This is a genomic window from Rhizobium sp. rho-13.1, from assembly GCF_007000305.1.
In the GTDB taxonomy this organism is placed as follows: domain Bacteria; phylum Pseudomonadota; class Alphaproteobacteria; order Rhizobiales; family Rhizobiaceae; genus Rhizobium; species Rhizobium rhododendri.
The window spans coordinates 56,282-113,952 of the sequence record NZ_SCFL01000003.1 but is presented as its reverse complement, the minus strand read 5'-3'; the positions used below and the strand labels follow the sequence as shown (position 1 = coordinate 113,952).

The window sequence follows — 57,671 nt, the reverse complement described above, 5'->3', positions numbered from 1 at the left end:
TCCCGATCTATCCGGCTGGAACGGCATGGGCTTCGTCGTCCAGGCCTATGGCAAACGCTGCCCCGCTGTGCTCGATTTCATCATCGATCTCGCAGAGCGGGCCAAGCACCGCATCATGGTTCGTCTCGTCAAGGGTGCCTACTGGGATGCCGAAATCAAGCGCGCGCAGGTCGACGGTCTTGCTGATTTCCCGGTCTATACCCGCAAGATCTACACAGACGTCTCCTATATCGCCTGCGCGAAAAAGCTGCTGGCATCGAAAGACTGCGTGTTTCCACAGTTCGCTACCCATAATGCCCAGACACTGGCAACGATCCACGCCATGGCCGGATCCGCCTTCAAGGTCGGCGACTATGAGTTCCAGTGCCTGCATGGCATGGGAGAGCCGCTCTATGACGAGGTCGTCGGCAGCAGCAATCTCGACCGGCCGTGCCGCATCTACGCTCCTGTCGGCACTCATGAAACACTGCTCGCCTACCTCGTCCGGCGGCTGCTCGAAAACGGCGCCAATTCCTCCTTCGTCAACCGAATCGCCGATCCGGCCATTTCCATCGACGAACTGACGGCCGATCCCGTCGAAATCGTCCGCGCAATGCCAACAGTCGGCGCCCGTCATGAGCAGATCAAGCGCCCTGCCGATCTCTACGGCGAACGTCGCAACTCCGCCGGGCTCGATCTCTCAGACGAAACCACGTTGTCCGAATTGTCGAGCGTGCTGCGCGAAGGCACGAAAGTCGAATGGACCGCAGTTCCGCCGCGCGACAACGGCAATCCCGCTTTGCCGGTCCGCAACCCCGCCGACATCAACGACATCGTCGGCACCGTCACAGAGGCGACCGACGCGGACGTAAAGCAGGCCGTCGCTCTCTCCACTGCCGCCACCGCATCCTGGAGCGCCACGCCAACGGCCGAACGTGCCGCGTGCCTGTTACGCGCCGCCGACCTGCTGCAGCAGCGGATGCCGGACCTTTTGGGACTGATCATGCGCGAGGCCGGCAAATCCCTGCCGAACGCCATCGGTGAAGTGCGGGAAGCGATCGATTTCCTGCGGTATTACGCCGAGCAGGCCAACCGCACCCTAGGCCTTGCGCACCACGCGCTGGGCCCCATTGTCTGCATCAGCCCGTGGAATTTTCCATTGGCGATTTTTGCCGGTCAGATTGCAGCGGCCCTGGTGGGGGGTAATCCGGTGCTGGCAAAGCCTGCCGAAGAGACGCCGCTCATTGCCGCCGAAGCGGTGCGTATCCTGCATCAGGCAGGCATTCCGGCAGATGCCCTGCAATTGCTGCCCGGCGATGGCAGGGTCGGTGCCGCATTGGTTGGAGACGACGCTATTGCCGGCGTCATGTTCACCGGCTCGACGGATGTCGCCCGGCTGATCCAGGCTGAGCTCGCAAACCGCCTCTCGGAGAATGGCAAGCCAATTCCTTTTATCGCCGAAACAGGCGGTCAGAACGCCATGATCGTCGACAGTTCGGCCCTTGCCGAACAGGTGGTCGCCGACGTCATCGCTTCAGCCTTCGACAGCGCCGGCCAGCGCTGCTCGGCGTTGCGCGTCCTCTGCCTGCAGGATGAGGTGGCTGACCGCGTGCTCGACATGCTGAAAGGCGCCCTCAACGAACTCGTCATCGGCCGCACCGACAGCCTGGCTGTCGACATCGGTCCGGTGATCACGGCCGAAGCAAAAAGCAATATCGAAAAGCATATCGACGCCATGCGCGACATCGGCGCCAACGTCGAGCAGCTCGCCCTGACAGCAGAAACCGCAAACGGCACGTTCGTTCCGCCGACGATCATCCAACTCCGCCAGTTGTCGGACCTGAAGCAGGAGGTCTTCGGCCCCGTACTGCACGTGCTGCGCTATCGGCGCGACGATCTCGACCGGCTGATCGACGATATCAACGCCACAGGCTACGGCCTGACTTTTGGCCTGCACACGCGACTGGACGAAACCATCGCCCATGTGACAAGCCGCGTCAAAGCTGGCAATCTCTATGTCAACCGCAACATCATCGGCGCTGTCGTCGGCGTGCAGCCGTTTGGCGGCAGAGGGCTATCCGGCACCGGCCCCAAGGCCGGCGGTCCGCTCTATCTCGGCCGCTTGGTCTCGACACCTCCAGTGCCCCCGCAGCACAGCTCTGTCCACACCGATCCGGCGCTGCTCGATTTCGCCAAATGGCTGGATGGAAAAGACGCCAAGGCGATCGGCAGCGCTGCCCGCGAGAGCGGCCTTTGGTCCGCGCTCGGCCTGATATCGGAACTTGCCGGCCCGGTTGGCGAGCGTAACCTCTACGCCCTGCACCCGCGCGGAACGATCCTGCTGATGCCGGAGACGGCGGATGGGCTCTATGGGCAGCTATCCGCTGTGCTCGCCACCGGTAACAACGCCATCATCGACGCATCGACCGGGTTGGAAGCAGCACTGGAGGGCTTGCCAGCCAGCGTTTCGTCCAGGTTTTCCTTCAGTCCGAACTGGACAGCATCGGGGCCGTTTGCAGGTGCGCTGATCGAAGGCGAGGCTGAGCGTATCCGGGCTACCAATACCGCGATCGCCCAGCTGCCGGGGCCGCTGATCATTGTCCAGGCCGCATCGAGCCTGGAGCTGTCAGACAAACCCGACAGCTATTGCCTGCACTGGCTGCTGGAAGAGGTCTCGACCAGCATCAACACGACAGCCGCCGGCGGCAATGCCAGCCTGATGTCGATCGGCTAACCGGCCGCACGCCGATTTGAAAAGTGGCCGCTCGAGGCGGCCACCGATGTCTGGCTTGCAGGATAGGCCGGAATTACTCCGGCGCCTTCTGGGTCTGCATGCACTCGGTCAGGCCCATGAATGCCTTCTCGACACCTTCGAGCGGAAACTCGACGCTGCTGGCATTGGCCTTGACCGCGAGCGTCTTGCCCGTCGTCAACGCCGTGACGGCCTCGGTCGTGTTCGGCACGTCAATGGTGGCGGTGGCGTCGGTATCGGCGGTCGAGGAGAAATCCGTCGGAGCCCCGCCATCCACAGACCACGTACCTTTCACCGCATCGCCTTTGGCAATGGTGAACTTGGGCGAATTGGCAAACAGCACGACCTTGTCGCCGACGGCGAGAAGCCCAACTCCGGCATCTATGTTCTGCGCCAGGCAGCCGGTGAAACTATCGCCGTCCTTCAACGGCATGACCGCAAAATCAGCGGCATCGGTAGCACCGGAAAGCAACAGGGCGGCGAGCGCCATGCTGGAGAATTTGAACCTGTTCACGGATGTTTCCTTTGTGGGAGAGGTTTGGGAGTTCGGCACGACAAGTCATCCACGAGGCAAGACAGCCTGTGCGGATGAAAATTGGACAGCGATGGCTACCCGCTGCAGGCTTAGTGATTATCCCGCGGAATTCCCTTCGTCTGGGCGATACGCTGGTAGTTGACCGCCGGCTCGAGCACCGCGCCGGTTTCCAGCTGACCGACATAGGCGCGCTGTATTTCCTGCCACGGCGTCTGGCTGTCGGGATAGGCATAGCCCCCGGCGGCCTCGAGCGCCCGGCGCCTTGATGCCAGTTCCTCATCATCGACAAGGATATTGGCCGATCCCTTGTTGAGATCGATACGCACGATGTCACCGGTGCGCAGCAGGGCCAGCGTACCGCCGGCTGCGGCTTCCGGTGAGGCATTGAGGATCGACGGCGAGCCTGACGTGCCGGACTGGCGTCCATCACCGATGCAGGGCAATGAGTTGATACCCTGCTTCAGCAGATAATCGGGCGCCCGCATGTTGACGACCTCGGCGGCGCCGGGATAGCCGATGGGACCGGCACCGCGCATGAACAGGATGCTCTTGAGGTCGATCGCGAGCGCCGGATCGTCGATCCGCGCATGATAATCCTCAGGCCCGTCGAAGACGATCGCCCGGCCGGTAAACGCATCCGGATCTTCGGGATTGGAGAGATAGTGCGCTCGGAATTCCGGCGAGATGACGCTGGTTTTCATGATCGCCGATGAGAACAGATTGCCTCGCAACACCCGGAAACCGGCTCGCTCCTTCAAGGGACGCTCGAACGGGCGGATGACCTTTTCGTCTTCTGTCCTGGAGTTCGAATAGTTCTCGCCGACAGTGCGGCCATTCACGGTCATCGCATGGGTGTCGAGCAGGCCGTGCTTGATAAGCTCGCCCATCACGGCCGGCACGCCGCCGGCGTGATAATAATCCTCGCCCAGATATTCGCCGGCCGGCTGCAGGTTGACCAGCAGGGGAACATCCTCGCCGTGGGTCTGCCAGTCGTCGATATCGAGCGCGACGCCGATATGCCGGGCGAGCGCGTTCAGATGGATCGGCGCATTGGTCGAGCCGCCGATGGCAGAATTCACCTTGATCGCATTGACGAAGGCTTCACGGGTGAGGATATCCGACGGTTTCAAGTCTTCGCGAACCATCTCAACGATCCTGAGGCCCGTCTCGTAGGAGATCTCCTGGCGATCGCGGTAGGGGGCCGGGATCGCGGCTGCAACGGGCAACTGCATGCCTAGCGCTTCGGCCAGCGAATTCATCGTCGTCGCCGTGCCCATGGTGTTGCAATAGCCGGTCGACGGCGCCGAGGAAGCAACGAGCTTCAGGAACCCCTTCTGGTCGATTTCACCCTTGGCCAGAAGCTCGCGTGCCTTCCAGATGATGGTGCCGGAGCCCGTGCGCTCGCCGCGAAACCAGCCGTTCAGCATCGGGCCGACGGAGAGCGCGATGGCCGGAATATTGACCGTGGCCGCCGCCATCAGACAGGCCGGCGTCGTCTTGTCGCAACCGATTGTCAGCACCACGCCGTCCAGCGGGTAGCCATAGAGCACTTCGACGAGCCCGAGATAGGACAGGTTGCGATCAAGTCCGGCCGTCGGCCGCTTGCCGGTCTCCTGGATCGGATGGACCGGAAATTCGATGGCGATGCCGCCGGCGTCGCGGATGCCCTCGCGGACGCGCTTGGCGAGCTCCAGATGGTGGCGGTTGCAGGGCGACAGGTCCGAGCCAGTCTGCGCGATACCGATAATCGGCCGCCCCGACTGCAGCTCGTCGAGGCTGAGGCCGAAGTTCATGTAGCGCTCGAGATAGAGGGCCGTCATGTCCGGATTTTGCGGATTGTCGAACCAGGCGCGCGAGCGCAGCGGCACGTCGTCCGGCAACGGGGTCGGAACGGAACGGGGTGTTTTCTTGTCCATTGACGGTATCCACGATTGGCGATGAATCAACCACCAGATTACTGGATCGTGGTGGATTGTATAAGCCAATTCGTATGGCTATGCGGAGTGCAGATCGCCGATTGCACCAATCTTGAGCCACCCGCTTTCGTGAACGACATCGGGGCGTTGACCGGCCGCAAACGGCACCGCCCGTCGGGCAAGCGGTGCCGTCGCCGGTCTCTCTATCAGGCCACGGGGGACGGTGCGCCCTGCAATTGGTCGACCGCTGCAATCACGCCTCGAAGCTCCGCCAGCCCCTTCAGCCGTCCGATGCAGGAATAGCCCGGATTGACGATTTTCTCCTGGTCGTCGATCAGCAGATGCCCATGGTCGGGACGCATCGGAATGACGCAGTCGCTGCGCCCGGTGGCCAGGCGCCGACGCTCCTCGCCGCGCAGCACGGAAATCAGCGACACCATGTTGACGTCGCCGCCGAGATGTTCGGATTCGACGAAGGACCCGTCTGCTTCCTTGCTGACGTTTCGCAAGTGGGCGAAATGAATATGCTCGGCGAAACGGGATGCGAGGCCGACCACATCGTTGCCGGCGCGCGAGCCGTAGGAGCCGGCGCATAGCGTGATGCCGTTGGCGGGTTCATCGACGGCATCGAGAAGGGTCTGGATATCCTCGGCCTGTGAGACAACGCGCGGCAGGCCGAACAGTGAAAACGGCGGATCGTCGGGATGGATCGCCAGCCTGACGCCATTTTCTGCCGCGACCGGCACGACCTCGCGCAGGAACTCGACCAGATTGGCGCGCATGTCATCCGAGGAAAGGTCGTCATAGGAAGCAATCTGGCCGCGAATGGTTTCGCGGGTGTGGCTGTCCTCTCCACCCGGCAGGCCGGCAATGATGTTCTTCTCGAGCGTCAGGATGTCAGTATCCGTCATCGCCTCATGACGGAGGCGGGCAGCCTCGATGATATCGACCGCATAGCTGTCTTCTGCCCCGCGCCGCTTCAGCACAAACAGGTCATAAGCGGCAAAATCCACCATGTCGAAGCGTAGCGCAAAGCCTCCCGCCTCGGTCGGAAAGAGCAGGTTCGTGCGCGTCCAGTCAACGACCGGCATGAAATTGTAGCAGACGACGGGAACGCCACCTTTGCCGAGATTGGCGAGGCTCTCTTTCCAGGCATCGACATAACGCCGCCAGTTCTGATTGCGCAGCTTGATAGCGGAGTTGACCGGAATGGATTCGCAGACCGACCAGACCATCCCGGCCTTTTTCACCAGCGCCATCCGCTCCGCGATATCGTCCGGCGTCCAGACGCGACCGTCATAGATGTGATGTAACGCCGTCACGACGCCATGTGCGCCCGCCTGCCGTGCGTGAGATAGGGTCACGGGATCTTCCGGCCCGAACCAGCGCCAACTTTCCAGCATGTCATCCTCCATGTAATGTTGGGCAATTAAAGCAAGAATATTTCAAATGACAAGTCGAGATCGCATATTGCGCCTTTAAGCCCAACATAATAATCTTGTTAACGGCGAGGAGTGAGGGACAAGGATGGAGGACGGCAGCAGGGCTTCGGCCGTCGACGACGTGGTCCGCCAGATCCGCGAGATGATCCGCGAGCGCGGCATGGGCGTCGGCGACATCTTGCCGGGAGAAGCGGAACTGGCCGTGCAGTTCGCCTCCAGCCGCAATACCGTGCGCGAAGCATTCCGGACGCTAAAAGCCTATGGCGTCGCCGAATCGCGACAAAAGATCGGCGCCGTTCTCACCGACCAGCATCAGCACGCCATGCAGCGGCTGTTCGCATTCGCGATGGATGTGTCGGTCGATGCCTTTCGCGATATCCAGGGCTATCGCCGGCTGACCGAGATGAACCTGTTCGACCCGCTCATGCAACGCCTGACGCCCGGAATGCTGGATGAAATGGACGCGCTCAACCAGACCATCCTTACATCCGAAAACGCCGAGCAGGCCTCCGAGCGCGATTTCCAGTTTCACACCCTGTTGGTCGATGCCGCCGGCAACCGCACGCTGTCGGAAACCTACGGCATGTTGCGGCCGGTCATCCAGCGCCTGATGATGGCCGGCAAATCGCAGCGGCTGACGCTGGAAGCCGTCGTCGGCGAGCATGCGGACATTGTTGCCGCCCTGCGCCATCGCAACCGTATCGCCTTTTCCTACCATATGGACCGACATCTCGACGCCGGTCTTCAATTCATTCCCGAGGCGCCGCGAGCGACGCCGCACGCCAATCGCAGCATGCCGCGTAAAGGACGCCGATAATGCCAGAGTTTAGTAACAAGGTAGCGCTCGTCACAGGAACCACCGGCATTGGCCGCGCCGTGGCCCTGCATCTCGCCCGCGAGGGGGCAGCGGTCGCAGCCGTCGGGATCGACGCGGCGGCAAATATCGAGCTGCAAGGCTTGGCAGACGCCGAACAGCTGTCGCTTATCGTCCTCACCGCAGATGCCTCTATCCCAGAGATGGTAGGCACCGCCGTGACGGAAACCGTATCCCGCTTCGGCGGCCTCGATATCATCGTCAACGCGGCAGCCGTTCACCCCTATGGCGATGCGACGGAGACATCCTTCGAGACCTTCATGCGCTGCATGGCGGTGAATGTCGGCTCGATCCACCTCACCGCGCAGTTTGGCGTGCCGGAGATGCGCAAACGCGGCGGCGGGGCGATTGTAAACCTGTCCAGCGTCCAGGGTCACGCCTGCCAGCAAGGCGTCTCCGCCTATGTGGCGTCCAAGGGTGCAATCCACGCGATGACGCGCGCCATGGCACTGGATTTTGCCGCTGACCGGATCCGCGTTGTCTCGATCAGTCCGGGGTCGGTGCGCACGCCCATCCTCGAACTCGCAGCCCGGACGTTCGGCGGGCCGGATGTCGATATAGACGATGCGTTCCGTCGCTTCGGCGAAGCCCATCCGGTCGGTCGTATCGGCGAACCGGAAGAGGTGGCGGCCTTGGCGGCCTTCCTTGCCTCCGACAAGGCGGCGTTCATCACCGGCTCCGACCACCGCATCGACGGCGGCCTGACCGCCGGCATCGGCGTCAAGTAATCATCAGGCAGGCGGAGACACACTATGACAGCATCGATGAAACGCAGCGAAATCAACAGGATCATCCGCGATGCCGAGGCGTTCATGCGCTCGTTCGGGTACATCCTGCCGCCCTTTGCAAAGTGGTCGCCAAGCGAGATGCAGGCGCGCAAGGCCGAGATCGGCAATATCGTCGATGCGAACCTCGGTTGGGATATCACCGACTTCGGGCTTGGGGATTTCTCCAGATCCGGTCTCTTCCTGTTCACCGCCCGCAATGGCAGGTTTGCGGATCTGCAGAAGGGACGCGGGATGCTCTACGCCGAGAAGGCGATGATTTCCCGCAACGGCCAGGTGACACCGAGCCACACCCATGTGCTGAAGGCCGAGGACATTATCAATCGCGGTGGCGGCACCCTGGTGATCGAACTGTTCGGCGATACCGACGGGCACTGCGACCGCACCAAGGGCACGCAGGTTTTCTGCGATGGCCTGTTACGGACGCTTGCCGCCGGCGAAAAGCTAAGGCTTGCGCCCGGCGAGAGCGTGACGCTGATGCCTGGTGACTGGCATGCCTTCTGGGCTGAAGACGGTGATGTCTTCTTCGCCGAAGTCTCGACTGTCAACGACGATGCCACGGATAACATCTTCGATGATCCCGCCGTGTCGCGCTTTTCCGGCATAGAAGAGGACGAGGCGCCGCTGCATCTGCTCGTTTCCGACTATGCGACATGGCTACGCTAACGGCGAAATTGATTTGTAGGATGGCAAAGGCTATCGATCGTTGAAATCGCAAGCTCAACCATGGAGGCGCTACATGTCCGAGAATTTACAAAACTGGCAGCCACGCCCGCGTCCGGAGCGCAAGATCCTCCAGGGCCGCTATGTCCGCCTGGAGCCCCTCAATGCCGCGAAGCATGGCGATGGCCTGTACGAGGCCTCAGCGGTATCAGACATCGACAGCCGGTTTGCATGGTTGCCGGATTATCCTCCGGAAAACCGGGCGGCCTTCCAGCCATGGCTCGACAATGCCGAAACAAGCAATGATCCACTCTTTTTCACATTGATCGACGAGGTAAGCGGCAAAGTCGCCGGGCGCCAGGCCTTGATGCGGATCGAACCGGCACCCGGAGTGATCGAGATCGGCAATATCTACTGGGGCCCGCTCGTCTCCCGCAAGCCGGCAGCCACCGAGGCGTTCTTCCTGTTTGCCAGCTATATCTTCGACGCGCTCGGCTACCGCCGCTACGAGTGGAAGTGCAACAACCGCAACGACCCCTCAAAGCGCGCCGCCGAGCGATTTGGCTTTCAGTTCGAGGGCATTTTTCGCCAGCATCTGGTGGTGAAGGGCGAGAACCGCGACACGGCCTGGTATTCAATCATCGATAAGGAATGGCCGGCATTGCGCAAGGCCTACATAGCCTGGCTCGACCCAGATAATTTCGACGCGGCTGGAAAACAAAAACGCCAGCTCGAGGAGTTTCGAGCCGGCTGATTATCAGCGCGGATCGCGCCTCGCTGGAAGAGCCATCGCTACAGCGGGAGTGATGCCCCGCGACCGATTCCGCTCTGCGAGACGCTTGGTCTCCAGATGGTCGGCATAATAAAACTGTACGACGATGCCGAACACGACGAACAGCGGGCCGACGACATGGTCGTTGTTGGTAACATAAAGCAGCACCTGACCAGTCATCGCCAGGATCGTGCCGGCCGCAAAGATGTTCAGCGAGTGGCGGCCAAGCACGGTCAAAGGATTGTCTGAAGACAAACGCAGCCAGCGCGAGATGGCGGGGATGTTGATCACCAGATAAGCCAAGGCCAGCACATGCAGCAGTCGCGGCAGCGACAGGAATGTCTTGTCGAAGCCGATGATGACCGGCGGCAGTCCTGTTGAGGCCAGGAACTCGCCCAAAACCCAGAGCTTGAAGGTCACCCAGACGAAGGACAGCGCGACATAGCCGGCGGCGAGGCCAAACAGCGCCGGATGCTGCGGCAGCTTTCCGCCGCGACGAACGTGCATCATGCAGACAACGCCGATGACGAACAGGAACTGCCAGGACAGCGGATTAAGGAACCAGAAGCCTGGAAGCAGGAAGTTGTGAGGCGCGATCTGGTAGACGCCGGCTGCCATCCAGACGGTTGCCGAAATCAGCAACAACAGCTTCGGGCTGAGCGCCTCGAGCCAGAGGATCGCAGGCACCATCAACAGCAATGCGCCGTACATGGGCAGGATGTTGTTATATCCGATCTGGTGACCCAGCAGCAGAAGCGATGGAATACCTGCCGTGAGGTTGGTCAGTACAGGCAGGATGTTGATCTCGCACAGAAGGCCGGGGCGGCTGAACAGCCAGGCTCCGGTGATGAACAGGCCAATGGTCATGAACGTTGTGATCATGTGGGCCATGTACAGCGTTCCAGCCCGCCTAATAGCCTTGTAGGAAGCCGCCAGCCTGTTGCCCACGACGAAGCGCCCGCCGTAGGCAAGCGCTATAGAGATACCCGAAATCAGAACAAAAGCCTCAGCCGAATCAGAGAAACCAAAATTCTTGGTCGTCAGATTTTCGAAGATCTGTCCTGGTACATGATTGATGAAGATTGCGATCAACGCCAGCGCTCGCAGCACGTCGAGTCTGGTATCGCGCCCTCCGGCACCCGCTTGTGGGCCTGTTTTTCCCGTCGACAACGGATTTGTCCTGAGATTGGGAGCCATCAGGTTCTCTCCTGTTCGGGCTTGAAACGCGAAGGCGGCCAAAGGGTTCCCCCTTTTGGCCGCCTGCGTCAATTCGAGTCGGTTCAAAAAAGAGTGACTATTGGCCGATCGCGAATCCTTCGTCGGGATTGGCGATCTCCGTGCCGTTGATAGTGACAAGGTAGCCTTCCGCATTGGACGGTTTTGAGACCGAAATGCGATATTTTGTGTCTGAAAGATCAAGTTCAGCCGTAAAGCCGTCCCATGCCGAGGGCAAGGCGGGCTTCACGTAAAGGTGACCATTGGCGACACGGATCCCCAGCAAACCTTCGATGGCGACACGGTACATCCAGCCCGCAGAGCCGGTGTACCAGCTCCAGCCGCCACGTCCGGCCAGTTGTCCTTCGCCGTAGATATCGGCAGCAACCACGTAGGGTTCGACCCGGTATTGGTCGCTCGCAGCCTTGTCCAGCGCGTGGTTGACGGGATTGAGCAGGTTGAAGCAACGCCACGCATCGTCACCACGACCCATTTCAGCCAGCGCCAGGACAACCCACGTCGCGGCATGGGTATACTGCCCGCCGTTTTCGCGAACGCCCGGCGGATAGGACCGGATGTAGCCGGGGTCGCGTGGCGACTTGGCGAATGCCGGTGTAAACAGCCGGATAATGCCCTTGTCGTCATCCACCAGCCGCTCAAGAACGGCATCCATGGCTTTTTCACCACGAGCCCGGTCGCCTTCGCCGGACAGGATGTTCCAGGATTGGGCAATCGAATCGATCTGGCATTCGAAGTTCTCGTTCGAACCGAGCGGTGTGCCGTCATCGAAATAGCCACGACGATAGTAACCGCCATCCCAGCCTGCCGTTTCCAACGCCTTCTTCAGTTCCGGCAGATGGGCCGACCAGCGTGCAACCCGCTCGCTGTCGCCACGGGCTTCGGCGTAAGGGATGAAGGATGTCAGCGTACCCGCCAGGAACCAGCCGAGCCACGTGCTTTCACCACGGCCGAGCATGCCGACGCGGTTCATGCCGTCGTTCCAGTCGCCACCGAGGATCAGCGGCAAGCCGTTTCCGCCCTTGCGACGGATAGCAAGGTCGAGGGCCAGCGCCGCATGTTCGTAGAGGCTGACCTTGTCCGAAGAAACCTCCGGCTTGTAGAAGGCATCGTGCATCCCCGATGTCAGGGAGGCGCCCTCTACGAAGGCAAGTTCTTCGTCGAGCAGTGCCCGGTCGCCGGTCACGGTGCAGTACTGGTTGATCGCGTAGGCGAGCCAGACCACGTCGTCCGAGATATGCGTCCGGACGCCGGCACCTGTTCCCGGCAGCCACCAATGCTGGACATCGCCTTCGTGGAACTGGCGCGAGGCGGCATTAAGGATCTGCTTACGGGCAAGCTCCGGCGAATGCGTCAGGAACGCCAGCGTATCCTGCAACTGGTCGCGGAAGCCGAAGGCGCCGCTCGCCTGATAGAAAGCGGTGCGTGCCATGATGCGGCAGCCGAGGCTCTGATAGGGGAGCCATGCATTGACCATGTTGTTCATCGCCTTGTCAGGCGTCGAGATCTGCAGCCGACCTGTGAAGCCGTTCCAGAAGGTCTTGCTGGCCTCGAGCAGGTCGTCGAAGCTCTCCGACCGGATTGCCGACACGAGAGTGCGAGCCTCTTCAGTGGACGCAGTATCGCCCATGTAGAAGCAGACATCCCGCTGTTCGCCAGCCTCCAGCGTCACGTCGATGGCCATCGCGGCGCACGGGTCGCCCTCGAGATCGAGTGAGCCGGATAGGACGGCACCAGAGACGACAGCCTGCGGCAGCTGGATCGAACCGGCCCGACCGATGAACTCACGGCGGCTGGAGGAGATGCTACCCACCGTTTCGCTGGCCGCCATGAAGGCAACATGACGCGAATAGTCGATGCTGTAGGGGTTGCTCGCAAACAACGCTCCGGTCTCGGAATCCTGCGACGACAGGATGAACGGCCCCGTCTTGCGCGGATTGTTGCCGAGAACCCATTCTGCATAATTGTAGAGACGCAGGCGGCGAACCGCCGTGCCCTCGTTGCGCAGCCGCAGGCGTGTCATCTTGACAGGACGCGTCCGGTCAACCGTCTGGGTGACTTCGAGCGAGATTTCGTCCTGCACGCTGGTGAAGACCGAATAGCCAAGGCCGTGACGGGCTTCGAATGCAGCGGATGGACGGCGCGACAGGGCCGCATAGGGCGTCATGACAGCACCGCTGACGAGATCGGCGACATAGAGCGCCTCGCCCGGACGGTTGATGACCATGTCGTTGGACCAGGAGGTCAGCTGGTAGTCGCGAGAGTTCGCGCTCCATGTGAAGGCAGCACCTTCGGCCGCGACATGGAAGCCGAAATTCTCGTTGGATATGACGTTGATCCACGGCTGCGGCGTCGACTGGCCACCGAACAGGCGCACGACATATTCGCGGCCGTCGCTGGAGAAGCCGCCATAGCCGTTCCAGAAGTCTAGATCGCCCTTGTCTACCATCGAAGCCGGCGCCGAAACTGGCTGCGTCGTCGTGGCAACCACGGTGGTACGCCGCATTTCGGGTTCACTTGTATGCGTCGATGTCGCAAGCGAAGGCGCACGGGTGATCTGGTCGACGATCGTCCCGTTGCGGGCATGGAAGACGACGCGCGATGCCGCCAGCACTGCCTGGTAGGTTTCAGGCTCCATCAGGTCCTTGCGCGCTGCAAAGATATGCGGGCGCAAGCCTTCGCCCTGGCTCGAATGGCGGACGGATTCGCAAAGCGCATCCAGATCGTGCTGCATGTCCTGCGCATAGGACGCAGCCCGCTCGTTCATGATCACCAGATCGGCGGTGATGCCGCGCGAACGCAGGTATTCCTGGGCACTCAGCGCTTCCTTGGCGATTTCGAGATCGATATCGTCATTGATGCGCAGCGTGAAGATCGGGTGATCGCCGGAGATCGCCAGCGGCCACAGCGCCGACTGCGGCTGCAGCCCTGCGTGGACCACGGCTGCTTCGGCCCTCAGGTGCATATCAGGATAAACCAGATAACGGGCCAGATGCTGGAATATCTTCGCATGTTGCGAAGTCACGCCGATCTGGCGCATCTGAACCTGTGTCCGGGTCCAGGCATGAACCATTTCCTGACCGAATGCATCGGGATTGCGGAAGCGCTCGACAGCCCTGTCGATATCTTCGCGGTTCGGGGCAGCGATCGTCCAGAAGATGACGCTGACCTTCTTGCCGGCCGGAACGCGGATGACACGGCGCAGCGAAAGGCAGGCGTCGAGCGTAAATCCATCGGTGCCGGAGAGGCTTATGCCAGGGTCGAAGGCGGCAGCCTCCCCAAGGCTGCGGCCGCGTCCGATGAAGCGACGGCGATCGGTTTCGAACTCGGTCGGTCGTTCGGAGCCAGCATTGTCGACGACCATGTGGGCCATCGTCATATCCGGTTCGTTAGGATCGCGCTTGTTACGCTCGACACGGATGACATCGCCAAGTTCACCGATTTCGGTCTTGACGAACATCCGGGCAAAGACCGGATGGGCTGCGTCGACATCCTCGTTAGCGATGACGGGCTCGAGATAGGACGTCACTTCGATGAAGCGATCTTCAGAGCCGGCATTGTGCAGAGTGACACGCCGACCTTCGGCATCGTGGTCGGTGGCGATGATGCACTCGACGTCGGAGGTCAGCTCCCCAACCGTCTTGCTGTACTCGGCCTTGTCGTCGCTGAAGATGACGCTGGCCTTCTCGCCCTCGATGCTGCGCGGCTCAGATGTCGCCGACCACCACTGGTGGGAGACCGTATCGCGCAGGAAGATGAAAGTGCCCCAGCGATCCTCCGTCGGATCGGGCTTCCAGCGAGAAACGGCAAGACCGTTCCAGCGCGAGTAGCCTGAACCTGTCGCGGTCAGCATGACGGAATAGTGGCCGTTCGACAGAAGGGCGATCTCGCGGTCCTGGCGCGCAGGATTGCTGATCTTGCGGACTTCCGCCTTCAGCAGGTCCTCCTGGATGTTGGCCGGAGCATCGGTCTCGTGCTTGGCGGCCATGACCGGGATATCGCGCGGTGCCTTTTCCTGAAGCAGCAGTTCGGCGGCCTCGATCACTGGATCGGCGTGGAACAGCTCGCGAAGCCTGCCGTTGAAGGCAACGTTGGCGACGGCTGCGATCGACATGCCATGATGGTGGGCATAATAATTGTAGACGATCGCGAACTTCTTGCCGTCCGGGACGCGGGTGGGCGTAAAATCGACGGCATCGTGGAAGCCGTACATGCCGAGAGCGCCGACCTTGCGCAGTCGGTTGAGGTTTTCGAGCGCTGCCTCCGGATCGTACATGGCGGCCAGCAACGAGGCATAGGGCGCGATGACGGCATTCTGTCCGAGACCACGCTTCAGGCCGAGCGAGGGCACGCCGAAGTTGGTGTACTGATAGTTCATCTGATGGTCGCGGGCGTTGAAAGCCGCCTCCGAGATACCCCACGGCACGCCGAGGCGACGGCCGTAGTTCATCTGCTCGATGACGATCAGGTTGTTCGTCTGGTTGAGAATACCCCCTTGGCGCTCCTGCATGACCAGCGGCGGCATCAGGTATTCGAACATCGAGCCCGACCACGACACCAGCGCACCACGCGAGCCGACCGGCACGACCTGACGGCCGAGACGATACCAGTGCTCCGTCGGCAGGTCGCCCTTGGCGATGGCAAAGAGGCTGGTAAGGCGGGCTTCCGAAGCCAGCAGATCGTAGCAGGCAGCATCGAGCTCACCGCTTTCGACACGGTAGCCAATCGACAGCAGGCGCCGTTCCGGGCGGAAAAGGAAGGCAAAATCCATCGAGAAGGCGATATCGCGGGTGCGATCGCGCAGGTCGATCAGCCGCTGGCGCAGTGCCTCGACATTGGAGAGGTCGAAGACGCTGTCGGCAATATGGGCTTCGCAGACCTGGATCAGCGATTCCGACCAGCGAATGACTTCGGCACTCTGCGGCGACTTGACCTCGTGATCGAGATTGGCCGCGAGCTTCTTGATGTCGCGCGCGAGCACGGCAAGGTTGATGACGCGGATCGAGGCAAACTCGTGCTCGCGCTTGACCGCAGCAAGAGCGTTCTGAAAACCGATGATGCGCTCTTCGAGACGGCGGCGCAGAGGACGCACGGTCTTGCGGTCGTCGGGAAGGTCCGCAAGGATTTCCTGGAGAACGCCGGAGACATCGCCGACGCCATCGAGATTGCCCTGCATATGCGCCGACGGTGCTTCTGCCCAAATACGGCATGCCGAGGAAACGGCGATCAGGTGTCCGGCAAGGTTACCGCTGTCCACGGCCGAGACATAGCGCGGCCCGAGCGTCTTCAACGTGTCCGTATGATACCAGTTGAGCAGGTGACCGCGGTATTTTTCCATCCGATCGACGGTGGCGATCGTCTGCTCGAGACGGGTGATTGTCTCCTCGAACGACAGCCAGCCGAAATGACGGGCTGACACGACCGACAGGAGATAGACGCCGATATTGGTCGGCGACGTCCGCGGGGCGACCACGGCGTGCGGCGTCTGCTGGATGTTGTCCGGCGGCAGGAAGTTCTGCTGCTCGACGACGAAGGCTTCGAAATAGCGCCATGTGCGGCGGGCAATCTTGCGCAACTCGGTCGACACATGCTCGGAGACATGCAGCTGGTCTTCGGTTTCCGCCGACTGGCTAACATAATAGGCAACTGCCGGCGACAGGACCCAGAGGACGACAAAGGGAATGCCGACCAGATAGGCGTTGCTGCCGCTGAGTGCGGCAAGCCCTAGGGCTAGCACCGCCAGAACCGGCGCCTGCCACATGACCTTGTAATGGCCAAGAATAGTCGTCTGGGCCGCGGCCTGGGCGCTTGCAGCCGTACGCCACTGCAGCATGAGCTTGCGGCTGACGAAGGTGCGGTAGATGGACCGGCCAATGGCGTCTGCCATGCCGCAGGCGGAATCCGCCAGGAACACGATACGCAACGCCACTTGGGCATTGGCATCGCGGATATCGGTCCAGACGGTATAGAGGTGAGCGCGGGCGACGATATCGCTGGTGCGAGGGATGATGCCGTTGATAAGGCCGAGCGTCGGGGCGACGAAGAGGCAGAAGATCAGCACGATCTGCCAGATCAGCGCCGAGAACGGCGCCATCAGATACCAGCCTAGCACGGACGCGAAGAACCACGCGATCGGCGTCAGCGAGCGGCGCAGGTTGTCGAACATCTTCCAGCGTCCGAGGCCGGTAATGCCGCGCGAGGGATTGAAGATGTACGGCAGCAGCTGCCAGTCGCCACGCGCCCAGCGGTGCTGACGCGAAACCTCGACCTCATAGCGGATCGGGAAGTCTTCGACGAGTTCGCAGTCGGTGACGAGAGCGCAGCGCGCCATCGAGCCTTCAAGCAGATCGTGGCTGAGAACGGAGTTCTCGTCGATCTTGCCGCGCAGGGCATTTTCGAAGGCGTCGACGTGATAGAGGCCCTTGCCCGTGAACGTGCCTTCGCCAGCCAGATCCTGGTAGACGTCGGAAACGGTGAAGACGTAGGGGTCGAGGCCGCGATTGATCGAAAAGACGCGCTGGAAGACGGACGCGTCCTTGCCCGTCGTCAGTGACGGCGTGACGCGCGGCTGCAGGACACCGTAGCCGCTGATGACGCGCTTGGTTTCCGGATCGACCACCGGCCGGTTGATCGGATGGTAGAGCTTGCCGACGAGCTTTGTCACGGTATCGCGCATCAGGCGCGTGTCGGAATCCAGCGTCATGACATACTGGATGTCCTTCGGGATGACATTGGCGCCAGGAAGGAATGTCGTGTCGCGGTCACCGCGCAGCAGCAGGTTCAACTCGTGCAGTTTGCCGCGCTTGCGCTCCCAGCCCATCCAGACGTCTTCGGCAGGATTGTAGAGGCGACGACGGTGCAGCAGGTAGAACCGAGTCTTGCCGTCGAAATTGTAGCGCTGTGACAGGTTGCCGATTTCGCGGCGCGCATAATCCAGTACTTCCAGATCGGCCGGCGTCTCCTCGACCTTGCTGTCCGGCCAGTCGCTGAGCAGCGCGAAGTAGATTTCGCCGCGCGGGTTGGCGAGATAGTGGACCTCGAGATTGCGCACCAGTTCGTCGACGCTGTCGCGATTGGAGATCAGCGTCGGGACGACGACCAGGGTGCGGGCGTCTTCGGGAATGCCCTCCTTGAATTCGTATCCGACAAGCCGAACTGGCGTCACGAAAAGGGTGATGAGGGTGTTGAAGAGCCCCGTGGCGCCTTCGGAGGCAGGCAGCGAGAACATCAGCAGCAGGACGATGGTCTCGGCCGCACCCATGCCGGCGCGCACCATGAAGGTGCCGACAATGGCCATGGCAAGAATGGTCAGCAGCACGACCGGGCCGGCGATCGCAAACCAGCGAAGTCTGCGGACTTGGCGGACAAAATGCTGCACCGGCAGTGGCTTGTAGTGGATAGCCTCTTCCAGCTTCATGCGCTGTGTGCCGACGAGGAAGCCGCCGACGTTCGGTTCGTGAGACTGGGGCTCGGCAGACGCCTTGGCCGCAGCCGTCATGTCGATGGCAATCTGGGCGATTTCGATTTCGGTCTTGTCAGACCGGCGCGCGAGCTTTTCGATCTGCTTGCGGTATTTGTTGCGCGACCCGGCATCGAGGGCGCCATAATCGGTCTCTGTCCAGAGCAGCTTGTCGACCTGGCTGACCTCCTCGACCCAGACAGACCATTCTGTGTCATCGATTTCGCGCAGGCTGCGGATGATATGCCCCATGGTGGCATTGCCGGCGGCAAGCCGCGTGTGCTCGGCCATCATGACTTCTTCGGAATCGGTACCGGCTGCCGCCATCCGCTGCTCGAGCCAGTCGATGGCGAGGCTCGATGTCTGCGATCCGTCGCGCAGGCGATAGAGGAACTGCGTCGCAAAGGTATTATCCTTCGTCAGCGGCTCCAGCGATTTCAGATATTCTGCGCATTTTGCAGGCTCGGCGAGCCGGATCAGTTCGTCAGCGGCCTCGTTCGCCTTGCCGCGCATGCGGCGGCTGTGCTCGACACGGATCGAGATGCGACGCAGATTGTCGACCAGCACGTAACGCACCAGCGACGGTAACGCCCAGAGCTCGCCGATCTTGAAGATCTCGTGCTCCTGGAAACCGTCGACGATGGCCATCAAGCCCTTGTAGGAGATCTGGCTGTGGGTATGAGCGACATAGAGCCAGGCCACGGCGAGCGCACGTGGCATGACCATGCCCTGAATGGTCATAGTCGGCAGCTGGCGATAGAATTTCTTCGGAAAATCCCGCCGAACTTCCTGGATTGCTTCTTCGACAATGTAGTGATTGTCCAAGAGCCATTCGGCCGCCGGCGTGATGGACTGGCCTGCCTCGACATCCGCTGCGGCCGCGCGATAGACGCGCAGGATTTCCGTTTCGTTTTCACGATGGCGGGCGAAGAATTCGAATGGCTTGAAATTCGGCAGCGTATCGGCGCCGTCACGTGCGAAGGCCTCCCCGCACTCCCTCAGCTGGTCGTTGGACAGGAAGCTTGCGCGTATCGAATCGTTGAGATCGACAAGCTTGGCTTCAGGAGCGCGCGGCGAAGGGGTCGGGGAAATTTCAGCTGACATGGGGCGGTCTGGATCCAAACGGAGTAAAGAGCATTCGCCGACAGAGCCATAAGCGCGATCACCATTCTGAGTTCAAATCCCGGAGCCCACCAGGCGCCAGGTATTTGCAAATGGCAACTTTACCGCTGCATGACCAAATTCGGCGGAGATTTTCACGGACCTCATGAGCCGACGGCATCGCGCCGTGGTTCACCCGCTCCATGAAACCTTGGAAGCACTCAATATAAATCAAGTGAGCGCGGCGGCAAGATTACATCAAGGCGATCAAATTCATCATACATTCCCCAAATTGCACCGCGAATCTCGCCGGCTGGAAGCCAGCGTGAGACGTGCCTACTCCCATAGGCCGGCAAAGATGAACTTAAACTGAACTGAGGCCAGAGATTGTGCATGACGGCAGCCGGGGCCTTATACACCGCTCCTCTCGGGATAGGAAATAATTGACAGAAAGCGGATCGGCAGGGTGATCAGAACCTCTGGACCGTGCGGCGCGTCGGCATCGAAGAACAGGCTGTCGCCCGGCAGCATCGTATAGAGCTTGTCGCCATGGCGGTACTTCACCTCACCCTCGAGCATGTAGATGAGTTCCAGGCCGTCGTGCTGGAAGGCCGGAAAGACATCTGAATCAGCGGTCAAGGTGATGAGGTACGGCTCGACCTGCAGGCCGCTGGCACTGTTGCCGATATGGCCGAGCAGGTTGTACTGGTGCCCGGCACGCGTGCCGCGCCGTTCGATCTCCAGCCCCTCCCCTGCCTTGACGAAAACCGCATTGCGCACCTCTTCAAACCGGCGGAAAAAGGCGGTGACGGGAACGCCCAATGCGGCGGCCAGCGACTGGAGTGTCGTCAGTGACGGCGAGGTGTTGCCGTTTTCGATCTTCGACAGCATGCCGAGCGAGATGCCGGTGGCGGAAGCCAGATCGGCGCCGGTAATGCCGAGGGTTTTGCGGAAAGCACGGACCTCGCGGCCGATGGCCACTTCGAGATTATTTTCCTTGGGGTCGCGCAGGGAATGCGGATCCTGCTTCAGGATCGGCTTGGCTGGGATTGTTTTACTCGACGTTACGGTCGCCTCGACGCTCTTGCGCGTCGCTTTGTTGTTTTCCATCCGAATATCCCATGCTGCTCGACATCCAAGCTTACTTGTTTCGGCAAATGCTTGCTATCGGGCATAGTCAGAATTTCTGAGTCGGCATGGACTTAACAACAAAACGGCGGCCGATGTGGCCGCCGTTTTCAATCGTATTGAATGTCGAAATCAAATCCGTCTTGCATAGACGACAGGACCGCAATCCGCGTGGAAAACGATCAGGTCCCGACGCCGCACACCATGGCAGCAACAAACGCGAACGCGGCAGCAAAAAGCACCACATGCAGGACTGTCTCCCACCGGCGCCGTTTGGAGATACCGGCCGTGACCGCAAGCCGGCGTCGCTCGGAAGACGGACCAAGCTCGTCTACAGACGCATTCGACAGGCCTATATTTGCCATATGCTGCCTCCGTTAGAAAGTTGCGCTCAAGCGCGAGCAGCTGTTATCGGGGATTGATCGTCGCATTGGGAGAGATGGATTTCCGCCCTCTGCCCCGGAGTGAAAAAATTAATCTTCACGAGGGTCAAAACAGAGAATTAGCAAAGAATGCGACGAGCCCAGAGCAGGGTCCGCTCAATGGCTCCGTCGACGACTGTCGGCGCCAACTGCTGGCGCTGTGTGACAGCGGTTTCCTCGTCAGCCACGGAAGCACCGGCTTCGATGCGCTTTGCCCGGACGGGCGGGTGAAGGTAACCAAGGGTCATGCCACCCATGAAAAACATACTGCACCTCCAGACCTTGGCGATCACGAAAGTTAACCGCCGTTAACGAGATCATGACAGAAATGCGGCAGCTGTCAATAGTCTATGGCGTTGGTCGTGTTTAAACCAATCGTTAACCATAACCTAAAAATATACACTTTAAAACAGAGACTTAAGCGCGGGCAAAACCCTTGCTGGCGACCATGAGATTGCGTGTGTACTCTTCCGAGACGCGGCCGGCAGCTAGATCGACCGAGGCAAGCCGCTCCACCACGGAGCCGTTCTGCATGACGGCAAGCCGGTCGCACATGTGGGTGACGACGCCGAGATCGTGGCTGACCATCACGAAGGTCAGATTGCGATCGCGCCGGATCTGCTCGAGAAGATTGAGCACCTCCGCCTGCACGGAAGCATCGAGTGCCGAGGTCGGCTCATCCAGCAGCAAAATCGACGGCTCGACGATCAGGGCCCTTGCAATCGCCACCCGCTGCCGTTGGCCGCCGGAAAGCTGGTGCGGATAGCGGAAGCGAAATCCGGCACCGAGACCGACTTCGTCCAGCGCCCGGGTAATGCGCCGTTCGCCATCGTCTATCCCGTGGATCAGCAGGGGCTCAAGCAGCAGCCGGTCGATCGTCTGGCGCGGATGTAGCGACCCGTATGGATCCTGAAACACCATCTGCACCTCGCGGTAGAAGCTCTTGCTGCGCTTTGCGCCCTTCAGCGTTTCGCCTTCGATGCGGATCGTGCCTTCGCTGACCGGTGCCAGACCCGCAACGGCGCGCAGAAGCGTCGATTTTCCGGAGCCGGATTCGCCCACCAGCCCGAAGGACTGGCCTTTGTCGACGGAGATGCTGACGGCGTTCAGCGCGTAGTAGCCGTCATAGATGACGCTGAGATTGTTGATCGACAGGGTGGTGTTCATAGGGCCCACTCCGGCTTGCGCTCGAGCACCGGCAACGGATGGCGATCCTCGCCGATGACGGGCATGCAGTTCAGCAGGCCACGCGTATACGGATGCTGGGCATTGCGCAGTTCGGACGCCGGCAATTCCTCGACGATCTTGCCGGCATACATGACGATGACGCGATCACAGAACGACGATACCAGCCGCAGGTCGTGCGATACGAAAATCAGCCCCATGCCGCGCTCGGATACCAGCTTGTCCATGATGCGAAGGACATCGAGTTGCACTGTGACGTCGAGCGCCGAGGTCGGTTCGTCGGCGATCAGCAATTCCGGGCCGGCAATCAGCATCATGGCGATCATCACCCGCTGCCCCATGCCGCCGGAGACCTCGTGCGGATGCAGGTCGAAGACCCGTTGCGGCTCCCGGATTTGCACTGCTTCCAGCATGGCGAGCGCCCGGTCGCGGGCCTCCGCCTTGCTGACGCGCTCATGCGTGCGCAAAGTCTCGCAAACCTGCTTGCCGATCGTCATGACGGGATCGAGCGAATATTTCGGGTCCTGCAACACCATGGCGATCCGCTTGCCGCGCAACGCACGCCGCTCCTTCGACGAGGCTTTCAACAAGTCTATACCGTTGAAATTCAAAGCATCGGCGGTGACGATCCCGTGCGACTGGGTGAGGCCCATGATGGCGCGGCCGGTCTGCGACTTGCCGGAGCCGCTTTCGCCGACAATGCCGAGCCGCTCGCGGCCGAGAGTGAAGGAAACACCGCGCACGGCCTCGATCACGCCGGTGCGCGTCGGATAGCTGACCTTCAGATTGTCGACTGTCAGCATGGTCATCGGCCACTCTCCTGCGGATCGAGGGCATCGCGCAAACCGTCGCCGAGCAGATTAAAGCCGAGACTGACGATCAAGATGGCAAAGCCCGGCATTGCCGCCACCCACCATTGGTCGAGGATGAAGCGGCGGCCGGACGCGATCATCGCGCCCCATTCAGGCAGCGGCGGCTGGGCGCCGAGACCGAGGAAGCCGAGGCCGGCTGCGGTGAGGATGATGCCAGCCATATCGAGCGTCACCCGGACGATCAGCGACGAGATGCAGAGCGGCATGACATGGCGAAAAATGATCCGCAGCGGCGAGGCGCCCATCAGCCGGACGGCTGAAATATAGTCGGAGCGCCGCACCGTCATCGTCTCGGCCCGGGCAATACGGGCATAGGGTGGCCAGGAGGTGATGGCGATGGCGATGATGGCGTTCTGGATACCGGGGCCGAGGGCCGCGACAAAGGCGAGCGCCAGCACGAGCTTCGGAAAGGCGAGGAAAATATCGGTGATGCGCATCAGCACCGCATCCAGCCAGCCGCCGACATAACCGGACACCGTGCCGATCAGCAGCCCTATCGGTGCCGAAATGATGGCGACAAGCACAATCACCAGCAATGTCAGACGCGAGCCGTGCATGATCCGCGAAAAAATATCGCGTCCCTGGTCGTCAGTGCCGAGCAGATAGCCCTGGGCACCGGGCGGCAGCAGCCGGGCATTGGCGAGATCGCCGATAACAGGCGACTTGGTGGCGATCACATCGGCAAAGACGGCAATGAACAACAGGCCAAGGATAATTATCAGGCCGAGCACCGCCAGATGGTTGGCGGAAAACTGCCGCCAGGTGATATAGGCGCGGCCAAGCCTCGCCTGCAGCCGCGATTGCGGCCGGTCGGAGAGCAGCCATTGGCGGCGGGTGAGTGGCGCTGTTGGTGAGGTTGGACCCGTCATTGGCGTCGTGTCCTTGGGTCTAGTGTTCGGTAGAGAATGTCGGACAGAAGATTGATACCGATGAACACCGTGCCGATGACGATGGTGCCGCCAAGCACGGCGTTCATGTCGGCGTTCTGCAGCGAGTTTGTGATGTAGAAGCCGATGCCCGGCCAGGAGAACACGGTTTCGGTCAGCACCGACCCCTCGAGCAGGCCGGCATAGGAGAGCGCGATGACTGTCACCAGCGGGACGGCCGCGTTGCGCAGCGCATGCGCCCAGATGACCCGGGTTTCGGAGAGGCCCTTGGCCCGCACTGCGACGATATATTCCTGGCCGAGCTCGTTCAGCATGAAGCTGCGCGTCATGCGGCTGATATAGGCCAGCGAGAAATAGCCGAGCAGGGATGCCGGCAGGATGATGTGGCGGAAGACATCAGCGAAGACGTCCCATTCGCCCTGCAAGGCGGAATCGAGCAGGAACAGGCCTGTGATCGGCGTGAACGTATATTCGTAGGTGATATCGATACGGCCGGGAAAGGCTACCCATTTCAGCTTAGCGTAGAAGATCACCAGCGAAATCAGCGCCATCCAGAAGATCGGCACGGAATAACCGATGAGCCCGATGACGCGCACCAGCTGGTCGATCAGGCTACCACGACGCACGGCGGCCAGCACGCCGAGCGGCACGCCGATCACCGAACCGATGATCGTCCCGAGCGTCGCCAATTCGAGCGTGGCCGGAAAGGCGCGACGGATATCGGTCATGACGGGGTTCGTCGTCAGCACCGAGGTGCCGAAATCGCCAGAAAGCACACCCTTCAGATAAATGTAGAACTGCTCGTAGAGCGGCAAATCGAGGCCAAGCTCACGCCGTACCCGCTCGATCACATGCGCCGGCGCCCGGTCGCCGAGGATAGCGAGAACCGGGTCGATCGGCACCACGCGGCCGATGAAGAAGGTGACGGCCAGAAGACCGAGATAGGTGGTGATGGCGATGCCGACGAAGCGTAGCACGGCCTTGACGATGGGCATGGTGCGGCCAGTCGCGGGCCGCACCTCCATCCTGCGTTCAACTGTACTCAAGCGACCGATCCTTCCGGACTACTCCTTCGATATCGGCCAGACGAAGTTGGTGTCGAAGCTCGGACCGAGCGCAAAGCCCTTCAGGTCCTTCTTGTAAGCGGCGACTTCAATCTGCTGGAAGAGGATCGCAAACGGGCTGTTGTGCAGGAATTTCTTCTGAACGTCCTGGTACATCGCAGCGCGCTTGGTGGCATCCGGCTCGAACAGGGCAGCCCGGGTGATCTTGTCGAGCTCGGGAGTAACGAACGTGTTGCGCCAGGCCAGCGTCTTGGTCTTGCCGTCGTCGGAATTGTCCGGATTGGTGGTGAAGGTTTCCGCGTTGGAATTCGGATCCCAGTAATCCATGCCCCAGTTGCCGATATAGATATCGTGGTTGCGGGCACGATATTTGGTCAGGGTCTGCTTGCCGTCGCCGGGAATGATCTCGAGCTTGATGCCGGCCTGTCCCAGCGTCTGCTGGATCGACTGGGCAACGCCGGTGATCGGCTCGATGTTGCGCACGTCCATGGTAACCGTGAAGCCATCCTTGAGGCCTGCCTTGGCCAGCAGTTCCTTGGCCTTGGCAACATCCAGCGTGAACGGCTTTTCCTCGAGCGCGCCGAGCACGCCCTTCGGCTCGAACGTCTGGCGGATTTCGCCAACACCCTTGATCAGGGTCTTGCCGATGGCATCATAGTCGATCAGGTAGCGGAAGGCTTCCTGGACTTCTGGCTTGGCAAGGTTCGGGTTCTTCTGGTTGAGGCTGATGTAATAGACCGTGCCCTTCGGAGCATTGGTCACGGATACCTTGCCTTCCTTGGTCAGTTGATCGAGATCGCCCGGCTCGAGGTTGCGGGCAACATCGATGTCGCCGTTCTCGAGTGCCAGCCGCTGGCCGGAGCTTTCCTTCATGAAGCGATAGATGACGCGGGCAAGCTTCGGCTTTTCACCGTAGTAATTATCGTTGCGTTCCAGCACGATCGCTTCGTTGGCGCGCCATTCACGCAGCTTGAAGGGGCCGGAGCCCGCATAGCCGGTCTTCAGCCACTCGTTGCCGAAATCATTGTCGTACTTGTAGTCGGCCGACGGGGTGACGGCCTTGACGTGGTCGAGCACGAGCTTCTTGTCGACGACATTGGCGACGGTAGACGTCAGGCAATTGAGAACGAAGGACGGCGCATAGGCCTTGTCGACAGTGAAGGTAAACGTGGTCGCGTCTACAGCCTTCGCCTTGGTAGCGACGTTATCGCCGGTCAGGCCGAACTGTGTGAGGATGAAGGCGGGGCTCTTATCGAGCTTAACTGCGCGCTCGAACGACCATGCGACGTCGTCGGCAGTGATCGGATTGCCTGAGGCGAATTTCAGGCCCGGTTTCAGCTTGAATGTGTAGGTCAGGTGGTCGTCGGACACTGTCCAGCTCTCGGCCAGGTCACCCTTGACCTTGGTGGTGTCGGCTGTGTCGAGCCGGACCAGAAGGCTATAGGTATTCCCGGTGATTTCGGCGGTCGAAAGCTCGTAAGCTTCGCCCGGGTCCATCGAGATGATATCGTCGAAAGCGAAGCCTTCGACCAGCGTATCCTTCGGTGTTGCCGCAAAGGAAGCGACCGGCGCCGATGCCATAACGAGTGAAAACGCAGCGCTTGCCGCAAGGAGGCGGAAGTTGCGGTGGATAGTGCTGATGGTCATTTTCTATTCCCCTGTTTTTTAAAGTCTTATTTCTGCGAAACCTCAGTGACCGCTCGTCTCCCCCCAGGCGGACGCCAGGACCCGAAGCCAGTTTTCCCGGCATAATTTCACCAGATCGTCCTCACCATAACCAACGTTCCGGAGCGCAGCAATCAGCTTCTGGTTGCCGGCGGCATCGCCTATCTCGTCGGGAATGGTTGCCCCATCGAAGTCCGAGCCGAGGCCGACACAGTCGATCCCCATGCGCTGCACGAGATGATCGATATGGCGCACCATATCCTCGAGCGGCGTATCCGCGTCGGAGCGTCCGTCGGCGCGCAGCATGGCAGTTGCGTAGTTCAATCCGACGATGCCGCGGCTTTCCTTGATGGCGTCGAGTTGACGGTCGGTGAGGTTGCGCGCTACCGGCGTCAGTGCGTGTGAATTGGAATGGCTGGCGACCAGCGGCTGGTCGGTGGTCTTTGCCACATCCCAGAAGCCCTTCTCGGTAATGTGCGCGAGATCGATCAAAATTCCGAGCTCGTTGCAGCGCCGGACCAGAGCGAAACCTGCCTGCGTCAGGCCGGGCCCGGTATCCGGCGACATGGGGAAGGCGAAAGGAACGCCGTGGGCAAAGACATTGTTGCGGCTCCAGACCGGACCGAGAGAGCGCAGGCCGGCGGCATGGAATGTTTCCAGCGCGACCAGATCCGCATCGATCGCCTCGCAGCCCTCCATGTGCAGCACCGCGGCAAAGACGCCTTTCGCCATGCACTCGCGGATATCGCTGATCGACCTGCAAAGCTTCCACGCGCCATCACGATCTAGGCGCAGCGCGATCGCAGCCATCTCATGGGCGATGTCCAGCGACGGAGAGCGCTCAAGCGGAGCTGCCATCGGCGTCACGTAATGACCGTTGCGGTCGGGTTCGGCAAAGACGAGATCGCCGGAGGGAATGTAGATGGCGCAAAGTCCACCGGCGAGGCCACCAGCTTTTGCGCGCGCTGCATCGATATGGCCGCTCGTCGTTCCGTCACGGAATTCGGCGACCGGATCGCTCCCCTTTTTCTGGTGCGACCATAGTCGCAGGAGAACATCGTTATGGCCGTCGAACACGAGTTGCATATGCTATCCTGGGCAGGCTGCCGATCCATCGGAAGTGGCCAGCATAAAAAGGCTGACAGGATTCGCCATCCCCCGGAGAAAATAAAAATAGCGGTGGCATCCTGCGTCGAACGCACCACCTAAGGGCGGCAATGACGGCGACCCATCGCCCGCTGCATTACAAGGGAGATTTCCATGGCGCTTTCGATGTACCGCATGAGCATTCCGGTGTTTCAGCGTGGCTTGGCCACACTCACGACCTATCTCGACAAAGCAGATTCCTACGCGACGGAAACGGGCAAGGATCCCGCGACATTGGTCGAGGCCCGCCTGGCACCCGACATGCTGCCGCTGTCAGGCCAGATCCAGCGCGCTTCCGACACGGCCAAGCTGACCGTGTCGCGCCTCTCCGGCATCGAGGCGCCACGCTTCGAAGACACCGAAACGACCATCGCCGAACTGCGCGCCCGCGTGGAAAAGACGACAGCATTCCTGTCCTCGGTTGCTGCCGACGCGCTCGAAGGCAGCGAGACCCGCGAGGTGACGATATCGCCCGGAGGAGTCGCCACGACGTTCCGGGGTGACGACTATCTCGCAAGCTTCGCGTTGCCGAATTTCTATTTCCACGTCGCCATGGCTCACGCCATCCTGCGAAACCAGGGCCTCATCATCGGCAAGAGGGACTATCTCGGCCCGCAAGGCTGACGTCCCGATCTCGCCGATTGCGGATCAGGGCCGGTATGTCACCGGCCCGTCTTCCGTCAACTCCGTATAAGCCAGCGTCTGGTCGAGATGCCGGGCCCGGACAGATAGAAGCCGCTCGGCATAGCGCAGCCGGGTAGCAAGGTAGGCAGGCTCTTCCGCCAGATTGTAGAGCTCAGCCGGATCGGCCTGCAGGTCGAACAGCAGCGGCGGCAGGCCGGCGAAATGGACATATTTGAAGGCCGCATCGCGGATGACCGACAGATTGCATTCGTTGGGCCGCAGACCGAAATGCTGCTCCGGCAGAGAGTGGCGAATATCGCGGAAATCAAACTCCCAGAATGCCGCATCCCTCCAGCCGGCGGGTGCCGCGCCGTTCAGGAACGGCACTAGCGTCTCGCCATCGAGGTGATTGTCCGCATCGAGGCCCAGCCTGTCGCAGAGCGTCGGAAAGATATCCACCGAGCTGGTGAACTGCTCGACGACGGTGCCGTTGCGGGTGGCTTTGGGATCGCGGACCACCAGCGGGATATGATAGCTGCCGTCGAAGAAGCCACCCTTGCCCAGCGTCCAGTGGTCTCCGGCCATTTCCGCATGGTCGGAGGTGAAAATGATGACAGTCTTGTCCCAGACGCCGGCATCCTTCAGCGCCTGACAAGCCTGTCCGATCTGCGCGTCAACCTCGGCAATCATGCCGTAATAGATGGCCCGGATGGCGCGAAAATCCTCTGACGACCAGTCGCTGAGCGGACCGTCGCCACCATGGATATAGTAGCCCTGATTGTTCTGCGGCATCGCATAGGCGAGATAGGGATGCAAAGCATGCTCGGCTGCGACCGTTTCCGCACGCGCAAACTCGGGGCCGTCCTCGGGCGCAAACATCGTGTTGTAGGGCGCAGGCACGGAAAACGGCGGATGTGGCCGCAGCAGCGACACATGCGCAAACCACGGCGCCTCCTGTTCGCCGAGCCAGCGCTCGAACTCGCCGATCAGAAAGGCCGTCTGGGTCTCGTCCTTGGAATAGGACGGCGCACCGTTCGTGATTTCGCCGGGGTTGGCGCCGACCGGAATGTGGATGTCGCGACTGGTCGCCTCCTCATGGCCGCGCGCCCTCAGCCAGGACAGCCACTGCTTTTCGTGCTCCGGCAGCAGTTGGCGGGCAGTAAAGCCTGGCAGGACGCCTTCATAGGTCGTCATATGCGGATCGGCACCTTGGAGGCTGCGCGGGTCGGGCGCCGTATCGGTATAGCCAAAGAGGGTCGGCTCGTAGCCGCCGCGCCGGGCGGCCAGCGCCAGGTTGTCGAAGCGTGCATCCAATGGCGACCCATTGCGGCAGACACGGGTGTTCATCTGGTAGAGACCGGTATAGAGCGTCGCCCTCGCCGGCGAACAGGGTGCGGTGCCGGCAAAGTGGCGCTTGAACAGAACGCCTTCCGCCGCGAGCGCATCGATATTCGGCGTCCGCACAGCAGGATGACCGACAGCAGAAAGACAATCGCCGCGCCATTGATCGGCGGTGATCAGCAGCACATTTGGCCGTTCCGAGATGTCCATGTCAGTGATGATTGGATTTTGCATGCCAGTTCCAAGCCGATTGAATGATCTGCGACAGGTCGTATTGCGGTGTCCAGCCGAGAACGGCTTTGGCATGATCGTTGTTTGCGACGAGCGTCGTAGAATCACCCTCGCGGCGGCCTGCATACTCTACCGGGAACGGCTTGCCGGTGACGTCCTCGATGGCCGACAGCAGTTCCTTGACCGTCGTTCCCGTTCCCGTACCAAGGTTGAGCGCCACGGAATCACCGCCATCGAGCAGGTACTGGACCGCTCGGACATGGGCATCGGCGAGATCGAGCACGTGGATATAGTCGCGCACGCAGGTGCCGTCGCGCGTCTCGTAATCGCTGCCGAACACCTTGAAGCCGGCCCGGCGACCGAGCGCCGCATCGATTGCCAGCGGAATTGCGTGAGTTTCCGGTTTGTGCCATTCGCCGACGCGGCCCTCGAAATCGGCACCGGCGGCATTGAAATAGCGCAGGATCACCGAGCGGAAGCCGGTATAGCGGTCATAGTCGGCGAGCGCCTGTTCGACGATGTATTTGGTCTGGCCGTAGGGATTGATCGGCACCTGCCGATGGGTCTCGTCGAGCGGCACGCTCTGCGGCAGGCCGTAGGTGGCGCAGGTTGAAGAGAAAACGAAAGCTTTTATGCCTGCCGCTTGCGCCGCAGAGAGAAGAGTGAGAGTGCCCACCACGTTGTTTTCATAAAACGCGACAGGATCCTTCACGGATTCGCCCACTTCGATCAGCGCTGCAAAATGCAGGATGGCTGCCGGCTTGTGCCGGGCGATCACCTCGTCGAGGCGGGCGCGGTCACGAATATCGCCTTCCTCGACCGGCCCCCATCTGACGAACTCGCGATGACCATTCGAGAAATTATCGTAGACGACGGGCACGAAACCCTTGTTTGCGAGATCGAGGCAAGTGTGCGAGCCGATATAGCCGGCACCCCCCACAACGAGAATTGTTTCCCCGGCCATGCAACGCTCTCCTCTATCTAAGCTGCGAAAGACTTAGACGAGTTGGGAGACAAGAAAAAGGCATCGGTGGTCGAAAATCAAAGTCTGACCGTCGCGCATCGCTGCGTGACGGATATGGGAGGAAAACCGATCTTACTTGTGCCCATCCCACTGCGATATGAGCGAAAGCGGCTCGACGCTCTTTCCGAGGAGCGCTATCCGAGCCGATTGCATGCAGAAGCGATAGACCTGCCAGTCCAGCCGGACACAGCAAAGCTGCCCATGCCGGCGACATGACCTCTCTCGATTTGAAAATACCGCGTGCTGACAAGGCGATGCTTTTAGGCCCGGCGGGATGCCTACTTGTTGCGCATCAGCCAAATCTTACCAGCCATGGTGATTTCATGGCAGTCCAGTTCGGGCGATTCTTCCTGGTTGCAGCGCTCGATGAGACCCATTTCGCGCAGTTCTTCCAGGGTGGTATTGGTGAGGAATTTAACCTTCTGCGGCCGCTCCTTGAAGCGGTCGGTCTTGGCATAGGTCACGACGGCGTTCAGGTGAGTCCACTTCTTCGGTGGCAGCGGAAAAAGCTTCCCGTCCTTGGCAAGCTTCAACCCTCTGATCTGAGTCGGTGTGAGCGTAATCATCGTGTGTCCTTGGATGCTAAAAGTTGTGCCTGACGGCCAAAAAGAGGGCTTGATCGACCCTCTTGTTTTTCTCTTGAAGCTCTCCCTAGCAGATCAATCGGCAAAAAGATAAGGATCTGTGCACGCCGACAGCGTTTCAGCGCGATCAAGGCTAACGCGACCCCGCAAAATGCGGGAAATGACGTAACTGTGACGCTTGTTGCGCGTGTCCTTGGGAGGAGCCAATGCCCGGCTATGCCACCGGCAATGGTTCACCCCATGTCAAAGTCCACAATGGCTCGCCGGCCGGCATATGCGTATAGGTAAAGCGCTCGGTCACATTAGTGCCAATCACATCGACGATCCATTCCGTCGGTGAGCGGCGACAAAGCGACTTCTGTTTTAACCAGGAACTGAATTGCTGTTTGCTCCCGCAGGCAGTTTCCGTTTGTCCGTTCGGCAGCTCAAAAGCCCAGTGTATCATCGCCATGCTCTAACTTTAAAAAAGTCGGATAGCAGGCAATACTTACGGCTGCCTGAAGGCAGACCGTCCAATAGCACAGACTTTTCGATTGGATTCCTGCAGTGCGCCAAGCGAAACCGGCAGGCCAGGCACAGAAAACGCGGCAACCCTTGGAGGCTGCCGCGTCTATGACACTACTCGGCTGCGTCGGCCGAATCGGCATTGAGCTGCCCGTATTTCTCGGCGCCGATCTTGGCGAAAAGTTCGAGTTGGGTTTCGAGGAAATCGATATGACCCTCCTCATCGGCAAGCAGCGTTTCGAAAAGCTTCATCGAAACATAGTCGCCGGCATCATGACAGATATCGCGCGAAATCTTGTAGGCGGCACGCGCGTCGTATTCGCCAGCGAGATCTGCCTCCAGCACTTCCTTGACGGTCTGGCCGATACGCAAGGGTGCGAGCGTCTGCAGGTTGGGATGGCCTTCGAGGAAAATGATGCGGGCGACGAGCTTGTCGGCATGCTGCATCTCTTCGATCGATTCGGCGCGCTCTTTCTTGGCAAGCTTGGTGTAGCCCCAGTCTTCGAGCAGCCGATAATGCACCCAGTACTGGTTTACGGCACCGAGCTCGAGGAACAATGCCTCGTTAAGCCGCTCGATGACTCTTATGTCGCCTTTCAATGTCCGCTCTCCTTTGGTCTTCGTGGAACTTTTTGAGACGGGACATGAAATCAACTATTTCGACATCCGTCGAGTGGCGACGGGCGTGATAGTCTTCGGTTGTCTGTATGATCAGGTCGACCACGCCGGGAAAACAGCCGCAGCAGCGTCCGCGCTTCGACATCGCATGATAGACCTTCGACGGCACGATCAGCTGCCAACAGTCTTCGTCGAGCAGCTCGTTGATGACTGCCCGGATATCGTGATCGGTGATGTAGTTACAGCTGCAGACCAGCATGGTTCTTCAGTCCGTCAAACATGACACTTGCTATCCTGTTTTTGATAAAGAAGAGACTGGATGTCAAGAAAGATTCTGATACCGGCTTCCACAAGGTGTCGTGAATGTGTCACATCGCCGTGAATGGCGAGTGTTTTCAATGGAAATTCCGACCCCTAGGCATGACACTGGCAGTCCCGGAGACATCCGCAAGATCTGGGACATCCCTTTTCACCGCCTTTTCCCGCGCTAGGCGCTCGAGTTGCAGGGCCAGTTTCTTCTGCCGATGGTCGGCTGTCGGACGCAGCGCCTCGTCCGCTCTCTCGCTCGCGCCGAAACGCCGTGCTTCACGCTGCAGGATACCGAGTGCAGGGGTCAGGTCCTCGAGGTGATCGGCAACCACGTGAATGACGCCATTGGCACTCTGCAGCCGCCCATGGATCTTCACCAGCCGCGCGCCCATCGCAATCGATCGGTATTTTTCGAAGATTTTCGGCCAGACAATAGCGTTGGAAACGCCTGTCTCGTCCTCGAGCGTCATGAAAACGACCCCCTTTGCAGACCCCGGCCTCTGGCGCACCAGCACCAGCCCGGCAATGATCAGCTTGCGGCCGGATGGAACGGTGAGCAGATCGACGTTGCGAACAATGCCCATCGCGGTGAACTCGGTCCGCAGGAATGCTACGGGATGGGCCTTCAGCGATAGCGACAGGGCACGATAATCCTCGATCACCTCTTCGCCTGGTAGCATGGCCGGGAGAGTGACCTCGGGCTCGACCTGCAGATCGGCCGCCCTGTCGGCAAGATCGAATAGCGGCAGGTTCTCCGCCGCATTTTTCGCATCCAGCGCCCGCACCGCCCAGAGAGCCTCCCGCCTGTTGAGACCGATCGACCGGAAGCCATCGGCATCGGCCAGCTTCTCGATATCGCTTCTCGTCAGCCCGGACCGCAGCCAGAGATCGCGCACGGAAACATATCCGGCGCCGCGCCGCGCCACGAGGAGGTTCCGCATGTCGTCCTCCGATACTCCACGCACCTGTCGAAAGCCCAGCCGGACGGCCTTCTGCGTCCGGATCACCCCCTGCATCGATGCATGCCGGGGGTCGATGGCGTTGGGAGAAGGTGCATCTTCTAGGATCGAATCCCATTCCGACAAATTGATATCGACCGGGCGAATGTCGACGCCGTGCTCGCGAGCATCGCGAACCAGCTGCGCCGGCGCGTAAAAACCCATCGGTTGCGAATTCAGCAGCGCCGCACAGAAGACGTCCGGATAATAGGTCTTGAACCAGCAGGATGCATAGACCAGCAAGGCGAAGGAGGCGGCATGGCTTTCCGGAAAACCGTATTCGGCAAAGCCTTCGATCTGGCTGAAGCAGCGCTCGGCAAACTCCTGCGAATAGTTGTTGGCAAGCATGCCCGCGATCATGTCGTCCCTGAATTCATTGACCTTTTCGGATCGCTTGAAAGTGGCCATCGAGCGTCGCAGCCGATCGGCCTTGGCGGGAGGGAAGCCCGCAGCAGTGATGGCGATCTGCATCGCCTGCTCCTGGAACAACGGCACGCCGAGGGTGCGCTTCAGCACCGCCTCCAGCGCCGGGCTCGGATACTCGATCTCCCGGCCACAGCGCTTGTCTTCCCGGCGCTTCAGGTAGGGATGCACCATGTCGCCCTGGATGGGTCCCGGCCTGACGATCGCCACCTCGATCACCAGATCGTAGAACACCCGTGGCCTCAGGCGCGGCAGCATGCTCATCTGCGCCCGGCTTTCGATCTGGAAAACGCCGATCGTATCCGCCCGGCAGATCATATCGTAGACGGGCTCGCCGTCCTGGTGATCGTCGTTACCGAGATCGGCGAGCGTCTTCTTCACCTCGTAGTGCAGCGCCAGCATGTCGAACGCCTTGGCAAGGCAGGTCAGCATGCCAAGCGCCAGGATATCGACCTTCAGGATGTCGAGGACATCGAGATCGGTCTTGTCCCATTCGATCATGTAGCGATCGGGCATGGCGGTGTTCATGATCGGCACGATCTCATCGAGCCGGTCGCGGGTGATGACGAAACCGCCGACATGCTGCGTGAGATGGCGAGGAAATCCCATCAACTCGGAGGCATAGGACAGCACCCGCTGCGTCGTTCGATCCGAAAGATCGAGTTTTGCGGCCCTCGCCTCGCGCTCCGACAGGTCGTCGGACGACCAGCCCCAGACGGTGCTCGCCAGCGCCGACTGCACGTCCTCGGAAAGCCCGAATGCCTTGGCGACCTCGCGGCCGGCTGAGCGGGCGCGATAGCTGGTCACCGCCGCCGTCAGGCCGGCATGGGCGATGCCGTAGGTCCTGTAGATATACTGGATGACTTCCTCGCGACGGGCATGCTCGAAGTCGACATCGATATCCGGTGGTTCGTCACGGTCCATGGAGATGAAGCGCTCGAACAGCAGCGTGCTCCTCTCCGGATTGACCTCGGTAATCTCGAGGCAGTAGCAGAGCGTCGAATTGGCCGCCGAGCCGCGCCCCTGGCAGAGGATATTCAGTTCGTAACGGGCGTGCTGGATGATTTTGTGGACTGTGAGGAAATAGGATTCGTAGCCCTTCTGCCGGATGAGATCGAGCTCATAGGCGATCTGCGTGGAGATTTTCTCCGGCACGCCCCCGGGATAACGGCGCGATGCGCCAAGCCATGTCAGACGCTCCAGGGTTTGCGCCGCCGTTTCGCCCGGTGCACTTTCATCCGGATAATTATGCTTCAGTTCGTCCAGCGAAAACTGCAGGCGGGCAAAAAAGGCCTGCGTATTCTCGACCGCCTTGGGATAGGCCTCGAAAAGCCGCGCCATTTCACGCGGTTGCTTGAGGTGGCGCTCTGCGTTGGGCGCCAAAAGAAATCCGGCATCGGCAATCGTCACGTGCTCGCGGATCGCCGTGACGATATCGGCAAGCGGGCGCCTCTGAGCGCCATGATAGAGAGGCTGGTTGGTGGCAATCAACGGCAACCGCGTCTTCGCAGCCAGCATTGCAAAGGCTTCGAAGACGAAGCGGTCTCGGCCGTCATAGGATGGCGAAAGGGCCAGATGCAGCTGCCGGGAAAAGCGACCGCGCAACCGATCGAGACAGGTCGTCAGCGCTTCCCAGCCGGGAGCATCGGAAATGAGGGCCGGGTCGGGGACAACGGCCAGCATCATGGCGTCCCCCCAGGCACATAGATCCTCTTCATGCAGGATACAGCCGCCCTTTTCCGTTCTGAGGTTGCCCGTACTGAGCAGCCGGCAAAGATGGCCCCATCCGGCCCTGTTCTCCGGGTACGCCAGAACATCCGGCGTTCCGTCGGCAAACACCAGCCGCGCACCGGGCTGGAACCGATAGCCGTTCTGCCGGGCGATCGCGTGGGCGCGCACCACCCCCGAAACGCTGTTGCGATCGGCAATGCCGAGGCCGGTCAGGCCACAGGAGCCGGCCGCCACGACCATTTCCTCCGGACTTGAGGCGCCTTCGAGGAACGAGAAGTTCGTTCTCGCCCCGATCTCGAAGAACATGGGCGCAGGGCGCGGGCTCATGCGAAAACCCCGTGCATCAGCCAGCGGGGCGGCGCGCCATGCCCATAGAGCCCCTCGCGAAACATCCAGAAGCGGTGGCCGCTCTGTACTTCCAGCCTGAAATAGTCGCGGGGCGGGGCCGCTTCGCCATCGATCCACCATTCGCGCGCCAGCCGCTCAGGCCCCTCGGCGCGCAGCACCTCGTGCATCGTGCGCCGCCAGCGAAATCTCTGTGGCGGACCTTCCGGCACCTCGGCCATGAACGTCTCGACCGGCTCCGGCGTCCGGAACAGCCGCAGCGGTCGCTCGGACCGGCCGGCCCCGACCGTCGTGCCGGTGGTCTGCCGCAGCTTGTCGGACAGCACGTCCGCTGCGGGCACGAACAGGGCCGCCCGCTCCGGCACGTGACTTTCCGCCAGTTCCAGTGCCTGCAGACAGGCCCGCCCGAGCCGCGCTGCGACCTGATCGACAAAGGCGGAAAGCGACTGCTCCGATGGTCCATCGGCAGTAAAATCCGCCTGAAGCGCATCGAAAACTTCGTGCTGCAGCACGTTCAGCCGGACAATCTCGTAACCGAAACCGGCATCGAGATCATCATGCACGGCCTTGATGCGCTCGGAAAACAGCGCGGCAATGCGTTTCGGCTCGCGCAACGGCTTCGACGCACCGGCCGAAATCCGGAACACGGCACCGTCGACCCTGAACAGCAGCAGTTCGAACATCCGGCCGCCGATACCACGGGCTTCCAGCCCCGGCTTCAGGGCAGCCCCGAGCTGGCCCGCCAGCAGCAGGATATCCTCCTCGGCCTGAACCGGCTCGATGAGGCGCCGTTCGGCAGAAAGGCTAGCCACCGGACGTCGCGGCGAAATCGGCTCCTCGTCAAGGCCCAACGCCTGATCAAGGCGCAAAAGCAGATGCGCGCCGAACCGTCGTGCCAATGGCGCCCGGGCGGCAGAGATGATATCGCCGACCTGCTTCAAGCCGAGCTTCTGCAGGGCGGCGACGGTCGGTCCGTCGAGCCTGAGCGACGCCACGGGCAATGGCGCCAGCACAGTCTCCATCTCATCCGCTTCGACAATGCCGCTGCGGCCAAAGCGGGCGACGGCCCAGGAGAGGCCCGGCGAAGATGAAATGGCGCCCCGCACCTCCAGACCGAGATGAAACAGCCGGTGCAGCACATCCTTCAGCAGTGCCCGCTCACCCCCGAAAAGATGGGCGCAGCCGGTAATATCGAGGAACAGGCCGTCACGACCATCCAGCGAGACCAGCGGTGTATAGCGGTCGCACCAGTCTGCCATCGCCTCCAGCAGTCGCCGGTCGGCCGCATCATCGTCCTCGACCACATCGAGGTCGGGACAGATGGCCCGTGCTTCGGCGACGCCCTGGCCAGCCTTCAGACCGATGCCCTCGGCCGCTGCTTCCAGGGCTGTCAGCCGCATGGCATTTTTCACCCGTCCGGCGCAAACCAGCGGCGGCGTCTCAGGACGCCCGGTGGTACGCCACGACAGACCCCAGCGCTTGCGCGCGATCCGATCTGTCGACAGCCGGGGAAACGTGAGGGCCAGAATGCGCTGCTGGCCGTTCGACAGCGGCAGGCTGCCGGTTGACAGGGAAAAATTGGCGGTCATGGGCATTCCATTCGAGGACAAATGACAGGGGAGCCGGGTTGCGGCTCTTTTCCAGGGTGAGACGGAAGGACGGGTTTCCGATGCTGCCGCCCAGCATCGATCCGTCCGGCAAAGGCCGCGCCGAGGCCGGCGCGGGTTCGATATGAAGGCGCAGAAGGGCGCTGCTTGCCTCTTCCTGCCCGGCTTGCCTGAGGACAAACAACGGTCGCCCGGCAGCCTTGGCCCGCAGGCTCAGCCGGCGACTTTCCGTCAGGCCGAAATGGGCGGGATTGCCGCGCACCTCGAGCACCACGAGGGTAAAGACGGCACTGGCAAGCGCCTCCTCCGCCAGCCACAGCGCCTCTTCGAGTTTTCGCGGCGCCGCGTGCAGGAAGCCGCGTGGCATGACGCCGAAATCCTGTAGGCCCAAGGCATAGGGCAGGCCTGCTTCCAGCATTACCATCGTCTCGCCGATCCAGAGGACCGGCGAGACGATGGTATGGTTGTCGCGCGCCCTGAGCCTTGCTGCCAGCGCCAGCACGAAGCCGGTCGCAGCCCCTGCATCGCGCAAGCTGGAGGAGCGTATTTCGGTAAGCGCATCGAGGGGAAAGCCCCCCTTGAGCGCCACATCGAGATCCGCAACACCGCTCGAGAGCAGCGCCTTTCCCCCGGAAGGGACCCGGCCCGAGACAGCACTTTCGTTGCCCAGGCGATCGTGCTCGGCCGCCGAAAGGGCTGGCACGGACTTGCCTTCCAGACGGGCGATGGTTTCGCGCAGGGCAAAAAGCGTCTCCCGCGCCACGGCATTGCTAGCCATGGACGTTAGCTCCTGAGTGGATTGTTCCTGTTATGTTCTTATAGATTCCAGAGCGCTAAAGAAGAGTCAACAGGGATTCTCTGTGAATTTATTCCTGCCTTGAATTGGCTCTCGAAAAGTTTCCCCAAAGCCTCTATATGGGCCGAAAGAAGGGAATGAGATCATGGCCCGCATTGACCAGAGCGACGATTGGCGGGATCGCCACGCGCCGACAATCAGCGCATTCGAATCGCTCGCTGCCGAAGCCTACGGCCATCTGCCGGAGGAATTCCGCGCGCTGACCGGCAACCTGTCAATCGAGGTCGAGGATTTCCCAGATGACGAGATCTTCGATGACATGGCGCTGGAAACGCCCTTCGACCTGCTCGGCCTGTTCGAAGGCCGCGGCATTTCCGAGCGCTTTACGGTAGAGACCGGCGAGATGCCCAACCGCATCCGCCTCTATCGCCGGCCTATCATCGATTACTGGGCCGAGAACGACGAGACGCTGGGCGATATCATCACCCACGTCCTGATCCACGAAATCGGCCACCATTTCGGCCTCAGCGATGACGATATGGAACGCATCGAGGCCAGCGCCGAGGAAGCCACGGATCGCTGACGCCCGCTCTACTGCTCCGAGAGCTTCATCTCTGGATCGTAATCCTTGCCCGGAACATCCTTCACCACGGCCTGGCCGCACTGCATGACGCCGGTTGCGGCGTTGAAGGCATAGGTCGGCGAACCCGATAGCACCCAGCCCTTGGAAAGGGCCGCCGATACCTTGTGACAGAAGGCGGAATCGTCCGGACCGGTGAGGAAGCGATAGAGTTTCATGACGACGTCTTTCGGTCTGCAATGAGATCGGCTTTATGGACCAGTCCCTCCGCCTCGACAAGATGCAGCCGCTCGACCATCTGCCCGTCGAGATCGATGACGTTGAGCCCGGCAGCGGCCGGATCCGCAAACGCCGCAATGATCTTCCGCGCCTGCGCGACAGCGGCCTCATCGGGGCCGAAGTGACGGTTGGCGCCATCGATCTGGGCCGGGTGCATCAGCATCTTGCCGCCAAACCCCATGGCCCGACCTTGGGCGCATTCATCGGCGAATGCGGACAAATCCTTGAAATCGTTGAAAACGCTATCGATCGCGTCGAGCCCGTAGGCGCGCACGGCCAGCACTACCTGCATAAGCCAGGGCACCAGGTAAGTCCGTCCTGGCAGTGCCGGAACGCCGGTTTCCTTGCGCAGATCGTTCAGTCCGACGACGAAGCAATCGAGCCTGGAACCGCCTGTCCGGCCGAATTCGGCAAGGGCGGCAACATTGAGAATGCCCCTTGGCGTCTCGATCATTGCCCAGATGCGCAGCTCCTCCGGCGCGTCGGCATCGGCCAGTCGGTCGCCGACCGCCATGATATCCTGCGGTTCGTCGACCTTGGGCAGCAACACCGCATCCGGCTGTAGCGCCAGTACGAGGTCCAGGTCGGCCTTGCCGAACACGGAATCGAGCCCGTTGATCCGGATGATCAGTTCCTTGCCGGGAGGTTTAGGCCCGGCGAAGAAGGCACGCAGATTGTCCCGCGCTTCTGCTTTACGCTCCGGGGCAACGGAATCTTCCAGATCGAAGATCACCGCATCGCAATCGAGATCGTGGATTTTCTCGAGCGCCCGGCGGTTGATCGCCGGCACGCTGAGGACGGAACGGCGAAGGCGCGCGGAACGGGTGTGCGGAGAACGGCTCATAGACGACTTCTGCCAATCTTTGTCGCAGCAGGCAAGACAACAAAAAGCCACTCTCCTCTTGCATAGCAGCGGGTCTGGGGCCACATTGGCTGCAGAGAAAGGGTCCCAAAGCCATGAAGAATATCCGTTCGCCGTTTCTTGCCCTCACAGGCGTAGCAATCTTTGCAGGCCTGGCCCTACTCACAGTTTCCCTGACGCTGGTCTTTGCTGCCATTCTGACCGTCTTCCTCGCTGTTCGCGTGCTATCGACCCGCGCCAAGCCGGTGCCTGTTCGCGCCACCGCAAATGGCGCAAAGCCGATGCGTATATGGAACGACGGCCGCGGCACAATTATCGATCTCTGATCGCTGACGCTCCCTCGTCCACTCTCGCCATCACCCTCTCGTCATAGCGTGGCGAAATCTTCACGATATTTTTCTTCATTTCCTGCCCAATTTGCTCTATTGGCTGGAAAATTCGTTGATGCGGCGAAATCGTAGGCAGGAATTTCCATGGACAAGTTCGTGAAGCTGACGGGTGTCGCGGCACCTCTCCCGGTCGTCAATGTCGATACCGACATGATCATCCCGAAGGATTATCTGAAGACTATCAAACGCACCGGCCTCGGCGTCGGCCTGTTTGCCGAGGCTCGCTACCGGGATGACGGTACGCCGAATCCGGATTTCGTGCTGAACAAGCCAGCCTATCAGAACGCCAAGATCCTGGTTGCCGGCGACAACTTCGGCTGCGGCTCGTCGCGCGAGCATGCTCCCTGGGCGCTGCTCGATTTCGGTATTCGATGCGTCATTTCCACGAGCTTTGCCGATATCTTCTACAACAACTGCTTCAAGAACGGCATTCTGCCGATCACGGTTTCGCCGGAAGACCTGGAAAAGCTGATGGACGACGCTTCGCGTGGCTCCAATGCTGTCCTGACGGTCGATCTCGAAAACATGGCAATCACCGGTCCTGACGGCGGCTCGATCACCTTCGATCTCGACCCCTTCAAGCGCCATTGCCTGCTGAACGGCCTCGACGACATCGGCCTGACGCTGGAAAAGGGAGCGGCCATCGACCGCTTCGAAAAGTCCAACGCCGTCGCCCATCCCTGGGCCTGATCGTTTAGAAGCAGATATATCCAAGCCGGGCCAGTTGCCCGGCTTTTTTGTGCTTTTTCCGGGCACCACCCGCTCCCTTCACCGGCACCAGAGTGGATCTTTCTGGCACAAGTGGCGGGGACCAGCCGGTGGGCGGCTTAACGGTTTCTTTGCTCGAATCCCTTACCGCTCGCTCCGCTGCGGATAGCTGTGTGTTATCGGGAATAAAAAATGAATAGTTCCAAGAACTTTACCGGCTGGGCACTCGATCGGGCCGAAGCAATCGTTGCCGACCAGGGATTCGACATTATCGAATCGACCTGCGACCACCCTCGGTGGACGAAGGAGCAGAAGGTTGTCCGACTGACCCTGGCGATCATTGAAGCTCTTGTCGATGCTCACAATTTCGGCCGCGAAGACGAGAAACCGAACCGCGGGCTTCATTCCTGAAAACGCCAAAACCATAACAAAGGCAGTGAACAAGCGGCCAGATGGTGATCCCGCCGCATAATCTGGCAAAGCACTCTCACAGCACCCCGCCCATTGAGATAAGCTCATTGCTGTCTATAGCCATCACGTGTATTTTAGCTATGCCTTAAGGCTTTCAAAATAGGGTCGCCGCATCCACGAAAATCCCGGGGCTGGCCATGGACGAGGACGAAATAATTCCACCAGACGTGCTAGCTTCGATGCTGGTGCGGATGTTTGAATTGGCTCCCATCGCAATGGCGATTACCACCAGTGACACACGAACTTCCAGCTATGCGAAGGTCAATGACGCCTATCTTCGGCTGACGGGTCTCAACTGGGACAAGATCCGGGGAAAGAAGCTCATTTCCGAAGGATCGGCGATCGATAGCCCTGCGCGCGACCGTCGTCATCGGTTGCTGGCGGAAGAAGGCAGCTATGTGCTCGAAGAGGTCGATATCGTTCATGTCGACGGCACGACGATACCGACGCTGATCTCGGCCCAGCGCACTGTCGTCAACGGCGTCTCCTTCGATGTCGAAGTCATTGTCGACGTCTCATCGCGCGTCCGGCAGCAACGCGAGATCGAGAACGCCCTGAAGGCGTCGGCCTTGACGGATGCTCTTTCGGGACTTCCGAACAGGGCCAGCTTCGACGCTGTGATCGCCGACCATCTCAACGAAAATAGGCCGACTAGGAATATCCTGGCTCTTGCCTTCATTGATCTGAACGGTTTCAAGGCAGTCAACGACAGGCTGGGCCACGGCGCCGGCGACGAGGTCTTGCGAATTATAGCTGCCCGTTTGCGCGAGCACTCCCGCGCCAACGACTTTATCGCCAGGATCGGCGGCGATGAGTTCGCAATACTGATCGAGGCCGATCTGGCCACCGCATCGACATTACCGCAGACAATCCGCGAAACCATGGAGCGCGTCTTCAAGCCTATCGCCATTGAAGGGCATGTCACCGATACCGGCGCTGCGGTCGGCGTCGCATTTCTCGGCGCCGACGACGATCCCGCCTCCTTCGTCAAGCGGGCAGATGAGTTCATGTACCTTGCCAAGACGACGGAGCAACGCGTTGCGGTCGTCTGCTCCGGTCAGATCCTGACGCCGGTATCACCAATCGCGCGCGCGCGATAAGCGGCACCAACCCCTCGATAATCAATGGCCGCCGGCCGGCGCCCCGCCGGTCAGGTCGATCTTGCGCAGGATCAGCGCCAGCGGAATGACACAGAGTGAAATCACCATCAACGTATGGAAGACGTCGATATAGGCGAGATAACTCGCCTGGTTCTGAACCTGCGTGCTGATCCAGGCTAGCGCCCGCGATTGCGCATCCACCATGCTGGAGCCCCGGTCAACAAAATACTGGGTGACCGACTGCAGCGTGCTGGTATAGCCGGGATCCGAGGGGACCACCCCCTCGATCAGCCGGCTCTGATGGAATTGCTCCCGATGCGCAAGGACATTGGAGGCGATCGATACGCCGATGGAACCACCGGTATTGCGGGCTGCATTGATGAGCGCGGACGCCTGGTCCGTCTGATCTGGTCGCAACCCGTCGTATGAGGCCGATGTGATCGGGATGAAGATCAGTGGCAAACCGAGCCCGAGATACATACGCGACCAGACGAAAAAACCGAAGTTGAGATCGGCGTAGAGCCTCGTCATATACCACATGGCAAAAGCGATGATGCCGCCGCCGATGGCGATCAGGTATCGCGGCTGGACCTTAGTCGCCAGACGGCCGCAGACGAACATCATCATCATCGTAACCACGCCGCCGGGCGACAGGGCAAGCCCGGCCCAGGTGGCGGTATAGCCGAAGTTCTCCTGCAGCACCTGCGGAATGAACTGGGTCGTGGCAATGAGGATGGCGCCGGTCGCCAACATGACGATGAAGCAGGAGCCGAATTGCCGGCTGGCCAGCAGTCCGACGTCGATCACCGGATTTCGCTTTGTCAGCAGCCACGGAATAGCCGCCAGAAGCGCGGTTGCGCAAAGAGACGTGGTGACGACGATGAAGTTCGAATCGAACCAGTCTTCCGTCTGGCCGCGGTCGAGCACCATTTCGAGAGCGCCGAGGAAGGTGGCCACGAGAAGGAAGCCGATAATATCGAAGCGGATACCTTTCTTTCGCATCTCGGCCCGCTCCTTGCGGAGCTTTTCGGGCTCCTTCACCAGCATATAGACCAGGGCGAGAGCCAGCACGCCGACGGGACCGTTGATCAGGAAGCACCAGTGCCAGGAAAAATTATCAGACAGGTATCCCCCCAGCGTCGGGCCAACGACCGGGGCAACAACGACAGCCACGCCGAACAGCGCAAAGGCCTGCCCGCGCTTGGCCGGCGGAAAGGAGTCAGCCAGGATCGACTGCGAAATCGGCACCATGCCGCCTCCTGCAAAACCCTGGATCATGCGGAAGAGCAGCAGCGATTCGAGATTCCACGCCAGTCCGCACAGAATGGAGGAGATTGTAAAGACGGCGAGGCAGGCGAGATAGAAGCGCCGGCGTCCGTAGCGCTTGGCGATAAAGCTGCTGGCCACCAGCACGATGGCATTCGACACCAGATAGGTCGTCACCACCCAGGATGCCTCATCGGAGCTGACCGCAAGGCCGCCCGAGATGTAGCGCAGCGCTACGTTGGCGATCGTCGTGTCCAGCACCTCCATGAAGGTGGCGAGCGACACCACCATCGCAATCAGCCACGGATTGACGACCGGTGAAGACTTCTCAGCCGCTCCGCCGGCGGTAGTAGCGGCGCTCACCGTCAGTGCCTCGGCCGAACGGTGACGACCGGAATGACCGACATTCCGGGGCCGATCGAGACATCCGCCGGCCAGCTGTCGACGAGGATCTTGACCGGTACGCGCTGCGTCACCTTGACGTAGTTTCCGGTGGCGTTTTCAGCCGGCAGCAACGAGAAGGCGGTGCCCGAGCCGGGCTGTACTGAGGCTACCTTGCCTTTGAGCACGTGATCCGGATAGGCATCGATCGTGACATCCACCGGCTGGCCCGGACGCATGTCGGTAAGCTGGGTCTCCTTGAAATTGGCCGTGACCCAGATTTCGTCCGGCACGAACATGGCGACGGCCTGTGCCGCCTGGACATATTGGCCTTTTGAGCCGCTGAGACGGACGACGCGGCCGGGCTGAGCAGCCGAGATCGTCGTATATTTGAGGTTTTGCTCGGCTGTCTCGACCTGAGCCTCGGCCTGATGGAGGTCGGCGACGGCGCTGGCGCGCTGTGCCTCGGATGCGACCTTGTTCTTGACCGCAGAGGTGACGCTTGCCTGCGCCTGGGCAAGGTTGGCCTCGTTCTGGCGCAGGGTCGATGTTGCCTGCTGCTGGGTCTGCTGCGAGCCGGCGCCTGATTTCAGCAGCTGGTCCTGCCGGGTGGCCTCGTCCCTGGCAAATTGCAGGGCTGCCGCTGCCGACGCAAGCTGCGCCTTCTGCTGGTCGATCGATGCCGCGCTGGCGGCAATCTGCGCATCGGCGCTGGCAATCGCAGCATTCGACACGTCGATCTGGCTTTTCGCCTGATCGAGAGCAATCTGGTAGTCTCGCGGGTCGATCTTCAGGATGACATCGCCGGCGTTGACGTGCTGGTTATCGGTGACCGGCACTTCGGAGACATAGCCCGAGACCTTGGCGGCGACTGAAAAGCTGCGCGCGTCTACAAAGGCGTCGTCCGTCGTCTCGTAGGGATGCACGTAGATGAGCCAATAAACGTAGCTGCCGATAGCCAAAAGGATGATGGCGACGATCACCAGCAGCACGATGAACGGATGGCGGCGGAGGACAGAGGGTTTCTTCTCCTCATCCTGCTGCTCTGTATCGTCTGCGGCCTTCGTGTCTGCGTCGTCCTCGACTGCGTCTTCAGGCCTCGCGGCGCGGCTGGTCGGAGCGTGCGGGTTGTTGTCCAACGTGACATTCCTGAGATTGTGAAGAATGGGCTTCAAACGTCGACGAAATCATTAGGTTCCCAATCGAATCCGCGGACCCGCCTTACTCGGTTTCGAAAAACACGAAGGACCGGTCCGCAGCTTCCAGCAGGGTATCGGCAATTGCGCCGTAGGAAAGCCGCTCCCCTGCCCTGCGGCTGACACCGAGCACGATGAGGTTGTAATCGCCCTTGCGCGCATGGCGAAGGATCGACAGCTCGGGCGCGGCCCCTTCCTGAACGATCTTGCGGACCTTGACCCCGTTGTAGAGAGCGATCTCGTCGATCTTCTTGAACGCGGCCACATGGGCATTGCTGGCGTCACTGACGCGCGGCAGCGAGCGGATCTGCTGCGGTTCGCGGATATAAAGCACCGAAATCTGGCACTCCGTCGCCTTTGCAATGACGAAAGCAAGCTCGGCGGCGCGCGTCGAACGTTCCGTGCCGCTGATCGGCACCAGGATGCGCAAATTCTTGTCGACCGGCAGTTCGCCCCGCGAGGACACGATCGCCGTCGTTCCCCTGAAGGCCGATGTCATGACCGACAGTTGCTCGTGGAAGCCACCGGCAGTATCGACCGTCGGCTCGACTCCGATGAACAACAGGTCGTGGCCCTTCTCCGCACCCTCGCCGAGGATCTTGCGCAGGTTGGCATCCTTGATTTTCGTAGTGATATGGATGTCGGTAGTTTCCGGCTGGTGCGGATCGGTGGTCGTTGCCACCGCGTCGTCGGCCGCAGCCTTGACGCGCTCTGCCCCCTCCTCGGCCCGGGCGACGGCTGCCTTCGGATCGCTATCGCCGGCAGCTTCCGGCTTTGCCGCCGGAGCCTCCTCGCCGATGATGTCGAGCACCGTCACCGGTGTCTTGCGCACCGCAGCGAAATGGCCGGCAATGCGCGCGGCCAGATGGCTGCTCGCGGAAACGTCGATCGCCAGCAGGATCCGTTCAAATTTCTGCAGGAAGCTGCGCTCCTCGAATTCCTCCTGTTTCAGCCGCTCGCGCTCCTCGTCGCGCATCGGCAGACGCGCCAGTGCCCAGCGCAGCGTCGGCGGCATTGCCATGGTCGTCACCACGGCCATGGCGACGATGACCGAGAACAGTCGCTCGTCGAGGACGCCGACGGAGAGACCGATAGTGGCGACGATCACTTCCGTCGAGCCGCGCGCGTTCATGCCGCAGCCGAGCGCCAGCGCTTCGGCATTCGAAAACTTGCCGATCTTGGCGCCGGCAAAGGCACCACCGAACTTGCCGAGGCTGGCAATGACGATCAGTCCGACGGCGAGCATCAGCGTCGAGGGATCGCCGAGCACGCTGAGGTCGGTATGCAGGCCGGTAAGCCCGAAAAACACAGGCATGAACAACGCCGTCGTCAGCGCCCGCAGCTGCTCGTCGATCTGGCGCGTCAGTATCGGCGATTCGCCGACCAGGATACCGGCCACGAAAGCGCCAAGTACCGTGTGGACGCCGATAGCATTGGTGATGATCGCCATGCCGCCCATGATGGCAATGATCGCACTCAGCACAGGCAGGTCGCTGCGGAACCGGTCATTGGTGAAGCGGATGATCTCGAACACCAGTTTTCGGCCGATGGTAAAGCTGAAGGCCATGAAGGCCAGCGTGCCGATGACCGCCTTGGCGAGCGTCGGCAGGTCGACGGCACCCTTTTCCGCCAGGCTGAAGGTCACGGCAATGATCACCCAGCCGACCGTATCGTCAATGATCGCCGAGGCGACGATCAGTTGACCGATGTTCCGGCGCATGAAGTCCATCTCGCGAACGACGGAGGCGACGATCTTTACCGACGAGATCGATAGCGCAGTACCGAGAAACAGCGACGTCACCAGCCGCTTGCTGGCATCCGGGAGGAACTCTGCGGGGATAAGCTGCCCCAGCGCGAAACCGGCGGCAAACGGCACGGCAATACCGGTCAGCGACACGCCGAGGGCTGCCCGCCGCAGCCGCTTGGCGAGCCCGAGATCGGTTTCCATACCGGCCAGCAGCAGCAGGAACAGGATACCGAGCTGCGCCACGGCATCCGTCATACTCTTCTGTTCGGGAGACGTCGGGAAGATATGCGCCTGGGCATCTGGCCAGATCTGGCCGAGGATCGAAGGGCCGAGAATGATGCCACCGATGATCTGCCCCATGATCGATGGCTGGCCGATCCTCACCATGGCCTCGCCGAGCAGGCGGCCGACGACCACGAGGATGACGATCTGGATCAGGAACAGACTTTCCGACGCGCCTCCCTTGGCGCCCTCTTCAGCAAATGCAGTTGCGGGCGCCATGAAGAAGCAGGCCGCTGCCGCTGTCTGTAGAATGCGATTTCGGGAGAGGTCGGATAATCTGGGGAAACGTATCAATAAGAAAGCCTCGCTATGTCTGCCAGCAACGTCGGATGGGACGCCGCGTTCCCTGGCATTAGCCTTGCAGATGGGTCGTATCCAGAAAAATCAACCCGGTAATCTTCCGCTGGCGTTGATGACTGCCGGCGCCGGCCCGCCGACCGGAACCGCGCATCAAAGCCGCAGCCGCGAGAGACACCCTTGCATAGAGGCTGCCCGAAGCCTAAATCGGCGCTTGCACAGACAGGATCGGAGACCAGATGAACCCGCTCGCCAAGCCGCAACGCGAAGGAAAATATCGCGACAGGGATATCGACTGCCAGGAGGCTTTGGAAAAGGCGTTCATGGAAATCGCCGGCGTCCAGTCCAACACGGTGGTCGCCGCTGCCGGCGGCACCATGTCTCCTGCATTGGCGGCCCTGGCGAAAAGCGCCGAGGCCGTCGGCTGGTCGCTTGAAGAGGCAGAAGTCGCCATCAGCGAACTGGCGCAGAACCTGCTGGATGAAGACGCTGCCGGCGCCGGCGAAGAGGAATAAGCAGATGTCCGAAGCGACGCCGTCAGCCTGCCAGGATGGCGTCGGCTTCGTCTGCACTCATCTCGAAGACCGCATTGCCGATCGTGAAGCCGAACCCGTTACGGGCGAACGCCGATAGCTCCTTGGCCTTGCGCTTGTCGTCGGCCTCTCCCCGCCGGTACGGGCCGAAGGCGCGCTTTCTGGCAAAGACCACAGCCGCATAGAGATCGTCGGTATCCTTGAGTGCCGAAGCAGCGACGTCCGTATCCACACCCTTTGCTGAGAGCGTCTGCGCAATGAACCGCTTCGACTTGCCGTTGCGCACGGCAGCATCCGTCTTCTGGCGGGCATAGGCGCCGTCATCCAGCGCCTTCTGTTCATAGGCCAACGCGACTGCCGCAGCGGAAATTGCACGCAGTTGGTCGCCTGTGATGTCTTCGAATTTCGCCTTGGCTTTTTTGACGATAGCTTCGGAAAGCTCTTTTTCCGTCATCATCCGCCGCTCGAGACGGGAGAGCGTTGCATTGCGCGTCCACGCCAGCATCCGGGGCGTTGGGACTGAACCCTGGTCCTCTTCGGGGACTTCCGGTGGACGCGCCCTGGCCTTCGGAAATTCGATCAGAATCGCCGCAGACCCCATTCGCGCTCGAATTCCGCGTCGGCATCGATTTCCTGAACAACAACAGGGGTAGGGCTGCGTTTCTGCTGCACGGGAGCCTCGACCTTGGCAACAGGAGCAGGCGGCGCGATCATCACCAGGTTCTCGGCGAAGACCTTGCCGTTCTTGTCGCCCAATGTGTATTCCAGGGATGTGCCGGGTTCGAGGGGCGGCAACTTGGCTTCCTCGATTTTCCGCAAATGCAGGAAGACATCAGCGCTGCCATCGTCCGGCGTGATAAAACCATAGCCCTTGGTTACGTTGAACCATTTCACCTTGCCCGTGGCCAAATCCGGCTTTCCTCATTCGCTGCAAATCATTTAACCCATAGTGGCACTACGGCCGGCAAAATTCAACGCCATGACCGTTTGAAGCCCCGAGTAACCGCGATTATTGTTACTATCCGGCACAAGAAATACGTCGGTTGCGGGTGCGCGGTCGCCGCTTCGTGACTGGTCCTTCGTCAGAGCTCAACTATAATGCTTCGAATACGGCGGAGATCGCCTGTAGAACCATCGACGAGGAAGAGGAAGCACCGTGAGCAAGAAGCGTCCCGAAGGCATCGAAACCTACGACGCGCCGGCCGGCGGCTGGGGCGCATTACGCGCCGTCGCCAAGACGCTCTCCCAGCAGCAGGTTGTGGCGCAAGGCACGACGACGTTGCTGAAAGCCAATCAGCCCGATGGCTTCGATTGTCCGGGTTGCGCCTGGCCGGACCCGAAACACACCTCCTCGTTCGAATTCTGCGAAAACGGCGCCAAGGCCATCACTTGGGAATCGACGGCAAAGCGCGTCGGTCCCAGCTTCTTTGCCGACAACAGCGTAAGCGATCTCTGGCACTGGACGGACCACAAGCTGGAAGGCGCCGGCCGGCTGACCCATCCGCTGGTCTACGACCGCGACAGCGACCGCTATGTGCCGATTGAATGGGACGAAGCCTACCGCCTGATCGGCGCCGAACTGAACAAGCTGCCTGATCCGCACATGGCCGAATTCTACACCTCGGGCCGCGCCTCGAACGAGGCTGCCTTCCTGTTCCAGCTCTTTGTGCGCGCCTACGGCACCAACAATTTCCCCGACTGCTCGAACATGTGCCATGAGGCGACCAGCGTCGGACTGCCGAAATCGATCGGCGTCGGCAAGGGAACGGTGACGCTGGAGGATTTCGACCACTGCGACGCGATCTTCAGTTTTGGCCACAATCCCGGCACCAACCACCCCCGCATGATGGGAACGCTGCATGAGGCAGCCCGTCGTGGCGTACCGATCATCGTCTTCAATCCGCTGAAGGAGCGGGCGCTGGAGAAATTCGCATCGCCACAAAGCCCGGTAGAGATGGCGACCTTCTCCTCGACGCCGATCGCCTCCGCCTATCACCAGGTCCGCACCGGCGGCGACCTGGCTGCCCTGAAGGGCCTGATGAAATCGATCTTCGAGCGCGATGCCGCAGACCTCGCCGCCGGCGGAACGGGCGTGCTGGATCGCGAATTCATCGAGACCCACACCGTTGGCCTGGAAGCTCTGAAAGCCGATATCGACGCCACCAGCTGGGACACCATCCTCGAGAGCTCCGGCCTGACGCGGGCAGCGCTCGAGAGCGCGGTCGATGTCTACCTCAATGCCAAAAAGGTCATCCTCTGCTACGGCATGGGCATAACCCAGCACGCCAACGGCACCGCCAATGTCCAGCAACTCGCCAACTTCCTGATGCTGCGCGGCAATATCGGCAAGGAGGGCGCCGGCATCTGTCCGCTGCGCGGCCATTCCAACGTCCAGGGCGACCGCACCGTCGGTATTACCGAGATCCCGACCAAGCCGCTGATCGACGGCATCGAGCGTGCCTTCGGCTTCCGCCCGACCATGGACAAGGGGCACAATGCCGTCGAAGCCGTCGAGGCAATCCGCGACGGCAGGTCGAAGGCGCTGATCTGCCTCGGCGGCAACTTGGCCGTCGCCATGCCCGATCCCGATGCCACCTTCGCTGCCATGCGCAAGCTGGATCTGGCGGTCCACATCACCACCAAGCTCAACCGCTCGCATCTGCTCTTGGCAAAGACCTCGATCCTGCTGCCGGTCTTCGGCCGTACCGACCTCGACACCCAGAAATCCGGGCCGCAATCGGTGACCGTCGAGGACTCGATGTCCATGGTGCACGCCTCACGGGGCTTCCTCAATCCACCAAGCGAGCACCTGCGCTCCGAACCCTCCGTCGTTGCCGGCATGGCAAAGGCGACCCTCGGAGATCGCTACGGCATAGACTGGGACGGCATGATCGAGAATTACGACCGCATCCGCGACAAGATTGCGATTGTCTTCCCGGATTTCCACGACTTCAACGCCCGCGTCCGCGTCAAGGGCGGCTTTCGCCTCGACATTCCAGCAAGCTATCGCCAATGGAAGACCGAAAGCGGCAAGGCAACCTTCCTCGTTGCCCCCGGCGTCGATGAGGATCCGCGCCTGTCCAGCGATAGCGTGCTGGTGCTGACGACCCTGCGCAGCCACGACCAGTACAACACCACCATCTACGGCATGAACGACCGCTATCGCGGTGTGTTCGGCAGGCGGGATGTCGTCTTCATGAACAAGGACGACCTTTCCGCACGTGGCCTCACGGAAGGCGACAAGATCGATATTATCGCGGCCCCCTATCCGAACGAAAGCCCGTCGGCCGGCAAGACGGTGCGTGGCTTTACCGTCGTCACCTACGATATCCCCAAGGGCTCGGTGGCCGGCTATTACCCGGAAATGAACAGCGTCATCGCGCTTGGCCATTACGACCGGAAGTCCGGTACTCCGGCCTATAAGGGGGTGCCGGTCGAGGTGCGTCGCGCCGTCTGACCACACGGGCAAGGCTTTCCATCCCGACTGGCCCGCAGCAGGGGACAGTGGGGATGGAAGTCACAAAAAGATCCCCGCAAGGAGAATCGCCGGGAGAGCTTAAAACTGTGATCTGCAGTCCCTATATGAGGAACGTCACAGTTCCGTGCCTCATAGGAGAAGCAATGTCCGCTGCCTCGCGTTTCGCCAAATTCGCTCTTATCGCCGTCGTTTCAGCGGCCAGCGTCTTTGCTACCATCGGTGATGCGGATGCCCGGCGCGCCGGCGGCGGCATGAGCTTCGGAAGCAGAGGCACCCGCACCTATACGGCGCCGCCAGCCACCAGCACGGCCCCGACCACTGCCGCGCCGATCGAGCGCTCGATGACACCCCAGACCTCGCCGCAATTTCAGCCGCAGCCTGGCGTCAACGCGCCCCGCACCGGCGGAATGTTCGGTGGCTTCGGCCGCTCGCTGCTCGGCGGCCTTGCCATCGGCGGCCTGCTCGGCATGTTCCTCGGCCACGGCTTTGGCGGTGCTGCCGGCTTCCTCGGTATGCTTCTGCAGATCGCCATCGTGGGCGGCCTGATTATGCTTGCGATGCGCTTCTTCGCCAATCGCCGGCAGGGTGCAGCCTCACCGTCGGCAGGCAACGCCTATGCCGGCCCGTCGCCAATGACGCCGTCCTTCCGCATTCCGACCTTGGGCGGCTCAGCTTCAGGCTACGGTTCCGGCAACGCCGCGCCGAAGACCTCGGCCAAGCCGAGCGACGAAATCGGCCTGTCGCCAACCGACTACAGCCGCTTCGAGGCCCTGCTGACCAAGATCCAGACCGCCTACGGCGCCGAGGACTATGGCGCCATCCGCGCCCTGACGACGCCTGAAGCGATGTCCTATCTGGCCGAAGAACTTGGCGAAAACGCCACCAACGGCGTCCGCAACACTGTATCGCAGGTGAAATTGCTGCAGGGCGACGTATCCGAAGCATGGCGCGAAAATGGTGTCGACTATGCGACCCTCGCCATGCGCTATTCCAGCATCGACGCCATGGTCGACCGCAACAGCGGCAAGCTCGTCGACGGCGACGACCGCAACCCGAGCGAATCCACCGAACTCTGGACCTTCACCCGCAAACCCGGCACCGAATGGCTCCTCTCCGCCATCCAGGGCACTGAGCCTGCAAGGCACTAAGGCGAACTGCGATCGCGGCCGGGGATCAATCCCGGCCGCATGAGCATCGGCAGAAAATTGCGATAACGTGCAATGGCCTGTGAGTGACACACGCCAATCTCTTTAGTGAGCACATCAGCAAAAAAACTGGAAAATAATGCGAGCTACCGCAGATAGCCGCTAAAGATGGCGGAATCCAAATCAGGAATTGGCGGAGAGGGTGTCCGAAGAAGCCCTTCCCTAACTAACTGTAACTACTGGTTCTTTATGGAGAAATAATTCTGTCCCCACTTTTATCCCCACTTTGGCGCGCGGTCTAGGGCGAACTGCCACGTAAAATAAATCTCAACTCCATCTGGCGATCGAATCAAAAATTGGCGCTTTGAAATGCTTTGATTTGCTTTAGCGCAAACGCGACTCATCGGTCTTTGCGATCCACGATAACGCGCTCTGCGGCTTTGGACTGGAGTTCAGCAACCCTCGCTAAAATGCTTCATTTGCGTTCATTCGAGCCTTCGAAAAGCGCGCTCGAAGTTGGTCTCCTCAGGAGCTAGGCGTTGGCTCCACTCGACCCTCAATCAAGAGAGGATATCTTGACTCGGCGCGTCGGCTTCGGCGTCATGCATGAAGTTGAGTGCTGGACGGATCGATGGACGACATAGGCAGAAAACTGAGTCGGGAAGAGCTTCACCAGCTTGTCTGGTCCACACCAGTGCGGAAGCTGGCAGATCAATTCGGTCTTTCCGATCGGGGGTTTGCTAAAATATGCGAGCGACACTTGGTCCCCGTCCCGGGTAGGGGATACTGGGCAAGGCTTGAGGCCGGCCAACCGGTAAAGAAGACGCCGCTTCGTTCTGTCGAAAATACTGATCTGCATACCGTGTACATCAACACGTCGGCCAGGACTCCGACACCTTTCATCGCGTCAGTCATTGAGGAAGCGAGAAAGCAAGCGACCGAGCGGCACGTCGAAGCTGTTCCTCATCCATCATCATCTCAAACCGACGTACCTGGCCCGAAGCCGGCTGTGACGGAGCCGACAGAGCTATCAGCGCCAGCGAGGTCGAACGGCACTATCAAAAAAGCCCAAAAACAGTTGACGAACTCAAAGGCGGATGAGTGGGGCATGATATCCACCGCCGGCATACGAATACACGTCTCTACTATGGACCGGGTTATTTCGTTCCTGACCATTTTGGTTGCACACCTCGACAGGCAAAAAATCAGCGTTCTCGTTTCCGACGACTCAATTCAACTTTCGCGAGGTGAGGATGTGCTTCGAGTTGAATTAATGGAGGCAAGGCGTCGCGAAAAACACGTGCCAACGCCCGGCGAGCTTGAGCGGAAAAGCAAAGCGCAAAAGGCTGCCCGGGGCGGATGGCTTTTCAGTCTCGAAAGTTTTTGGCCCGAATATGACTATCTTTACCTTGGTACCCTCTCAGTTGAAATCCAGAATTGGGCTGAAGGCGCGAGGAAAAAATGGTCCGATGGCAAAAATCAGAAGCTGGAAGGGCTCGTCGATGCCATCGTGGAGGGAGTTCAATTCCATTTCGACTACAATAAAGCATACCGGGAGAAGTCGGCCGAAAAGGAGCGTAATCGACGCCACATGGCGAAGCGTCGAGAATTGGCTGGGTTGCGTGCGAAGCGCGAAGACGAGCGCCTGGAATTCCTTCAGGAAATCGCCGAGGCTAGACGAGAGGTCGATAACCTTCGAAAAACCATCTCGACGGTTCCGAGTAAAGAACACCTGCCACCGGACTACCAACGCATGCTCGCCTGGGCGCAAACGCGACTGGAGGAGCTAGAATTTAACACCTCGATCGAAAATTTGCAGGAAGCTTTGGAAGAGCGGAAATTATTTTCTGAGCCTGATGAACTTTACGATCCAGAGGGAGAGCCCGCGCCAAAGCAGAACTACTGGGACGATTAATATTCGATTCAAACTTCGCTTTTATTGATTCAAAAGTACGGAGTAATGGGGGGAGTGCATCACTCGGCGAAGTGCCAACGCTCCGGTGCTTGCTCGGCTAGGCCGCCCTCGTCGCCTATGCCATCCTCCGCCGGATCGCGCTCGCGCTCGTCGTCCAGTTCCCGGTCTTCGGCGTCGGGAAAGGTGTCCGCGAGATACGGCTCCATGTTCTCGTCGCCGTCGATGAGGTCAAGCAGCGCTATCAGCTCCTCGATCCGCTGTTCGATCATCGCCCGCCGGAAACTGAACACTGCCTCGCGAGCTGCCATTGGCACCTGTAGCATCCGATTAGCTCGCATCGGCGTTTGCCTTCATGCCGTCGGCATCGGCCTCCCCAAGCAGCGACCGGAGGAAAGGCGCAAGAACGTAGCTGTTGTCATCACCGACTGTGTGGATGCAGTTGCGAACTGTGTCGAAGGCGTTGGGGTCAGAAAGCACGAAGGCAGCTTTCTCCCAAACCTCATCGAGGGTCTTGCACGGAAAATACAGGACGGCGTTTTCAGCGAGTTCGTATGCGTCCCATTCTGGAGACGAACCCGCGTTGGGGTCCTCCTGATCGAAGAGAACGAGCCAAGCGCGCTGGGCGGCGAAATATCGGGCGATGAGGTCCGTCAGCATCCTTGTTCCTCCATCTCATCCACGACGATATGGGCGTCGCGGGTTTCTGTCTTTGCCTTCTCGATGATCAGGATGAAAGCGCAATAATCTGCGCTGTCGCCTTTGCTTAACAAGCAGTCTGCCATCATATCCAAAGTGTGCAGATAGCTATCGGCTGCACCCAGGGCGTCGCGAAGTCTTGTGGCGTGGCTTTTCATCGCGATTTTCTCCTTTGGTCAAATATCGCTTGATTGGCTTTGGCATCTTTCGCGGCGGCGATAATTGAATCGAATTCGCCGTCCGCTTCGTCGACCTTCCAGTGGAGAAGAAGTTTCAGGACTAGATCGGGGTCGCTCGCCATGTCGACCGGCTTGGCCTGAAGCGTTTCCATCGCGCGGCGACGTTCCGCGGTCAGGAAATTGGCGATGGCGTCCAAATATTCGCCCGAGGCATTTAGAACCCTGCCGTTGCCGCACTGAGGCCGGCGCATCACACCTTGAATGGCTTCGATCGCCAAGGTGAGCCCGTCGTAGACGCCCAGCCACCCGAGGCTTTTGACCGATGAAAGGTCTAAACCGTCGGCCATCGACATCTCAGCATCGGTAACTGCTTGTCGAGCCGGGTTGTCGAAATATCCGAGAGCTGCCGACAGCATGCTGCCGATAGTCTCGACGCCCGCGAAGGACTGGGTTTCCTGCTTTGCAAAACGGAGAGCTGCTATCGCTGAGCGATAGGTCGTGGCCGGCTTGTCCCAGGTCTCAAGCTTGCACAGATGAGGCCCGAACGTTTGATCCCGGTGAAGATCGGAGTCCTCATCGCTTTCATGTTCACGCGAATTGAATTCTGCGACGCCTTTATGGAAGGCGTCGAGCGTGGCCAAGAGTTCGTCAGTCATTTGTTCCTCCCAGCCATATAGGCATCAAAGTTGAGATCGAGGTTCTGGGCGAACTCCATGGCAACGCTGGTGACGTTCTGAGCTTTGTACAGGCTCAGTTTCATATCCTGGCTCATGCCGTGGGCTGTGATGTCGCCGACAAGGTCATCAGCCACTTCGAGCAGGCTGCGGAGCCTGGAAAGATCAGCCTGCAGGTCGTTGATCGTGGGAGGTTTGGCCATGGCTTCGCCATCGGCCGGAAGGGTGTTCGGCATCGGTATCTCCTATGGTCGGTTCATGATGTGGGCTGGGCCGGCCTATTCCGGCGGCGGGGCAGCGCCGGCCAGTGGCTTCTGTGTGGGCTGCCGGCCGGCAAACTCGCCGGAGAGCATGCGGGCAACGGACATCGCGTATTCGTTGACCGCCCCCATGAAGCCGACCACAAGCCCGCGGCTGACGTCGGACCTGATCATGTCGAGCACGATGGGCCCGAGCAGGCTCGCATTGCCGTTGGTCG

49 protein-coding genes and 1 pseudogene (2 of these 50 running past the window's edge) are annotated in these 57,671 nt (G+C 60.6%); 15 read left to right on the top strand and 35 right to left on the bottom strand.

Annotated elements, in window-relative coordinates:
- Positions 1-2,713, top strand: the 3' portion of a protein-coding gene (gene putA / locus EQW76_RS11775) for a trifunctional transcriptional regulator/proline dehydrogenase/L-glutamate gamma-semialdehyde dehydrogenase (RefSeq protein ID WP_224127869.1). It extends 998 nt beyond the left edge of the window; the window shows 2,713 of its 3,711 coding nt (coding positions 999-3,711); the start codon falls outside the window, past its left edge; the stop codon is at positions 2,711-2,713.
- 73 nt (positions 2,714-2,786) lie between these two features.
- Here the strand turns inward: putA and EQW76_RS11770 are convergent, their stop codons facing one another.
- The 3 genes from EQW76_RS11770 to uxuA all read right to left on the bottom strand — a co-directional run bounded on the left by EQW76_RS11770 (position 2,787) and on the right by uxuA (position 6,585).
- Entirely contained in the window at positions 2,787-3,245 is a 459-nt protein-coding gene (locus EQW76_RS11770; RefSeq protein ID WP_142824583.1) for a hypothetical protein, read from the bottom strand.
- A gap of 110 nt (positions 3,246-3,355) precedes the next feature.
- Positions 3,356-5,182 carry an IlvD/Edd family dehydratase gene (locus EQW76_RS11765; protein WP_142824582.1) on the bottom strand — a complete coding sequence of 609 codons (1,827 nt, stop codon included), beginning with the start codon at positions 5,180-5,182 and terminating at the stop codon, positions 3,356-3,358.
- 206 nt (positions 5,183-5,388) lie between these two features.
- The gene (gene uxuA, locus EQW76_RS11760) at positions 5,389-6,585 is read right to left on the bottom strand and encodes a mannonate dehydratase (RefSeq protein WP_142824581.1); all 1,197 of its coding nucleotides are present in this window, start codon (positions 6,583-6,585) and stop codon (positions 5,389-5,391) included.
- A 124-nt stretch (positions 6,586-6,709) separates the two neighbouring features.
- On the opposite strand from uxuA, the gene EQW76_RS11755 reads away from it, so the two are divergent.
- The 4 genes from EQW76_RS11755 (at position 6,710) to EQW76_RS11740 (ending at position 9,700) form a co-directional block, all read left to right on the top strand.
- Positions 6,710-7,441, top strand: coding sequence for an FCD domain-containing protein (locus tag EQW76_RS11755; RefSeq protein WP_142824580.1), 732 nt, complete (start codon positions 6,710-6,712; stop codon positions 7,439-7,441).
- Positions 7,441-8,226, top strand: a complete 786-nt coding sequence (locus EQW76_RS11750; RefSeq protein WP_142824579.1) for an SDR family oxidoreductase — start codon at positions 7,441-7,443, stop codon at positions 8,224-8,226. Before EQW76_RS11755 ends, EQW76_RS11750 begins: the two co-directional genes overlap by 1 nt.
- A gap of 36 nt (positions 8,227-8,262) precedes the next feature.
- Positions 8,263-8,949 (top strand): D-lyxose/D-mannose family sugar isomerase, encoded by a 687-nt coding sequence (locus EQW76_RS11745; protein ID WP_142824853.1) that lies wholly within the window; start codon positions 8,263-8,265, stop codon positions 8,947-8,949.
- Positions 8,950-9,022: 73 nt separating this feature from the next.
- Complete coding sequence (locus EQW76_RS11740; RefSeq protein WP_142824578.1) at positions 9,023-9,700, top strand: GNAT family protein; 678 nt, start codon at positions 9,023-9,025, stop codon at positions 9,698-9,700.
- 3 nt (positions 9,701-9,703) lie between these two features.
- Here EQW76_RS11740 and opgC read toward each other — a convergent pair whose 3' ends face one another.
- The 11 genes from opgC to EQW76_RS11685 form a co-directional block, all read right to left on the bottom strand.
- Positions 9,704-10,915, bottom strand: a complete 1,212-nt coding sequence (gene opgC, locus EQW76_RS11735; RefSeq protein WP_142824577.1) for an OpgC domain-containing protein — start codon at positions 10,913-10,915, stop codon at positions 9,704-9,706.
- 97 nt (positions 10,916-11,012) lie between these two features.
- A complete protein-coding gene (locus EQW76_RS11730) occupies positions 11,013-19,514 on the bottom strand; it encodes a glucoamylase family protein (RefSeq protein WP_142824576.1) in 8,502 nt (2,833 codons plus the stop codon).
- 408 nt (positions 19,515-19,922) lie between these two features.
- A complete protein-coding gene (locus tag EQW76_RS11725; protein WP_224127867.1) occupies positions 19,923-20,621 on the bottom strand; it encodes an XRE family transcriptional regulator in 699 nt (232 codons plus the stop codon).
- A gap of 200 nt (positions 20,622-20,821) precedes the next feature.
- Positions 20,822-21,004, bottom strand: a complete 183-nt coding sequence (locus tag EQW76_RS11720) for a hypothetical protein (protein WP_142824575.1) — start codon at positions 21,002-21,004, stop codon at positions 20,822-20,824.
- 137 nt (positions 21,005-21,141) lie between these two features.
- Complete coding sequence (locus EQW76_RS11715) at positions 21,142-21,327, bottom strand: hypothetical protein (RefSeq protein ID WP_142824574.1); 186 nt, start codon at positions 21,325-21,327, stop codon at positions 21,142-21,144.
- A gap of 151 nt (positions 21,328-21,478) precedes the next feature.
- Entirely contained in the window at positions 21,479-22,228 is a 750-nt protein-coding gene (locus EQW76_RS11710) for an ABC transporter ATP-binding protein (protein ID WP_142824573.1), read from the bottom strand.
- Entirely contained in the window at positions 22,225-23,055 is an 831-nt protein-coding gene (locus EQW76_RS11705) for an ABC transporter ATP-binding protein (RefSeq protein WP_142824572.1), read from the bottom strand. The genes EQW76_RS11710 and EQW76_RS11705 overlap by 4 nt, the downstream gene beginning before the upstream one ends.
- Positions 23,052-23,987: an ABC transporter permease gene (locus EQW76_RS11700; RefSeq protein WP_142824571.1), complete on the bottom strand. Its 936-nt coding sequence runs from the start codon at positions 23,985-23,987 to the stop codon at positions 23,052-23,054. The genes EQW76_RS11705 and EQW76_RS11700 overlap by 4 nt, the downstream gene beginning before the upstream one ends.
- Positions 23,984-25,030, bottom strand: coding sequence for an ABC transporter permease (locus EQW76_RS11695; RefSeq protein WP_142824851.1), 1,047 nt, complete (start codon positions 25,028-25,030; stop codon positions 23,984-23,986). Before EQW76_RS11695 ends, EQW76_RS11700 begins: the two co-directional genes overlap by 4 nt.
- A 39-nt stretch (positions 25,031-25,069) precedes the next feature.
- Positions 25,070-26,716 carry an ABC transporter substrate-binding protein gene (locus EQW76_RS11690; RefSeq protein WP_142824570.1) on the bottom strand — a complete coding sequence of 549 codons (1,647 nt, stop codon included), beginning with the start codon at positions 26,714-26,716 and terminating at the stop codon, positions 25,070-25,072.
- A gap of 42 nt (positions 26,717-26,758) precedes the next feature.
- Entirely contained in the window at positions 26,759-27,820 is a 1,062-nt protein-coding gene (locus EQW76_RS11685; RefSeq protein ID WP_142824569.1) for a dipeptidase, read from the bottom strand.
- A gap of 174 nt (positions 27,821-27,994) precedes the next feature.
- Here EQW76_RS11685 and EQW76_RS11680 point away from each other — a divergent pair, with 174 nt between their 5' ends.
- Positions 27,995-28,504: a DUF1993 domain-containing protein gene (locus EQW76_RS11680; RefSeq protein ID WP_142824568.1), complete on the top strand. Its 510-nt coding sequence runs from the start codon at positions 27,995-27,997 to the stop codon at positions 28,502-28,504.
- A 24-nt stretch (positions 28,505-28,528) separates the two neighbouring features.
- Here EQW76_RS11680 and EQW76_RS11675 read toward each other — a convergent pair whose 3' ends face one another.
- The 8 genes from EQW76_RS11675 to EQW76_RS29680 all read right to left on the bottom strand — a co-directional run bounded on the left by EQW76_RS11675 (position 28,529) and on the right by EQW76_RS29680 (position 38,997).
- Positions 28,529-30,079, bottom strand: coding sequence for an alkaline phosphatase family protein (locus EQW76_RS11675; protein ID WP_142824567.1), 1,551 nt, complete (start codon positions 30,077-30,079; stop codon positions 28,529-28,531).
- Positions 30,057-31,040 (bottom strand): UDP-glucose 4-epimerase GalE, encoded by a 984-nt coding sequence (gene galE / locus EQW76_RS11670; protein WP_142824566.1) that lies wholly within the window; start codon positions 31,038-31,040, stop codon positions 30,057-30,059. The genes EQW76_RS11675 and galE overlap by 23 nt, the downstream gene beginning before the upstream one ends.
- Before the next feature lie 338 nt (positions 31,041-31,378).
- The gene (locus EQW76_RS11665) at positions 31,379-31,666 is read right to left on the bottom strand and encodes a hypothetical protein (protein WP_111222061.1); all 288 of its coding nucleotides are present in this window, start codon (positions 31,664-31,666) and stop codon (positions 31,379-31,381) included.
- A gap of 636 nt (positions 31,667-32,302) precedes the next feature.
- On the bottom strand, positions 32,303-32,788 hold the full coding sequence (gene bfr / locus EQW76_RS11660; protein ID WP_111222062.1) for a bacterioferritin: 486 nt from the start codon (positions 32,786-32,788) through the stop codon (positions 32,303-32,305).
- On the bottom strand, positions 32,754-33,065 hold the full coding sequence (locus EQW76_RS30225; RefSeq protein WP_111222063.1) for a (2Fe-2S)-binding protein: 312 nt from the start codon (positions 33,063-33,065) through the stop codon (positions 32,754-32,756). Before EQW76_RS30225 ends, bfr begins: the two co-directional genes overlap by 35 nt.
- Positions 33,066-33,201: 136 nt before the next feature.
- Positions 33,202-36,594, bottom strand: a complete 3,393-nt coding sequence (locus tag EQW76_RS11650; protein WP_142824565.1) for an error-prone DNA polymerase — start codon at positions 36,592-36,594, stop codon at positions 33,202-33,204.
- Complete coding sequence (locus tag EQW76_RS11645) at positions 36,591-38,042, bottom strand: DNA polymerase Y family protein (RefSeq protein WP_224127915.1); 1,452 nt, start codon at positions 38,040-38,042, stop codon at positions 36,591-36,593. The genes EQW76_RS11650 and EQW76_RS11645 overlap by 4 nt, the downstream gene beginning before the upstream one ends.
- Before the next feature lie 10 nt (positions 38,043-38,052).
- On the bottom strand, positions 38,053-38,997 hold the full coding sequence (locus EQW76_RS29680; RefSeq protein WP_244615197.1) for a hypothetical protein: 945 nt from the start codon (positions 38,995-38,997) through the stop codon (positions 38,053-38,055).
- 163 nt (positions 38,998-39,160) lie between these two features.
- Between EQW76_RS29680 and EQW76_RS11640 the strand changes: the two genes are divergently transcribed.
- Positions 39,161-39,598: a metallopeptidase family protein gene (locus EQW76_RS11640; protein WP_111222066.1), complete on the top strand. Its 438-nt coding sequence runs from the start codon at positions 39,161-39,163 to the stop codon at positions 39,596-39,598.
- A gap of 8 nt (positions 39,599-39,606) precedes the next feature.
- On the opposite strand, the gene EQW76_RS11635 is transcribed toward EQW76_RS11640, so the two are convergent.
- Complete coding sequence (locus tag EQW76_RS11635) at positions 39,607-39,813, bottom strand: DUF1737 domain-containing protein (RefSeq protein ID WP_142824563.1); 207 nt, start codon at positions 39,811-39,813, stop codon at positions 39,607-39,609.
- Positions 39,810-40,718, bottom strand: coding sequence for a CoA ester lyase (locus EQW76_RS11630; RefSeq protein ID WP_142824562.1), 909 nt, complete (start codon positions 40,716-40,718; stop codon positions 39,810-39,812). The genes EQW76_RS11635 and EQW76_RS11630 overlap by 4 nt, the downstream gene beginning before the upstream one ends.
- 113 nt (positions 40,719-40,831) lie before the next feature.
- Here EQW76_RS11630 and EQW76_RS11625 point away from each other — a divergent pair, with 113 nt between their 5' ends.
- The 4 genes from EQW76_RS11625 (at position 40,832) to EQW76_RS11610 (ending at position 43,404) form a co-directional block, all read left to right on the top strand.
- Positions 40,832-41,062 (top strand): hypothetical protein, encoded by a 231-nt coding sequence (locus EQW76_RS11625; RefSeq protein WP_142824561.1) that lies wholly within the window; start codon positions 40,832-40,834, stop codon positions 41,060-41,062.
- 147 nt (positions 41,063-41,209) lie between these two features.
- Complete coding sequence (gene leuD, locus EQW76_RS11620) at positions 41,210-41,815, top strand: 3-isopropylmalate dehydratase small subunit (protein WP_142824560.1); 606 nt, start codon at positions 41,210-41,212, stop codon at positions 41,813-41,815.
- A gap of 210 nt (positions 41,816-42,025) precedes the next feature.
- Positions 42,026-42,244 (top strand): hypothetical protein, encoded by a 219-nt coding sequence (locus EQW76_RS11615; protein ID WP_142824559.1) that lies wholly within the window; start codon positions 42,026-42,028, stop codon positions 42,242-42,244.
- 197 nt (positions 42,245-42,441) lie between these two features.
- Positions 42,442-43,404, top strand: coding sequence for a sensor domain-containing diguanylate cyclase (locus EQW76_RS11610; protein WP_224127856.1), 963 nt, complete (start codon positions 42,442-42,444; stop codon positions 43,402-43,404).
- Between the two features lie 21 nt (positions 43,405-43,425).
- Here the strand turns inward: EQW76_RS11610 and EQW76_RS11605 are convergent, their stop codons facing one another.
- The 3 genes from EQW76_RS11605 to EQW76_RS11595 form a co-directional block, all read right to left on the bottom strand.
- The gene (locus tag EQW76_RS11605) at positions 43,426-45,033 is read right to left on the bottom strand and encodes a DHA2 family efflux MFS transporter permease subunit (RefSeq protein WP_224127853.1); all 1,608 of its coding nucleotides are present in this window, start codon (positions 45,031-45,033) and stop codon (positions 43,426-43,428) included.
- A gap of 2 nt (positions 45,034-45,035) precedes the next feature.
- Complete coding sequence (locus EQW76_RS11600) at positions 45,036-46,190, bottom strand: HlyD family secretion protein (RefSeq protein ID WP_224127850.1); 1,155 nt, start codon at positions 46,188-46,190, stop codon at positions 45,036-45,038.
- A gap of 82 nt (positions 46,191-46,272) precedes the next feature.
- Positions 46,273-48,495, bottom strand: a complete 2,223-nt coding sequence (locus EQW76_RS11595; protein WP_142824558.1) for a cation:proton antiporter — start codon at positions 48,493-48,495, stop codon at positions 46,273-46,275.
- A gap of 317 nt (positions 48,496-48,812) precedes the next feature.
- On the opposite strand from EQW76_RS11595, the gene EQW76_RS11590 reads away from it, so the two are divergent.
- Entirely contained in the window at positions 48,813-49,088 is a 276-nt protein-coding gene (locus tag EQW76_RS11590) for a hypothetical protein (RefSeq protein WP_142824557.1), read from the top strand.
- 22 nt (positions 49,089-49,110) lie between these two features.
- On the opposite strand, the gene EQW76_RS11585 is transcribed toward EQW76_RS11590, so the two are convergent.
- Together EQW76_RS11585 and EQW76_RS29675 are read right to left on the bottom strand one after the other, a co-directional pair.
- The gene (locus tag EQW76_RS11585; RefSeq protein WP_224127913.1) at positions 49,111-49,611 is read right to left on the bottom strand and encodes a regulatory protein RecX; all 501 of its coding nucleotides are present in this window, start codon (positions 49,609-49,611) and stop codon (positions 49,111-49,113) included.
- Positions 49,612-49,823: 212 nt separating this feature from the next.
- Positions 49,824-50,015, bottom strand: a pseudogene (locus EQW76_RS29675) (cold shock domain-containing protein); the annotation flags it as partial.
- 247 nt (positions 50,016-50,262) lie between these two features.
- Between EQW76_RS29675 and EQW76_RS11575 the strand changes: the two are divergent.
- The 3 genes from EQW76_RS11575 (at position 50,263) to EQW76_RS11565 (ending at position 55,644) form a co-directional block, all read left to right on the top strand.
- On the top strand, positions 50,263-52,563 hold the full coding sequence (locus EQW76_RS11575; protein ID WP_142824554.1) for an FdhF/YdeP family oxidoreductase: 2,301 nt from the start codon (positions 50,263-50,265) through the stop codon (positions 52,561-52,563).
- Positions 52,564-52,727: 164 nt separating this feature from the next.
- Positions 52,728-53,732, top strand: a complete 1,005-nt coding sequence (locus EQW76_RS11570; protein ID WP_142824553.1) for a Tim44 domain-containing protein — start codon at positions 52,728-52,730, stop codon at positions 53,730-53,732.
- Between the two features lie 628 nt (positions 53,733-54,360).
- Positions 54,361-55,644 (top strand): hypothetical protein, encoded by a 1,284-nt coding sequence (locus tag EQW76_RS11565; protein WP_142824552.1) that lies wholly within the window; start codon positions 54,361-54,363, stop codon positions 55,642-55,644.
- Positions 55,645-55,703: 59 nt separating this feature from the next.
- On the opposite strand, the gene EQW76_RS11560 is transcribed toward EQW76_RS11565, so the two are convergent.
- The 6 genes in view from EQW76_RS11560 to EQW76_RS11535 are tightly spaced (at most 42 nt apart) and all read right to left on the bottom strand, a layout consistent with a single transcriptional unit that may run on beyond the window.
- Complete coding sequence (locus tag EQW76_RS11560) at positions 55,704-55,952, bottom strand: hypothetical protein (RefSeq protein ID WP_244616963.1); 249 nt, start codon at positions 55,950-55,952, stop codon at positions 55,704-55,706.
- A 19-nt stretch (positions 55,953-55,971) separates the two neighbouring features.
- On the bottom strand, positions 55,972-56,301 hold the full coding sequence (locus tag EQW76_RS11555) for a hypothetical protein (RefSeq protein WP_142824551.1): 330 nt from the start codon (positions 56,299-56,301) through the stop codon (positions 55,972-55,974).
- On the bottom strand, positions 56,295-56,498 hold the full coding sequence (locus EQW76_RS11550; RefSeq protein WP_142824550.1) for a hypothetical protein: 204 nt from the start codon (positions 56,496-56,498) through the stop codon (positions 56,295-56,297). The genes EQW76_RS11555 and EQW76_RS11550 overlap by 7 nt, the downstream gene beginning before the upstream one ends.
- Positions 56,495-57,175, bottom strand: a complete 681-nt coding sequence (locus EQW76_RS11545; RefSeq protein ID WP_142824549.1) for a hypothetical protein — start codon at positions 57,173-57,175, stop codon at positions 56,495-56,497. The genes EQW76_RS11550 and EQW76_RS11545 overlap by 4 nt, the downstream gene beginning before the upstream one ends.
- Positions 57,172-57,429, bottom strand: coding sequence for a hypothetical protein (locus EQW76_RS11540; protein ID WP_142824548.1), 258 nt, complete (start codon positions 57,427-57,429; stop codon positions 57,172-57,174). The genes EQW76_RS11545 and EQW76_RS11540 overlap by 4 nt, the downstream gene beginning before the upstream one ends.
- A 42-nt stretch (positions 57,430-57,471) precedes the next feature.
- Positions 57,472-57,671 carry the 3' portion of a hypothetical protein gene (locus tag EQW76_RS11535; RefSeq protein ID WP_142824547.1) on the bottom strand. 184 nt of this gene lie beyond the right edge of the window, so only the last 200 of its 384 coding nucleotides appear in the window; its start codon lies beyond the right edge, outside the window — the gene reads right to left on this strand; the stop codon is at positions 57,472-57,474.

What these genes read in the sequence shown, in the direction of transcription:
- EQW76_RS11765 (WP_142824582.1), bottom strand. Translation starts at nt 5,182, where the DNA reads ATGGACAAGAAAACACCCCGTTCCGTTCCGACCCCGTTGCCGGACGAC.
- uxuA (WP_142824581.1), bottom strand. Translation starts at nt 6,585, where the DNA reads ATGCTGGAAAGTTGGCGCTGGTTCGGGCCGGAAGATCCCGTGACCCTA.
- EQW76_RS11755 (WP_142824580.1), top strand. Translation starts at nt 6,710, where the DNA reads ATGGAGGACGGCAGCAGGGCTTCGGCCGTCGACGACGTGGTCCGCCAG.
- EQW76_RS11750 (WP_142824579.1), top strand. Translation starts at nt 7,441, where the DNA reads ATGCCAGAGTTTAGTAACAAGGTAGCGCTCGTCACAGGAACCACCGGC.
- EQW76_RS11745 (WP_142824853.1), top strand. Translation starts at nt 8,263, where the DNA reads ATGAAACGCAGCGAAATCAACAGGATCATCCGCGATGCCGAGGCGTTC.
- EQW76_RS11740 (WP_142824578.1), top strand. Translation starts at nt 9,023, where the DNA reads ATGTCCGAGAATTTACAAAACTGGCAGCCACGCCCGCGTCCGGAGCGC.
- opgC (WP_142824577.1), bottom strand. Translation starts at nt 10,915, where the DNA reads ATGGCTCCCAATCTCAGGACAAATCCGTTGTCGACGGGAAAAACAGGC.
- EQW76_RS11730 (WP_142824576.1), bottom strand. Translation starts at nt 19,514, where the DNA reads ATGTCAGCTGAAATTTCCCCGACCCCTTCGCCGCGCGCTCCTGAAGCC.
- EQW76_RS11725 (WP_224127867.1), bottom strand. Translation starts at nt 20,621, where the DNA reads ATGGAAAACAACAAAGCGACGCGCAAGAGCGTCGAGGCGACCGTAACG.
- EQW76_RS11720 (WP_142824575.1), bottom strand. Translation starts at nt 21,004, where the DNA reads ATGGCAAATATAGGCCTGTCGAATGCGTCTGTAGACGAGCTTGGTCCG.
- EQW76_RS11715 (WP_142824574.1), bottom strand. Translation starts at nt 21,327, where the DNA reads ATGTTTTTCATGGGTGGCATGACCCTTGGTTACCTTCACCCGCCCGTC.
- EQW76_RS11710 (WP_142824573.1), bottom strand. Translation starts at nt 22,228, where the DNA reads ATGAACACCACCCTGTCGATCAACAATCTCAGCGTCATCTATGACGGC.
- EQW76_RS11705 (WP_142824572.1), bottom strand. Translation starts at nt 23,055, where the DNA reads ATGACCATGCTGACAGTCGACAATCTGAAGGTCAGCTATCCGACGCGC.
- EQW76_RS11700 (WP_142824571.1), bottom strand. Translation starts at nt 23,987, where the DNA reads ATGACGGGTCCAACCTCACCAACAGCGCCACTCACCCGCCGCCAATGG.
- EQW76_RS11695 (WP_142824851.1), bottom strand. Translation starts at nt 25,030, where the DNA reads ATGGAGGTGCGGCCCGCGACTGGCCGCACCATGCCCATCGTCAAGGCC.
- EQW76_RS11690 (WP_142824570.1), bottom strand. Translation starts at nt 26,716, where the DNA reads ATGACCATCAGCACTATCCACCGCAACTTCCGCCTCCTTGCGGCAAGC.
- EQW76_RS11685 (WP_142824569.1), bottom strand. Translation starts at nt 27,820, where the DNA reads ATGCAACTCGTGTTCGACGGCCATAACGATGTTCTCCTGCGACTATGG.
- EQW76_RS11680 (WP_142824568.1), top strand. Translation starts at nt 27,995, where the DNA reads ATGGCGCTTTCGATGTACCGCATGAGCATTCCGGTGTTTCAGCGTGGC.
- EQW76_RS11675 (WP_142824567.1), bottom strand. Translation starts at nt 30,079, where the DNA reads ATGCAAAATCCAATCATCACTGACATGGACATCTCGGAACGGCCAAAT.
- galE (WP_142824566.1), bottom strand. Translation starts at nt 31,040, where the DNA reads ATGGCCGGGGAAACAATTCTCGTTGTGGGGGGTGCCGGCTATATCGGC.
- EQW76_RS11665 (WP_111222061.1), bottom strand. Translation starts at nt 31,666, where the DNA reads ATGATTACGCTCACACCGACTCAGATCAGAGGGTTGAAGCTTGCCAAG.
- EQW76_RS30225 (WP_111222063.1), bottom strand. Translation starts at nt 33,065, where the DNA reads ATGCTGGTCTGCAGCTGTAACTACATCACCGATCACGATATCCGGGCA.
- EQW76_RS11650 (WP_142824565.1), bottom strand. Translation starts at nt 36,594, where the DNA reads ATGAGCCCGCGCCCTGCGCCCATGTTCTTCGAGATCGGGGCGAGAACG.
- EQW76_RS29680 (WP_244615197.1), bottom strand. Translation starts at nt 38,997, where the DNA reads ATGGCTAGCAATGCCGTGGCGCGGGAGACGCTTTTTGCCCTGCGCGAA.
- EQW76_RS11640 (WP_111222066.1), top strand. Translation starts at nt 39,161, where the DNA reads ATGGCCCGCATTGACCAGAGCGACGATTGGCGGGATCGCCACGCGCCG.
- EQW76_RS11635 (WP_142824563.1), bottom strand. Translation starts at nt 39,813, where the DNA reads ATGAAACTCTATCGCTTCCTCACCGGTCCGGACGATTCCGCCTTCTGT.
- EQW76_RS11630 (WP_142824562.1), bottom strand. Translation starts at nt 40,718, where the DNA reads ATGAGCCGTTCTCCGCACACCCGTTCCGCGCGCCTTCGCCGTTCCGTC.
- EQW76_RS11625 (WP_142824561.1), top strand. Translation starts at nt 40,832, where the DNA reads ATGAAGAATATCCGTTCGCCGTTTCTTGCCCTCACAGGCGTAGCAATC.
- leuD (WP_142824560.1), top strand. Translation starts at nt 41,210, where the DNA reads ATGGACAAGTTCGTGAAGCTGACGGGTGTCGCGGCACCTCTCCCGGTC.
- EQW76_RS11615 (WP_142824559.1), top strand. Translation starts at nt 42,026, where the DNA reads ATGAATAGTTCCAAGAACTTTACCGGCTGGGCACTCGATCGGGCCGAA.
- EQW76_RS11610 (WP_224127856.1), top strand. Translation starts at nt 42,442, where the DNA reads ATGGACGAGGACGAAATAATTCCACCAGACGTGCTAGCTTCGATGCTG.
- EQW76_RS11595 (WP_142824558.1), bottom strand. Translation starts at nt 48,495, where the DNA reads ATGGCGCCCGCAACTGCATTTGCTGAAGAGGGCGCCAAGGGAGGCGCG.
- EQW76_RS11590 (WP_142824557.1), top strand. Translation starts at nt 48,813, where the DNA reads ATGAACCCGCTCGCCAAGCCGCAACGCGAAGGAAAATATCGCGACAGG.
- EQW76_RS11585 (WP_224127913.1), bottom strand. Translation starts at nt 49,611, where the DNA reads ATGCTGGCGTGGACGCGCAATGCAACGCTCTCCCGTCTCGAGCGGCGG.
- EQW76_RS11570 (WP_142824553.1), top strand. Translation starts at nt 52,728, where the DNA reads ATGTCCGCTGCCTCGCGTTTCGCCAAATTCGCTCTTATCGCCGTCGTT.
- EQW76_RS11565 (WP_142824552.1), top strand. Translation starts at nt 54,361, where the DNA reads ATGGACGACATAGGCAGAAAACTGAGTCGGGAAGAGCTTCACCAGCTT.
- EQW76_RS11560 (WP_244616963.1), bottom strand. Translation starts at nt 55,952, where the DNA reads ATGGCAGCTCGCGAGGCAGTGTTCAGTTTCCGGCGGGCGATGATCGAA.
- EQW76_RS11555 (WP_142824551.1), bottom strand. Translation starts at nt 56,301, where the DNA reads ATGCTGACGGACCTCATCGCCCGATATTTCGCCGCCCAGCGCGCTTGG.
- EQW76_RS11550 (WP_142824550.1), bottom strand. Translation starts at nt 56,498, where the DNA reads ATGAAAAGCCACGCCACAAGACTTCGCGACGCCCTGGGTGCAGCCGAT.
- EQW76_RS11545 (WP_142824549.1), bottom strand. Translation starts at nt 57,175, where the DNA reads ATGACTGACGAACTCTTGGCCACGCTCGACGCCTTCCATAAAGGCGTC.
- EQW76_RS11540 (WP_142824548.1), bottom strand. Translation starts at nt 57,429, where the DNA reads ATGCCGAACACCCTTCCGGCCGATGGCGAAGCCATGGCCAAACCTCCC.